The organism is Vibrio sp. A11 (assembly GCF_013048705.1).
Lineage (GTDB): Bacteria > Pseudomonadota > Gammaproteobacteria > Enterobacterales > Vibrionaceae > Vibrio > Vibrio metschnikovii.
In genome coordinates this window covers 1-57,671 of sequence record NZ_VHSI01000012.1, presented here as the reverse complement: position 1 = coordinate 57,671, position 57,671 = coordinate 1, and the positions used below count along the sequence as shown (strand labels likewise).

Annotated in this window: 58 protein-coding genes and 1 riboswitch (1 of these 59 running past the window's edge); of the genes, 39 read left to right on the top strand and 19 right to left on the bottom strand. The window is 43.9% G+C overall.

Annotated features, from left to right (window positions below; translation table 11 throughout):
• The 3 genes from FKQ60_RS12925 to FKQ60_RS12915 all read right to left on the bottom strand — a co-directional run.
• On the bottom strand, positions 1-163 hold the 5' end (the start) of the coding sequence (locus FKQ60_RS12925; RefSeq protein WP_158144559.1) for a uroporphyrinogen-III synthase. It extends 560 nt beyond the left edge of the window; the window shows 163 of its 723 coding nt (coding positions 1-163); its start codon is at positions 161-163; its stop codon lies beyond the left edge, outside the window.
• 3 nt (positions 164-166) lie between these two features.
• Positions 167-1,105: a hydroxymethylbilane synthase gene (hemC, locus tag FKQ60_RS12920; protein WP_158137517.1), complete on the bottom strand. Its 939-nt coding sequence runs from the start codon at positions 1,103-1,105 to the stop codon at positions 167-169.
• 81 nt (positions 1,106-1,186) lie between these two features.
• Positions 1,187-1,369: a hypothetical protein gene (locus FKQ60_RS12915; RefSeq protein ID WP_004393917.1), complete on the bottom strand. Its 183-nt coding sequence runs from the start codon at positions 1,367-1,369 to the stop codon at positions 1,187-1,189.
• 149 nt (positions 1,370-1,518) lie between these two features.
• Here FKQ60_RS12915 and FKQ60_RS12910 point away from each other — a divergent pair, with 149 nt between their 5' ends.
• The 8 genes from FKQ60_RS12910 (at position 1,519) to FKQ60_RS12875 (ending at position 11,557) form a co-directional block, all read left to right on the top strand.
• Positions 1,519-4,047 (top strand): class I adenylate cyclase, encoded by a 2,529-nt coding sequence (locus tag FKQ60_RS12910; RefSeq protein WP_158137515.1) that lies wholly within the window; start codon positions 1,519-1,521, stop codon positions 4,045-4,047.
• Positions 4,048-4,291: 244 nt separating this feature from the next.
• Entirely contained in the window at positions 4,292-4,504 is a 213-nt protein-coding gene (locus FKQ60_RS12905; RefSeq protein ID WP_083797725.1) for a lipoprotein, read from the top strand.
• Positions 4,505-4,534: 30 nt separating this feature from the next.
• Positions 4,535-5,788, top strand: a complete 1,254-nt coding sequence (gene lysA / locus FKQ60_RS12900; protein ID WP_170904956.1) for a diaminopimelate decarboxylase — start codon at positions 4,535-4,537, stop codon at positions 5,786-5,788.
• Between the two features lie 11 nt (positions 5,789-5,799).
• Entirely contained in the window at positions 5,800-6,630 is an 831-nt protein-coding gene (gene dapF / locus FKQ60_RS12895; RefSeq protein WP_154169812.1) for a diaminopimelate epimerase, read from the top strand.
• Positions 6,631-6,644: 14 nt separating this feature from the next.
• Entirely contained in the window at positions 6,645-7,328 is a 684-nt protein-coding gene (locus tag FKQ60_RS12890; RefSeq protein ID WP_170904955.1) for a DUF484 family protein, read from the top strand.
• The gene (gene xerC, locus FKQ60_RS12885) at positions 7,321-8,250 is read left to right on the top strand and encodes a tyrosine recombinase XerC (protein ID WP_004393922.1); all 930 of its coding nucleotides are present in this window, start codon (positions 7,321-7,323) and stop codon (positions 8,248-8,250) included. Before FKQ60_RS12890 ends, xerC begins: the two co-directional genes overlap by 8 nt.
• 3 nt (positions 8,251-8,253) lie before the next feature.
• Complete coding sequence (gene yigB, locus FKQ60_RS12880; protein WP_170904954.1) at positions 8,254-8,973, top strand: 5-amino-6-(5-phospho-D-ribitylamino)uracil phosphatase YigB; 720 nt, start codon at positions 8,254-8,256, stop codon at positions 8,971-8,973.
• Positions 8,974-9,157: 184 nt separating this feature from the next.
• Positions 9,158-11,557, top strand: a complete 2,400-nt coding sequence (locus tag FKQ60_RS12875) for an EAL domain-containing protein (RefSeq protein ID WP_249374170.1) — start codon at positions 9,158-9,160, stop codon at positions 11,555-11,557.
• On the opposite strand, the gene FKQ60_RS12870 is transcribed toward FKQ60_RS12875, so the two are convergent.
• Together FKQ60_RS12870 and FKQ60_RS12865 are read right to left on the bottom strand one after the other, a co-directional pair.
• The gene (locus tag FKQ60_RS12870; protein WP_170904977.1) at positions 11,534-12,139 is read right to left on the bottom strand and encodes a DTW domain-containing protein; all 606 of its coding nucleotides are present in this window, start codon (positions 12,137-12,139) and stop codon (positions 11,534-11,536) included. The two genes, FKQ60_RS12875 and FKQ60_RS12870, sit on opposite strands and share 24 nt — an antisense overlap.
• Positions 12,133-13,677 (bottom strand): hypothetical protein, encoded by a 1,545-nt coding sequence (locus tag FKQ60_RS12865; RefSeq protein WP_170904952.1) that lies wholly within the window; start codon positions 13,675-13,677, stop codon positions 12,133-12,135. The genes FKQ60_RS12870 and FKQ60_RS12865 overlap by 7 nt, the downstream gene beginning before the upstream one ends.
• 47 nt (positions 13,678-13,724) lie before the next feature.
• On the opposite strand from FKQ60_RS12865, the gene FKQ60_RS12860 reads away from it, so the two are divergent.
• Positions 13,725-14,189, top strand: a complete 465-nt coding sequence (locus tag FKQ60_RS12860; RefSeq protein WP_040903590.1) for an EVE domain-containing protein — start codon at positions 13,725-13,727, stop codon at positions 14,187-14,189.
• Positions 14,190-14,294: 105 nt separating this feature from the next.
• On the opposite strand, the gene FKQ60_RS12855 is transcribed toward FKQ60_RS12860, so the two are convergent.
• The 3 genes from FKQ60_RS12855 to FKQ60_RS12845 form a co-directional block, all read right to left on the bottom strand.
• The gene (locus FKQ60_RS12855; protein ID WP_170904951.1) at positions 14,295-15,134 is read right to left on the bottom strand and encodes a Cof-type HAD-IIB family hydrolase; all 840 of its coding nucleotides are present in this window, start codon (positions 15,132-15,134) and stop codon (positions 14,295-14,297) included.
• A gap of 126 nt (positions 15,135-15,260) precedes the next feature.
• Positions 15,261-16,235: an alpha/beta fold hydrolase gene (locus FKQ60_RS12850; protein WP_170904950.1), complete on the bottom strand. Its 975-nt coding sequence runs from the start codon at positions 16,233-16,235 to the stop codon at positions 15,261-15,263.
• Positions 16,236-16,537: 302 nt separating this feature from the next.
• The gene (locus FKQ60_RS12845) at positions 16,538-17,008 is read right to left on the bottom strand and encodes a Dps family protein (RefSeq protein ID WP_154169824.1); all 471 of its coding nucleotides are present in this window, start codon (positions 17,006-17,008) and stop codon (positions 16,538-16,540) included.
• A 324-nt stretch (positions 17,009-17,332) separates the two neighbouring features.
• Here FKQ60_RS12845 and FKQ60_RS12840 point away from each other — a divergent pair, with 324 nt between their 5' ends.
• Positions 17,333-18,346 carry an acyltransferase family protein gene (locus FKQ60_RS12840; RefSeq protein ID WP_170906617.1) on the top strand — a complete coding sequence of 338 codons (1,014 nt, stop codon included), beginning with the start codon at positions 17,333-17,335 and terminating at the stop codon, positions 18,344-18,346.
• Here FKQ60_RS12840 and FKQ60_RS12835 read toward each other — a convergent pair.
• Entirely contained in the window at positions 18,343-18,678 is a 336-nt protein-coding gene (locus FKQ60_RS12835; protein ID WP_154169828.1) for a DUF2500 domain-containing protein, read from the bottom strand. The two genes, FKQ60_RS12840 and FKQ60_RS12835, sit on opposite strands and share 4 nt — an antisense overlap.
• Before the next feature lie 388 nt (positions 18,679-19,066).
• Between FKQ60_RS12835 and FKQ60_RS12830 the strand changes: the two genes are divergently transcribed.
• The 3 genes from FKQ60_RS12830 (at position 19,067) to FKQ60_RS12820 (ending at position 21,763) form a co-directional block, all read left to right on the top strand.
• A complete protein-coding gene (locus tag FKQ60_RS12830) occupies positions 19,067-19,453 on the top strand; it encodes a hypothetical protein (RefSeq protein WP_040903595.1) in 387 nt (128 codons plus the stop codon).
• A 1,022-nt stretch (positions 19,454-20,475) separates the two neighbouring features.
• Positions 20,476-21,111, top strand: coding sequence for a lysoplasmalogenase (locus FKQ60_RS12825; protein WP_170904976.1), 636 nt, complete (start codon positions 20,476-20,478; stop codon positions 21,109-21,111).
• 61 nt (positions 21,112-21,172) lie between these two features.
• Positions 21,173-21,763 carry a YhgN family NAAT transporter gene (locus FKQ60_RS12820; protein WP_004393933.1) on the top strand — a complete coding sequence of 197 codons (591 nt, stop codon included), beginning with the start codon at positions 21,173-21,175 and terminating at the stop codon, positions 21,761-21,763.
• A 75-nt stretch (positions 21,764-21,838) separates the two neighbouring features.
• Here the strand turns inward: FKQ60_RS12820 and rsmD are convergent, their stop codons facing one another.
• Complete coding sequence (rsmD, locus tag FKQ60_RS12815; protein WP_154169832.1) at positions 21,839-22,444, bottom strand: 16S rRNA (guanine(966)-N(2))-methyltransferase RsmD; 606 nt, start codon at positions 22,442-22,444, stop codon at positions 21,839-21,841.
• Between the two features lie 212 nt (positions 22,445-22,656).
• On the opposite strand from rsmD, the gene ftsY reads away from it, so the two are divergent.
• The 6 genes from ftsY (at position 22,657) to glpG (ending at position 28,101) form a co-directional block, all read left to right on the top strand.
• Positions 22,657-23,817 (top strand): signal recognition particle-docking protein FtsY, encoded by a 1,161-nt coding sequence (gene ftsY / locus FKQ60_RS12810; protein ID WP_170906616.1) that lies wholly within the window; start codon positions 22,657-22,659, stop codon positions 23,815-23,817.
• Positions 23,818-23,921: 104 nt separating this feature from the next.
• Positions 23,922-24,599: a cell division ATP-binding protein FtsE gene (gene ftsE, locus FKQ60_RS12805; protein WP_004393937.1), complete on the top strand. Its 678-nt coding sequence runs from the start codon at positions 23,922-23,924 to the stop codon at positions 24,597-24,599.
• Complete coding sequence (gene ftsX, locus FKQ60_RS12800) at positions 24,586-25,551, top strand: permease-like cell division protein FtsX (RefSeq protein WP_004393938.1); 966 nt, start codon at positions 24,586-24,588, stop codon at positions 25,549-25,551. The genes ftsE and ftsX overlap by 14 nt, the downstream gene beginning before the upstream one ends.
• Before the next feature lie 136 nt (positions 25,552-25,687).
• Entirely contained in the window at positions 25,688-26,545 is an 858-nt protein-coding gene (gene rpoH / locus FKQ60_RS12795) for an RNA polymerase sigma factor RpoH (protein WP_004393939.1), read from the top strand.
• A gap of 390 nt (positions 26,546-26,935) precedes the next feature.
• Positions 26,936-27,256, top strand: a complete 321-nt coding sequence (glpE, locus tag FKQ60_RS12790) for a thiosulfate sulfurtransferase GlpE (RefSeq protein WP_154169836.1) — start codon at positions 26,936-26,938, stop codon at positions 27,254-27,256.
• A gap of 5 nt (positions 27,257-27,261) precedes the next feature.
• Positions 27,262-28,101, top strand: coding sequence for a rhomboid family intramembrane serine protease GlpG (gene glpG, locus FKQ60_RS12785; RefSeq protein ID WP_158137503.1), 840 nt, complete (start codon positions 27,262-27,264; stop codon positions 28,099-28,101).
• 40 nt (positions 28,102-28,141) lie between these two features.
• On the opposite strand, the gene FKQ60_RS12780 is transcribed toward glpG, so the two are convergent.
• Positions 28,142-28,549 carry a flagellar basal body-associated protein FliL gene (locus FKQ60_RS12780; protein WP_040903599.1) on the bottom strand — a complete coding sequence of 136 codons (408 nt, stop codon included), beginning with the start codon at positions 28,547-28,549 and terminating at the stop codon, positions 28,142-28,144.
• Between the two features lie 166 nt (positions 28,550-28,715).
• Between FKQ60_RS12780 and FKQ60_RS12775 the strand changes: the two genes are divergently transcribed.
• Both FKQ60_RS12775 and ubiA read left to right on the top strand, forming a co-directional pair.
• On the top strand, positions 28,716-29,255 hold the full coding sequence (locus tag FKQ60_RS12775) for a chorismate lyase (RefSeq protein ID WP_170906615.1): 540 nt from the start codon (positions 28,716-28,718) through the stop codon (positions 29,253-29,255).
• Positions 29,256-30,113 (top strand): 4-hydroxybenzoate octaprenyltransferase, encoded by an 858-nt coding sequence (ubiA, locus tag FKQ60_RS12770; protein WP_004393943.1) that lies wholly within the window; start codon positions 29,256-29,258, stop codon positions 30,111-30,113.
• A gap of 93 nt (positions 30,114-30,206) precedes the next feature.
• Here the strand turns inward: ubiA and plsB are convergent, their stop codons facing one another.
• A complete protein-coding gene (gene plsB, locus FKQ60_RS12765) occupies positions 30,207-32,633 on the bottom strand; it encodes a glycerol-3-phosphate 1-O-acyltransferase PlsB (RefSeq protein WP_170906614.1) in 2,427 nt (808 codons plus the stop codon).
• Positions 32,634-32,924: 291 nt separating this feature from the next.
• Here plsB and lexA point away from each other — a divergent pair, with 291 nt between their 5' ends.
• From lexA to dinF, 3 genes are all read left to right on the top strand, one after another.
• Positions 32,925-33,551: a transcriptional repressor LexA gene (lexA, locus tag FKQ60_RS12760; RefSeq protein WP_004393945.1), complete on the top strand. Its 627-nt coding sequence runs from the start codon at positions 32,925-32,927 to the stop codon at positions 33,549-33,551.
• A 78-nt stretch (positions 33,552-33,629) separates the two neighbouring features.
• A complete protein-coding gene (locus tag FKQ60_RS12755) occupies positions 33,630-34,448 on the top strand; it encodes a class I SAM-dependent methyltransferase (protein WP_115152674.1) in 819 nt (272 codons plus the stop codon).
• Between the two features lie 110 nt (positions 34,449-34,558).
• Positions 34,559-35,896, top strand: coding sequence for an MATE family efflux transporter DinF (gene dinF / locus FKQ60_RS12750; protein WP_170906613.1), 1,338 nt, complete (start codon positions 34,559-34,561; stop codon positions 35,894-35,896).
• 96 nt (positions 35,897-35,992) lie between these two features.
• On the opposite strand, the gene sthA is transcribed toward dinF, so the two are convergent.
• Positions 35,993-37,393 (bottom strand): Si-specific NAD(P)(+) transhydrogenase, encoded by a 1,401-nt coding sequence (gene sthA, locus FKQ60_RS12745; protein WP_040903606.1) that lies wholly within the window; start codon positions 37,391-37,393, stop codon positions 35,993-35,995.
• 265 nt (positions 37,394-37,658) lie between these two features.
• Between sthA and fabR the strand changes: the two genes are divergently transcribed.
• The 5 genes from fabR to FKQ60_RS12720 all read left to right on the top strand — a co-directional run bounded on the left by fabR (position 37,659) and on the right by FKQ60_RS12720 (position 43,014).
• Positions 37,659-38,300, top strand: coding sequence for an HTH-type transcriptional repressor FabR (fabR, locus tag FKQ60_RS12740; protein WP_154169851.1), 642 nt, complete (start codon positions 37,659-37,661; stop codon positions 38,298-38,300).
• Positions 38,300-38,662 (top strand): YijD family membrane protein, encoded by a 363-nt coding sequence (locus FKQ60_RS12735; RefSeq protein WP_040903607.1) that lies wholly within the window; start codon positions 38,300-38,302, stop codon positions 38,660-38,662. Before fabR ends, FKQ60_RS12735 begins: the two co-directional genes overlap by 1 nt.
• Positions 38,663-38,918: 256 nt before the next feature.
• Complete coding sequence (locus tag FKQ60_RS12730) at positions 38,919-40,178, top strand: site-specific integrase (RefSeq protein ID WP_170906612.1); 1,260 nt, start codon at positions 38,919-38,921, stop codon at positions 40,176-40,178.
• 509 nt (positions 40,179-40,687) lie between these two features.
• The gene (locus FKQ60_RS12725) at positions 40,688-42,088 is read left to right on the top strand and encodes a hypothetical protein (RefSeq protein WP_170906611.1); all 1,401 of its coding nucleotides are present in this window, start codon (positions 40,688-40,690) and stop codon (positions 42,086-42,088) included.
• A gap of 68 nt (positions 42,089-42,156) precedes the next feature.
• A complete protein-coding gene (locus FKQ60_RS12720) occupies positions 42,157-43,014 on the top strand; it encodes a DNA adenine methylase (RefSeq protein ID WP_170906610.1) in 858 nt (285 codons plus the stop codon).
• A gap of 92 nt (positions 43,015-43,106) precedes the next feature.
• On the opposite strand, the gene FKQ60_RS12715 is transcribed toward FKQ60_RS12720, so the two are convergent.
• Both FKQ60_RS12715 and FKQ60_RS12710 read right to left on the bottom strand, forming a co-directional pair.
• Positions 43,107-43,772, bottom strand: coding sequence for a DUF4276 family protein (locus FKQ60_RS12715; protein WP_170906609.1), 666 nt, complete (start codon positions 43,770-43,772; stop codon positions 43,107-43,109).
• On the bottom strand, positions 43,769-44,872 hold the full coding sequence (locus FKQ60_RS12710) for an AAA family ATPase (RefSeq protein WP_170906608.1): 1,104 nt from the start codon (positions 44,870-44,872) through the stop codon (positions 43,769-43,771). Before FKQ60_RS12710 ends, FKQ60_RS12715 begins: the two co-directional genes overlap by 4 nt.
• A gap of 317 nt (positions 44,873-45,189) precedes the next feature.
• On the opposite strand from FKQ60_RS12710, the gene radC reads away from it, so the two are divergent.
• Genes radC through FKQ60_RS12695 form a run of 3 tightly spaced genes read left to right on the top strand, consistent with a single transcriptional unit; the run spans position 45,190 to position 46,579 of the window.
• Complete coding sequence (gene radC / locus FKQ60_RS12705; RefSeq protein WP_170906607.1) at positions 45,190-45,657, top strand: DNA repair protein RadC; 468 nt, start codon at positions 45,190-45,192, stop codon at positions 45,655-45,657.
• Positions 45,654-46,103 (top strand): DUF2787 family protein, encoded by a 450-nt coding sequence (locus tag FKQ60_RS12700; RefSeq protein ID WP_170906606.1) that lies wholly within the window; start codon positions 45,654-45,656, stop codon positions 46,101-46,103. The genes radC and FKQ60_RS12700 overlap by 4 nt, the downstream gene beginning before the upstream one ends.
• A 38-nt stretch (positions 46,104-46,141) precedes the next feature.
• A complete protein-coding gene (locus FKQ60_RS12695) occupies positions 46,142-46,579 on the top strand; it encodes a DUF2787 family protein (protein ID WP_170906605.1) in 438 nt (145 codons plus the stop codon).
• Between the two features lie 46 nt (positions 46,580-46,625).
• Here the strand turns inward: FKQ60_RS12695 and FKQ60_RS12690 are convergent, their stop codons facing one another.
• The gene (locus FKQ60_RS12690) at positions 46,626-46,820 is read right to left on the bottom strand and encodes an AlpA family transcriptional regulator (RefSeq protein WP_170906604.1); all 195 of its coding nucleotides are present in this window, start codon (positions 46,818-46,820) and stop codon (positions 46,626-46,628) included.
• An 80-nt stretch (positions 46,821-46,900) separates the two neighbouring features.
• Here FKQ60_RS12690 and FKQ60_RS12685 point away from each other — a divergent pair, with 80 nt between their 5' ends.
• Positions 46,901-47,890, top strand: coding sequence for a GTPase family protein (locus FKQ60_RS12685; RefSeq protein ID WP_170906603.1), 990 nt, complete (start codon positions 46,901-46,903; stop codon positions 47,888-47,890).
• A gap of 34 nt (positions 47,891-47,924) precedes the next feature.
• Here the strand turns inward: FKQ60_RS12685 and FKQ60_RS12680 are convergent, their stop codons facing one another.
• The gene (locus FKQ60_RS12680) at positions 47,925-48,566 is read right to left on the bottom strand and encodes an inovirus Gp2 family protein (protein WP_170906602.1); all 642 of its coding nucleotides are present in this window, start codon (positions 48,564-48,566) and stop codon (positions 47,925-47,927) included.
• 433 nt (positions 48,567-48,999) lie between these two features.
• Between FKQ60_RS12680 and FKQ60_RS12675 the strand changes: the two genes are divergently transcribed.
• The 4 genes from FKQ60_RS12675 (at position 49,000) to FKQ60_RS12660 (ending at position 52,287) form a co-directional block, all read left to right on the top strand.
• Positions 49,000-49,788 (top strand): hypothetical protein, encoded by a 789-nt coding sequence (locus tag FKQ60_RS12675; protein ID WP_170906601.1) that lies wholly within the window; start codon positions 49,000-49,002, stop codon positions 49,786-49,788.
• 230 nt (positions 49,789-50,018) lie between these two features.
• The gene (locus tag FKQ60_RS12670; RefSeq protein WP_170906600.1) at positions 50,019-50,642 is read left to right on the top strand and encodes a hypothetical protein; all 624 of its coding nucleotides are present in this window, start codon (positions 50,019-50,021) and stop codon (positions 50,640-50,642) included.
• Between the two features lie 329 nt (positions 50,643-50,971).
• Positions 50,972-51,646, top strand: a complete 675-nt coding sequence (locus FKQ60_RS12665; RefSeq protein ID WP_170906599.1) for a hypothetical protein — start codon at positions 50,972-50,974, stop codon at positions 51,644-51,646.
• A gap of 500 nt (positions 51,647-52,146) precedes the next feature.
• The gene (locus FKQ60_RS12660) at positions 52,147-52,287 is read left to right on the top strand and encodes a hypothetical protein (RefSeq protein WP_170906598.1); all 141 of its coding nucleotides are present in this window, start codon (positions 52,147-52,149) and stop codon (positions 52,285-52,287) included.
• Positions 52,288-52,468: 181 nt separating this feature from the next.
• Here the strand turns inward: FKQ60_RS12660 and trmA are convergent, their stop codons facing one another.
• Entirely contained in the window at positions 52,469-53,578 is a 1,110-nt protein-coding gene (trmA, locus tag FKQ60_RS12655; RefSeq protein ID WP_158137480.1) for a tRNA (uridine(54)-C5)-methyltransferase TrmA, read from the bottom strand.
• A 155-nt stretch (positions 53,579-53,733) separates the two neighbouring features.
• Positions 53,734-53,931, top strand: a riboswitch (cobalamin riboswitch).
• A gap of 45 nt (positions 53,932-53,976) precedes the next feature.
• On the opposite strand from trmA, the gene FKQ60_RS12650 reads away from it, so the two are divergent.
• The gene (locus FKQ60_RS12650) at positions 53,977-55,827 is read left to right on the top strand and encodes a TonB-dependent receptor (protein ID WP_170904944.1); all 1,851 of its coding nucleotides are present in this window, start codon (positions 53,977-53,979) and stop codon (positions 55,825-55,827) included.
• Between the two features lie 151 nt (positions 55,828-55,978).
• A complete protein-coding gene (gene murI, locus FKQ60_RS12645; RefSeq protein ID WP_170904975.1) occupies positions 55,979-56,788 on the top strand; it encodes a glutamate racemase in 810 nt (269 codons plus the stop codon).
• Here the strand turns inward: murI and FKQ60_RS12640 are convergent.
• Complete coding sequence (locus FKQ60_RS12640) at positions 56,742-57,212, bottom strand: RNA-binding protein (protein WP_154169876.1); 471 nt, start codon at positions 57,210-57,212, stop codon at positions 56,742-56,744. The two genes, murI and FKQ60_RS12640, sit on opposite strands and share 47 nt — an antisense overlap.
• Positions 57,213-57,671: the final 459 nt, after the last annotated feature.

The following is a 57,671-nucleotide window of genomic DNA, read 5'->3' as shown; positions in this document are numbered from 1 at the left end:
CAACAATCACCTCATAGCTGGAGAGTTCTGAGCGGAGTAAGGCTAAGTCCATTCCAGCGTCGATACGGATTAATGGATGATGCAGTGCGTGATGTCCATGTTGCTGGAGTAATTGGCACAGTGCTTCGCCTTGTGGCTCTGGGCGAGTGACCAAGATCGCCATGGTTTACTCGTGATCAGCGTAGAGTTTATTGAGGATATCACGCGCACCTTGGTCAAGCAGTTGCTGGGCTAATTCAACGCCTAGGCGTTCGGCTTGTTGGCGTGGGCCTCGAATCTCACCACGGATGATCCGTGAGCCATCTGGCTCGCCAACCAAAGCACGTAACCAGATCTGCTCACCGTCTAATTCGGTGTAACTACCGATAGGCACTTGGCAGCCACCTTGTAAGGTCAGGTTCATTGCTCGTTCGCAGATCACGCGATCATAAGTATCGGCATGATTTAAGGGTTCGAGTAAGGTGAGGAGACGTTGGTCATCTAAGCGACACTCAATACCGACAGCACCTTGACCAACCGCTGGGAGCGATTGTTCTGGAGATATAAAGCTGGCGATGCGCTGTTCCAGTTTTAAGCGTTTTAATCCTGCCGCGGCAAGGACAATGGCATCAAACTCCCCAGCATCCAATTTTGCTAGGCGCGTTCCTACATTGCCGCGTAATTCTTTAATGATAATATCAGGGCGCGCTTCTTTAATTTGGCATTGGCGGCGAAGACTGCAAGTACCGACAATGGCACCATGAGGCAGCGCTTCAAGGGAGTGGTAGGTATTAGAGACAAAAGCATCACGGGGATCTTCACGTTCGCAAATCGTGACTAATCCTAATCCGTCTGGAAAATCTACCGGCACATCTTTCATCGAATGGACGGCTAAATCGGCGCGTCCTTCCAGCATCGCGACTTCCAATTCTTTAACGAATAGCCCTTTCCCACCGACTTTGGCGAGAGGCGTATCCAATAGCACATCACCACGAGTAACCATAGTCACCAGCTCTACCGCTAAGTGTGGATGAGCAGCTTGTAAGGCATCTTTTACAAAATGTGCTTGCCATAAAGCGAGCGGGCTTTGCCGAGTGGCAATACGAATTGGAGGCGTGGAAGTCATGATAATCCCGATAAACAGTCAACAATACTGACATCCTAACATTGTGCGCAGGAAAGTTTTAATACTAGATAGCGATGAAGCTCATTTGTGACTAAATTGATGATTTTTAGTGAAAATAGTGTGATGAGCTTCTCGTTGGTATCCTCCTAAACCGCTCTTCGCTTGACGAAGTAAGCCAGCAAGTTGAGTGGTGTTTGTGGCGATATCGAGTAAAATAGACAGTAAATGAGCAGTACTGCCGCGTTTGTGTTTTAGAGTCGTCATTTGCTCAATCAATTACGACTTTAGTATGATAGAGAGTGCAGATGACTTTACCCAGCGGATTTAAAGTGTTAAATTGATCACGTTTTGTTTAGTCTGTCGTACAAAACATATCCAAAGCGGGCGTTAATGTTTCAACCAAGGAACCAACCTTGCAGGCTTACACAAAAACCTTAATTCAGCGATTAGATAATCTTAACCGGCAACGCACTGAGCGTGCGCTGGCGCTTATGGATTTACAAGGTCAGCGTGTTTTTCATCTGATCCCCGCTTTGCTGCACTACAACCATCCTTTGATCCCCGGCTATTTTGAACAGCAAGTGCCACACGGTATTGAGTGTTTTAGCCTAGATCCGATTCAGCAACAATTAATCGATGATACGCAATTGGCTTTAGGAGAAACGCTGCCGGTTCCTAGTCAGCCGAGTATTTTAGGTTTATACACGATGGGAAGCACGTCATCGATTGGCCAAAGTACCTCAAGTGATTTAGACATTTGGGTATGTGTGGCGGCCAGTATGAGCTGCGAACAGCGTGAACGCTTAAGCAACAAATGTTTGCTGATCACCGATTGGGCAAAAAGCCAAGGTGTCGAAGCCAATTTCTTTATTATGGATGAACAGCGTTTTCGTCATAATCAATCGGATCAAATGACCGGTGAGAACTGCGGTTCTTCTCAACACCTTTTGTTGTTGGATGAGTTCTATCGTTCTGCGGTTCGCTTGGCCGGTAAGCGCTTATTGTGGCAAATCGTACCGCCTGAAATGGAAGAGTGCTACGATGAATACGTCAATGTATTGTGTGCTAATCACTACATTGATTGCAGTGAATGGATTGATTTTGGACGCCTAAATCGAATTCCTGCCGAAGAGTATTTTGGTGCCAATTTATGGCAATTGTATAAAAGTATTGACTCGCCTTATAAATCGGTCTTAAAAGCGACCTTATTAGAAGCTTACTCTTGGGAATATCCCCATACTCAATTACTCAGCATTGATACTAAACGACGCTTTTTTGCCCATGAGCCCGATCTCTATGGGATGGACGCGTACTATTTGATGCTGAAAAAAGTCACTCGCTACTTAGAGCGAATTGGTGACTATTCACGACTTGATTTAGTTCGCCGCTGTTTTTATCTTAAAACCCATGAGAAATTATCGCGAGATCCAAGCGCGGGGTCAGTTGCGTGGCGGCGTGAAGCCTTAACTGAAATGGTTCAAGATTGGCAGTGGGATGCAGCAACAATTGAGCAGCTAGATAACCGCCGTCATTGGAAAGTAGAGCAAGTAAAAACTGTTCATCATGCTTTATTGGATGCGTTAATGCTCAGTTATCGTAACTTGATTCAATTTGCGCGTCGGCATGACATCACTTCGGCGATCAGCCCTCAAGACATTTCTATTCTCGCGCGTAAATTGTATGCCGCGTTTGAAGTGCTGCCCGGCAAAGTGACGCTGCTTAATCCACAAATCTCCCCAGATTTGCATGAACCGGATCTGACTTTTATTGAAGTTCGTCCGGGACGAAGCAACCCTCCAGGGTGGTATTTGTATAAGCAGCCGCCACGGGCAGAGCGCATGATTGGTCAGCGCTGTTTAGATCATCACGAATATTTAAGTAAACTTGTCGCGTGGGCCTTCTTTAATGGCTTAATCACCGAATCGACGCATTTACATTCTATTGTGCGTGATGCGCATCTCGACCTCGATAAGTTTTATCAAATGGTCAGTGATCTAAGAAATACCTTCTCGTTACATAAACGTCGCCCGACGATGGCCGCGCTCGCTAGCCCTTGCGAAATCAGCCAACTGGCGATGTTCATTAATTTTGAAAATGATCCAACCACCCAACTCACGGGCAAATCGCTTAAGGTTGACGTTAAGCGTTTGGATATTTTTAGTTTTTCTGAGCAGCAGCAATGCTTAGTCGGCAGTGTTGATCTGGTGTATCGCAATTCTTGGCAAGAAGTGCGTACCCTGCACTTTAAAGGCGAAACTGCGATATTGGATGCGCTGAAAACGGTATTAGGTAAGATGCACCAAGATGCGATTCCTCCTGAGTCGGTGGATGTCTTTTGCTACAGCAAACATTTGCGTGGCGTGATGCGTAATTTGATTTATCAATTGCTTGCAGAGTGTATTGATTTGCGTTTGAAGCCTGTTGAGCAAGAGAAGCGGCGTCGGTTTAAAGCGATGCGGATTGGTAAACAGATGTATGGCCTGTTTTTTGAGCGACGAGGGGTCTCGGTACAACGCTTAGAAAATTCCGTCGATTTTTATCGCAGCATTTCGAGTAATAAACTCAAAGGCTCCCCATTACTGATGTTGGATCGCGAGCAAGATTATCAACTGCCGGATGTGGTTGATGGCTTTGCCAGTGAAGGTTTAGTGCAGTTCTTTTTTGAGGATACTGAGCAGGGCTTTAACATTTACGTGCTCGACGAAGCGAATCGGATTGAGGTGTATCATCAGTGTAGCGGTGAAAAAGATGAGATGATCACCAGTGTTAACAGCTTCTATACGTCAGTAAAAGATGATAATCAGATTGCTGCTAAATTAATTAACTTTAATCTGCCCCAGTATTACCAAATTATTCATCCTGAGGAAGGAGAGAGCTATGTGGTGCCTTATCGTAATGACTCCTCGGTTTATTCTCGTCCTTCAAAAGTGATCAATGCCTAAGGTCAACAGACCCTAGTCGCGTGATGCCTGATTTAGGCTGTTTCCTCTCTGCCATTTTACATCGTTTGAGTTTATCGCAGCCTGTGATTGATTCTCGACGGCTATCGAACCACCTCATTTTGGTGAGGTATGATGTTTTGATATGCCACCAGCCAGCCGACAGCTTGGCTGCGTTGCGCGAAATATTCGATGATGATTCCCCCCTTATTTGTCTGATGTATTCGAATTAACTGCCAACCCGTGGATAAAATTCAGCGTCGTTCATCCTGTCTATGCTATTGCTTTTCCTGATTGTGGTGCGATTATAGAGAGCATTGAGTCAATAATTACGATATGCACAATGAAAAAAACCATAACAGCCCTATTTTTGCTATCTGCTCTTGCGTTAGCAGGGTGTGGACAAACGGGTCCGCTATATCCGCCTGATCGTGCTCAACCGAGTGAACAGAATCAGTAAATTCAAGACATTAGATTAAGGGACATTATTTTGGATTACTTTAATTATCAGGAAGATGGTCAGCTTTGGGCAGAAAACGTCTCTCTCGCGCAGTTAGCTGAGCAATTCGGCACCCCGTTATACGTTTATTCAAGAGCCACGCTTGAGCGCCATTGGCATGCCTTTGATCAATCCGTTGGCGCACACCCACATTTAGTCTGCTATGCGGTGAAAGCCAATTCCAATTTAGGCGTGTTAAATACGTTAGCTCGTTTGGGATCAGGGTTTGACATTGTCTCTGGTGGCGAATTAGAGCGTGTACTGGCTGCGGGAGGTAACCCAAGTAAAGTGGTTTTTTCTGGAGTAGGAAAAACGGCGGCTGAGATGAAACGTGCACTGACATTGCAGATTAAGTGCTTTAATGTTGAGTCGGAACCTGAGCTACTGTTATTAAATCAAGTGGCGGGTGAGCTTGGCGTGACAGCGCCGGTCTCGTTGCGGATCAATCCAGATGTCGATGCGCATACTCATCCCTATATTTCGACAGGCCTGCGCGATAATAAATTTGGCATTGCCTTTGAACGTGCGCCAGAAGTGTATCGTCTGGCCCACAGTCTGGAGCACATCAATGTGCGCGGTATTGATTGCCATATCGGATCTCAGTTGACGGCGCTCGAGCCATTCATTGATGCTACCGATCGTCTACTGGCGCTGATTGACCAATTGCACGCCGAAGGGATCTCCATCGCGCATCTGGATGTCGGTGGTGGTCTGGGTGTGGTCTATCGTGATGAGCGTCCACCTCAGCCGGGAGATTACGCGAAAGCCCTGTTGGCTCGCTTGCACAATCATCCACATTTAGAGCTGATTTTTGAACCTGGTCGTGCCATTGCTGCCAATGCTGGGGTGTTATTAACGCGAGTTGAGTTCTTAAAACACACTGAGCATAAAAACTTTGCGATTATTGATGCGGCAATGAACGATTTGATGCGTCCAGCGTTGTATCAAGCTTGGCAGGATATTGTGCCGGTCGCGCCGCGTGCCGGTGAAGCCGTGACTTATGACTTGGTTGGCCCGGTGTGTGAAACGGGCGACTTCTTAGGTAAAGATCGCGCGTTGGTGCTAGAGCAAGGCGATTTGTTGGCAGTTCGTTCTGCGGGCGCGTATGGTTTTGTGATGTCATCCAACTACAATACTCGGACCCGAGCGGCAGAAGTGATGGTGGATGACGATAAGATTCATCTTGTTCGTCAACGTGAAGCGCTAGCGAGTCTTTGGGCGTTAGAAACTATTTTGCCGGAGTAAAGTGATCATTTATGCATTTCCATTTTTCTAAAATGCACGGTTTGGGCAATGATTTTATGGTCGTTGATTGTATTACCCAAAACGTGTTCTTTTCTCCGGAGCTGATTCGTCGTTTAGCCAATCGCCATACTGGGGTCGGTTTTGATCAGCTCTTGGTGGTTGAAGCGCCGTATGATCCAGAAACCGATTTTCACTATCGGATTTTTAATGCTGATGGCAGTGAAGTGGAGCAGTGTGGCAATGGCGCACGCTGCTTTGCGCGCTTTGTGCGCATGAAAGGCTTAACTAATAAGTACAGCCTGAGTGTCAGCACCAAAAAAGGCAAAATCATTCTGAGCATTGAAGAGGACGATCAGGTGTGCGTGAACATGGGCATTCCTGAATTCGAACCGAGTAAAATTCCGTTTCGCGCTAAGCAAGCGGAAAAAACGTACATTATGCGCGTCGATGAACAGACGCTATTTTGTGGCGCCGTCAGTATGGGTAATCCTCATGTGGTGACCGTGGTAGAGGATATCGCTAGCGCTGAAGTTGAACGAATCGGTCCTTTATTGGAGTCGCATGAACGTTTCCCTGAGCGTGTTAATGCTGGCTTTATGCAGGTTGTCAATCGTCAGCAAATTAATCTGCGGGTTTACGAACGTGGTGCTGGTGAAACTCAGGCGTGCGGTAGCGGTGCTTGTGCCGCCGTTGCGGTCGGCATCTTACAAGATTTGTTGGATGATACCGTTACGGTTAATTTGCCCGGTGGTCGTTTGGAGATCAGTTGGCAAGGCCCAGGACAGCCTTTGTATATGACAGGACCGGCAACTCACGTGTTTGATGGTCAACTCTCTTGCTAAAGTAAGGATGTGTTTTGTTGCAACCACAGGTAGAGGCTCTGACCGCAGAGGTCGTGGCCGAATATTTAACCGATCATCCCGATTTTTTCCAGCACCGGTCTCAATTGGTGGAACGCTTGTCCCTGCCACATCCACAGGCAGGGGCCGTTTCTCTGGTTCATGTTCAAATGGCCCGTCAACGGCAGCGGATTGAAGAGTTGGAAGAAGAGATCACCGCTTTAATGTCTCTTGCCGCCAATAATGATCGCACTTTCCATGAATTTATGGATTTACAAGAACAGTTATTAAAGTGTTCGAGTTTACCTGCCGTATGTCGAGCGATTGAAGCGACCGCGCAGCGACTTGGACTAATGGCCTATCTGCGCTTAGTTGATACAACGCTGGCGGAATACCGCATCAACCAAGAGTCGTTGCAGCGTTTCTCAACCAATCATTTTAATGGCAAACAAGCCTATTTAGGTCGATTACGGCAAGCCGATCGCGGGTTATTATTTGGCGATCAGTGTGCGGCACCCGAAATGGGCTCTTATGTCGTATTGCCTCTTGGTCAGAATGCCGCACAAGGGATTCTGGCCTTTTCCAGCCCCGATGGTGGCCATTTTCAACCTTGCATGGATACGCTTTTTTTACGTCATTTGGCGCTGTTGCTGAGCCACTTGATCACCGTGTTACCTTGGCAATGTGATCGCAATGAGTGAAGAAACGTCGGTATTACCGAGCGGGTTAGCTCAGCCGCTATTGCGCTTTTATGAGTATTTGCGCAGTGAGAAAGGTTTGAGTTTACATACTCAGCGTAATTATCAGCAGCAGCTACAGGCTATGGCTGGTCATCTTCATCATCTCGGTGTGAGTGAATGGCAACACGTCGATGCGGCTTGGGTTCGTCAGCTAGCCAGTAAAGGGATGCGCGATGGAATGAAAGCCAGCAGCTTAGCGACGCGTTTATCTTCTTTACGTAGCTTCTTTGATTTTTTAATTTTACGGGGTGAGTTGAGCGCCAATCCTGCCAAAGGAGTTTCTGCGCCACGAAAACAGCGGCCACTGCCGAAAAACCTGGATGTTGATGAGATGGCCCAGTTGCTTGAGGTGACCGACAATGACCCCCTGTCGATTCGTGATCGAGCGATGATGGAGTTAATGTATGGCGCTGGTTTGCGTTTGGCAGAGCTGGTGGCGATTAATCTTAAAGATCTCAGCTTTAGCCGCGGCGAGATTCGAGTGATTGGTAAAGGCGATAAAGAACGGAAAGTACCGTTTTCAGGGCAAGCCAAAGAGTGGGTGGGTAAATGGTTGAAGGTGCGTGATTCGCTATTGAAAGGCGAGGAAGTGGCGTTATTTATTTCTAAGCTCGGTGGTCGAATCTCGCATCGCAGCGTACAAAAACGCATGGCAGAGTGGGGGCACAAGCAGTCGGTGGCCAGTCATATCAGTCCTCATAAACTGCGTCATTCGTTTGCCACTCATGTGTTGGAATCGAGTAATAATTTGCGTGCCGTACAAGAATTACTAGGCCATGAGAACATTTCAACTACGCAAATTTATACTCACCTTGATTTTCAACATCTTGCTGAGGTGTATGACCAAGCTCATCCACGAGCCAAAAAGAAAACCAAGGAGTAGTTGATGCTGTTTTACCGTCAGTTAGGACCGATTCGAGCGATGAGCTTTGATTTGGATGACACCTTGTACGATAACCATCCAGTGATTGAGCGTTTAGAACAGCAGGTGACGCAATGGTTGCATCAGCAGCATCCATTGACCGCTAGCCAACCTAACGCATGGTGGGTAAGCCTCAAGCGGCAGATTGCAGTGCAAGATCCTTGGTTGCGCCACGATGTTACCCAGTGGCGTTTTGAGCAGGTAAGACAAGGATTGTTGCAGTTAGGCTACTCTGCATCTTTGGCGCAACAAGTCGCAGAAGAAACGATCCATGAAGTCTTACGCTTACGTAATTTGGTTGATGTACCACCAATGACACATCAGGTATTGAGTTCTCTAGCGGAAAAGCTGCCGTTGATTGCGATCACCAATGGTAATGTTGATGTTGAGCAAATTGGGTTAAGTGGCTACTTTCAGAGCGTACTGAAGGCTGGTCCCGATGGGCGAGCTAAACCTTATGCGGATCTTTTTGAGAAAGCTAGTCACAGGTTAGCGCTTCCGGCCAGAATGATTTTGCATGTTGGCGATCACTTGGTCACCGACGTGCAAGGGGCGAAGCAAAATGGTTTCCAATCGTGTTGGTATAACGATCAAGGTCTCACTTTGCGTGAAAACTCACGTACAACGGTTTTGCCTGATGTTGAAATTCATCGACTAGAGCAACTTAATCAATTGATTTCTTGAATAAACATTGTGATCTATATGGTTAATCATTAACGTAGTTGCACAAATGATACAAGTTGTATTCGCAGTCTGAGTTAGTGAGAGTATGTTCACAACATCGTTATTTTTTCCGGCACAATCTGAGGTTCCTGAATTACCTATTCATCACGCCTTGGCCAAGGCGGGTCAATTACTGATCCAATTAATGTCCAGTGAATCGATAGAGAAAGTTCAAGCATGGGTTGATAGATTATTGACCCTATATCCTGAGGCCAAGGTGATTGGTTTGAGCGCTGAACCGATGATTCATGATGGTCAGTTGTACCACGACGGTACGTTATTGATCTTCAGTCACTTTGCTAATACTCAACTTACCTGCTCCGCGCAAGCGCTTTCCCACTCTGGAAGAAAAGACACCCAAGCGTTAGTTGATGGCTTGATGTTACAGCCCGACTCTCAGCTAATGGTGTGTTTTGTCAGTCAAACTCACATTGATGATAAGGCGCGTTTTCATGCCTTGAATACCTTTGCTCCGGGGATTATCGTCGCAGGGGGGTTAGCCACCGAAACGAAACAAGGGCAATGGGTTTTGCTCGGGCGACAGTTATATCATCAAGCGATGGTGAGTGTCGCCTTGCATAGCGAGAGCTTACACGTTCAAACTGGGGCTTATACGGAGTGGAATCCGGTTGGGCGAACCTTTCGGGTCACGGCTGCCAATGGCTGCATGGTACAACGTATCGATGATATACCGATTCGTCAATTGTATGATCGTTACTTGGGCAATGGTCAATCGGTACCGCTGGAGAGATTGAGCCATTTCCCGCTAATGAAAGGTGAGGCCACTTTACAAGACGTATACATGCCGCTTGCCGAACAAGATGGGAGCTTACTTTTTAATGCGCCATTAGCGGTAGGGGATGAGGTGCGGTTTTGTTTTGATCATCCATCGATAACCTTGGAACAAATCTCGATCGGTGCTGAGCGACTACGTGAATTCCAAGCCGAGCAAATCGTGATTTACAGTTGTACTTCACGTTTGGACTTTATTGCTGGTAACCAAGAACTGCTGCCTTTACAAAACCAAGCGGCCACTCATGGTGGCTATTTAGCGGGTGAGTGGTGGCATGACGGACAATCACAACGCATGCTTCATCACAGTATGACCTATCTCGCTCTGCGTGAAGGCACGCCAGCTCAGACTACGTTAAGCCCTGCCTATGTCACCAAACACGATGAAATTGCCCCGTTATTCAGTCTGATTCGTAATGCGTTAGATGATCTGGACGAGATGAATCGTGATTTGACCCAGAAGATTCAAGATCAAGCTTCCTTGCTTACCGCGAGCTATCGAGTCGATCGACGTACTGGTTTACCTAATCGAGTGGTGCTGCGTGAACGGCTATTACAGATGGTGAATGGTGAACATTTACTCGCGCTAAAATTGACCAACTTCCATCAGATTAATGAAAAATACGGTTATCAAGTTGGTGATCAGTTATTGGTTGATTTAACCGGCCATTTCCAAGATTACCTGACGGTACATCTGCCAGGCCTGAGTTCACTGTATGCGATTGGTGTTGGCGAGTGGGCGACGGTGTTTAGCGCTGATCGCGATGAAGAAGAGATTCATCGTCTGTTTTCGCAATTTGTTGAGCAGCTTGAGCATGTCAATTTTGAACCTTATGGTTTACCGGAAGTGGATTATGTTTCTGTTTCGCTGTGCGCGGGATTAGTCAGCCGTAAAGAATTTCCGGCTGAAGATGCGGACGATTTATTGCTACGCGCGATTGAAGCACGTCGGCATGCCTTTCAGCGTAATCGGCATTTTTGTAGTGCGACGCGATTACGTGCTCAAGATGAATTACGTCAAAAACGATTGGGCTGGTTATCCTGTGTGAGCCGGGCGGTTTTGGATAATAATGTGTTGGTGTACGGCCAGCCGATCGTACATGCTCATTCTCATCAACTGGCTTCTTATGAGTGTTTGGTGCGCATTGAAGACGACGGGGAGATTATTCTACCGGGACGATTTTTGCCGATCATCGAAGGCAGTCATCTTTACACGCGCTTAAGTCGGCAAATGATAAAAAGCACCTTTGATATCATGCGTGATCGCCATGAAGCGTTTTCAATTAACCTTTCTCCGCAAGATTTAATGAGTGAACGCACGCTACTGCGTCTTGAGGCCGCGGTGAAATCGCTGACTGATCCATCGCGAGTGGGGTTAGAAGTGCTCGAAAATGAACAGATTAAAGATTATGGCCAGATGATTGAAGTATGTGAGCACTTTAAGCGTTTAGGCGTGCGAATTATTGTTGACGATTTTGGCAGTGGTTACTCGAATATTGACGAGATTATTAAATTAGAGCCGCAAGTCATTAAGCTAGATGGCAGTTTAATTTGTAATATCGATCAAGACATTAAGCAGCGTAAAATTGCTCAGCAATTGATCAAACTTTGCCAAGTTTTGAATGCCAAAACGGTGGCTGAATTTGTCCATAACCAAACCGTCTGTCAGATAAGCGAAGACATGGGCGTTGATTACCTGCAAGGTTTTTACTTAGGTCAGCCTATGCGCTTACGTCAGCGAGTGCTCGCGTAATCGATGGCCACTTTTGTCGGCCTGTAGGGTTTTCATGAATGTGTCGAGAAAATCGGTCAATGCCTGCGCTTGCTGAGGTTGGTGGATGTGCTTGAGCAATTCACTGGCTACCTCTAAGGTGCATAAATGTCCCGTTTGCTGGTTACGCCTTAGCTGGTAGTGAGAGGTTTGCATGGTCGTTAAATGGGCATGTGGTAGGTTTAACCATGCGCTTTTGCGCAGCATTTTTTTCGCTTCCTGCCAAGTGCCATCTAAGACAATAAAGTGAGGGATTTGTCCGTTATCTTGTGCATGTTGCAGATGCTGCTCGACAGGTTCACTGTGCTCACTGGGATAAATTAACAGCGAGTAATAGCCTGGATCATTGAGGCGTTCGAGCAAGGCAGTGGGCGGCGTGCGTCGCTGCCAGAGATAGTCTGCGCAATCGGGCAAGGCTTTAACCAGCCAGCGACCCGTATTGGTCTCACGTTGATACTCATTTTCATGCATCAGTAACGAGAGGGTTAATGGGCCGGTGAGCGATGGAACCGCAGAGCAAAGACATTGCCATTCGAGACCACATTCTAAGCAAGCCATTATAATTTCACTCCACTTTTGGGTGCTAATCCATCGGCAAACAGCGTGACACCGCTGATCTGTGTTGTTTGCGCCGGTTGAGCGTCGCGAGTGGTGACCGGATAGCTGATGCCATTATAGGCTAATTGATAATGCTGGGTTTGCTGATCACGTCTGAGAGGTAACATCAGATCTTGCCAGCCATGATGAGCGAGCTTACCGAGTTGAAAAGGCGTGGTGACCTGATTGATACGGCTGTTAAAACGCCACTCTCCGGCTTTTTGCTCGAAAATTAGTAAGGTGCATTGGTCTTGCTGACACCAGTCCAGTTGAACGAGCAACTCTGGTGTTTGGTTGCCATTTAAGTCGTACTTCAACCAGCGATAATGGACATGACTTGGGTCGGTCTTGTGCAGAGCAAAATAGCGTTTGATCGCTTGGTCGACTTGCTCATCATAATCACCGCGAGAGGGGATAGACTGCGGACGGTCATTTAAGGTTGGTCGATGAAAGGTCGCTTGCTCGTCAGTGACGCTTTTGGCTTGAAAGAGCGTCAGGCCCCCTTCACTAATCGGATAGACTTGGTGGCCAATTTTTTCTTTATCAGCATGCAACTGGAAGCCATCACGGGTGTAAATCCGTTCTGATAATAAGTATTGCTGTTGATGGTGGGTCATGACTACTTGCACTTGCTTAGGATTGAGCTGTTGCCAATAACCTTTTTCAACCAGTTCCCGTTCGCCACTCAAATAACGATAACGTGTGATGGCACTGTGATCAGCGTTCAGCTCTAGCGTGACGCCAAATCCGCGTTGATCACTGGCACTTGCAAAGTAGGTACCCGCCCAAGTTTGCGTGGTATCGACGTTGCTCAATGTTGCACAGCCTTGATAAGTGGTTGCGGATAAAGTTAAGGTTGATCGCCAACTGTAAAGCGTGTCACTCATGTTATCGGAGCAAACGGCACGCACTAAACTGAGCTGGCCTTCTGGAAACTGATAATGACGTTGCTGAGTCGACAGTTGGCTATTCTCAATCATAAAATGCTGTTTATCGCCGCCTAAAGGCTGAAATTCTAGCCCTTGAGGCGTGAATTGAATGGACCAAAACGGTTCCGTACCAAAAGCGCGGGTCGGACGTGAGGGATGCTGGCAGCGCTGAGGGTTTTCTGCGCTCAGTTGGTTGATCTGCTGGACGACAAAGCGTGCGGTATAATCACCATTAAATCCCGTTTGACTCGGTGGCGTCAGATAACCGATGACCTCACCATAGAGAGCTTGATAAGGTTGATGAGCCACTGCTCTCGCTTGTTGTTTGAGTTCCGGTGATAAGTCTAACCAATACTGGTTATTGCTATCACAAGGGGTTAATGAGCTGACATCTGGGCCGAGAACGACTTCGCCACGCAGGATAAAGGTTTGCATTTTTACACTGGCAGGGTTATCGAGAGTCGCAGGGATCGGCTCTGAGCTTGGCGCCACCGCTGATTGCTCAGGTGGTGGTGATGAACACGCTTGGATAGCAAGCAGCGCAAAAAGGGCGGCTAGTGTGGTTAGCTGCTTCATGTTCTCTCTTCCTCGTGGCAGAACATACAAAAATATAGGGCTTCATTATGGCATATTGGTTGTTTAAAACTGAACCGGATACCTTCTCTATTGACACTTTACGAACACAAAAGGTTTCGCCTTGGGAAGGGGTACGCAATTATCAGGCAAGAAATTGGCTACGCGATGCTGTCAAAGAAGGTGATAAGGTGCTGATTTATCATTCATCTTGTCAGAATATTGGTGTGGCGGGCATTGCGCAAGTGGTACGGGAAGCTTATGTTGATCATTTTGCATTTGATGCCAACAGCGCGTATTTCGACCCTAAATCGAGCCCAGAGTCACCGCGTTGGTTGATGGTTGATGTTGAGTTTGTACGTAAAACTCAACGTTTGATCCCACTGTCAGAGCTAAAACTACTGCAGGAACTGGCGGCATTGCCTTTGGTGAAAAAGGGGAATCGGTTATCGGTGATGCCACTCAGCGAGTCAGAGTGGCAAGCGATCATCGCCCAAGAAGGGGTGAAGGGTTGATATTGTTTATTGCTTTCTTTTGGAGCGAGTTATAAAGGGGATGAACACAACCAGAGTTAGGCGTGATTATCCCCTTTTGTTTGACTTCACGTGGTTTGTTGACAGCTATTGTTGGTTATGACCCAGTAAGTGCTGCTGTAGGTAATGAGCGACGGCGTCGTCGGCGTGACTGCCGATAACGGTGTTATTGGGTAAGGCGCGAAATACTTTTTCATGTGCCGTTGCCATCACTAATCCTTTACCTGCCATTGAAAGCATTTCCACATCGTTCATGCCATCACCAAACGCGATACAGTGTTCCAGTGTTAAGCCTAGAGATTGAGCAATCGCTTGTAGCGCTTCGCCTTTCGATACCTCCGCTCCCATCACTTCTAAACACCAAGGGGTTGAGAAAGCTACACTCAGCTGTCCGGCGAAATGTTGGTTAATTAAGTTTTCGTAGTGGACGAGCTGCTCATGATCTTGTTTGGTATTAGTGAAGAAGATTTTAGCGACGCCTTGATTCGGGGCTGCATTGACGTCAAAGACTTGATAAGTAAAGCCGGAGTCTTCGTGGAAATGGCGCAGTACTTCATCTTCACGATTGAGTAACCAGTCGTCATCGCGATAAATATGCACATAAATATCGTCATCGTGTTTGACCAGATCGATGATCGCTTGGACTAACTCTGCAGGTACATTTTTACTGTACAGTTCTTTGTCATGCTGATCATGCACTCGAGCGCCATTTGAGGTGATCATATAGGCAGGGATGCCAGCAATTTCACGAATGCCAGCAACATCAATATGATGTCGTCCGGTAGCAAATACGAAAGTAAAACCTTGTTGATGAAGAGCGTGCAGCGTCTGCTTGGTGATTTCACTTAATTGATGGTTAGGCGCTAACAAGGTGCCATCGAGATCGGAAGCGACAATACGTACCGGTGTTGTTTGTTCAGTGGTCATAAAACCCTCGTTGTACTGCTAAAATGCCAAGGCATAACTGTGGCAGACTAGTGTAAGTGAAAATGATTGTCCAAAAGAGGGTAAACCTAGAACGGGTTCTTTTCCTCTATTGGCAATGCGTGGTCATTATTGGGAATGCTGTGCAAAAAAAGCCAGGATTTTATCTAACACGGGAGTGCGGTAATGATCGCTTTCAAACAGTAACTCATGCCTTGCGCCATCAATAATCTCGATCTTGGCTTGAGGGTTGGTGCGTGCTAATTGCGTCATGAAGCGAGTTTGAGCGTGATTACTGACAATCGTATCTTGTCCTGCTTGCAGCAATAACAAGGGGAGACGAATACTTTTCATCTCTCTAAAGCAACGTTTAATCGCCAGTAGGCTTTGCCAAACCCAATGTGCACTTGGTCCCCCCAATTTTAGTTGTGGCTGTTGTTCATACAGCTCACGAAACCATTGGTAGCGAACAGCGCTGTGGGTAAGTTGGTTAGTGGCAAAAGGTTTTGGCAGATAAGCGCCATAGCCGGGAGCGTAATGGGGAGTCGCATAGGTAGCACTGAGCAGCTTGGTCAGAGTGAAGGCGATTGGCCGCAACTGCCAAGGCATATTGATCCCCAGCATGGGGGCACTAAGTACAACCGCATCAAAAGGGTGGTTTGGATAACTTTCTAAGTAGCGTGTGGTAATGGCGCCGCCCATTGAGTGAGCCAACAGATAGCGTTGCGTGTAGTTTTGCAGTGGAAACCTAGTGATAAGTTCATCCATATCACGCACATAATCATCAAACTGCTCGACATAGCCCATTTGTGGGTCAGCAATCAGTCGCTCTGACAGTCCTTGGCCTCGATGATCAAAAGAGTAAATATCATACCCTTGGTGAAATAAGTCATAGAAGAGTTCTTGATACTTACACGCAGACTCAATACGGCCATTAACAATGATAATCACTTTATTATGCTGCGCAGCGGTAAGCGAGCACCAATAGAGCCGTTTATTATCAAGCGTCAGGTGATAACCTTGCTGACGAGATTGCCAACATGGTGCGATATCGTGCTGCATAGCGTATTGAAACTGGGCTTCTTGAGTATAAGAGTTTGGCATGAGCTTATCTAATCTATGGATGATGAGGTGCCGTCTGCAAAGGACCGACTTGGCTAGCATAAGCCAGTCAACCAGAATTGCAATGCCTACCTGCAACGCCAAATCGTTTGTATAAAGGCATGACAATATTAGCAGTGCACCCATTCACTTTTTTGATGGATTGGATCCGCCAATAAAAAAGACCGTGCGCTTATTCATCCTTGTCTTTGGGGAGGGAATACGCGCCGGTCAAAAGGGTGGTGATTATTTATGGATGGTTTAATGATTCAGTAATCGTGATCTGTTTAAGCTTCGACTTCGGTTTATTGCAGCCAAGCGTTAAGCATCCAGACCAGTTTTTCTTGCTCGCGAATGTAGTCACCCATTTGTGCGCTGGTGCCTTCATCGCCAACTTCAGCGGCAAATGCGAGGATCGCGCGCTGTTGAGTAATTAATGCACCAAAGCCGTTCACCAGCCCTTGCATGGTCGTTTGACCATCGGTTGCGTTAGTGTGTTCTGCAATTTCCGTGGCATGTAAATAGGCGCTAAAACTGTGCAAGGGCTGAGCACCAAGCGTTAAGATGCGTTCGGCTAACTCATCAATTTTGGCTTGTAGATCGGTGTAGATCTCTTCAAATTTACTGTGCAATTCAAAAAAAGCTTTGCCTTTGATATTCCAATGGTAACCACGAGTGTTCATGTACAGCACTTGGTAATTAGCCAATAACTGGTTTAAGGATGCAGCGAGTTGCTGGCTTTGATGACTGTCTAGGCCGATAAGATTGGTTTTCATACACTCACCTCATTAATATTTTTATAACGATCGATGGTAATCGATGACAAGATTTTGCTGTTTTGCAAACGTTGAAGCTATGTTATCGCCCGATGAGGTGTTAAGAAAATGGGTTGTGGGTATTGTTTTAATAGGTTAAACCGATGGAACTGGGTTGCGCTTTGATTGATGAACTCACCATTGACAGACGATTAGCTTTATTTTTACCTCTCTTTTAAATCCATCCGTTATAGTTATTTTTCTATTTTGGGTAACCCTAAGTCCATCAGTCTATGCTCTAGGGGGAGCGGGATTGTTGCTTATTCACCACCTCTAGAGCACGTTATGACTAAGCGAGTGATTTTTTTTGATTTATTGCGTTGTGTTGCTGCTATTGCAGTGATTGCGATTCATGTCTTAGCGCCTTATCGGTCGATGATGGGGATTATTGCTGATCCACAATGGATCAGCGCGGTGACGATTAATGGCCTTAGTCGCTGGGCTGTGCCGATTTTTATTATGATTTCTGGCGCCTTGATGCTGAGCGACCCAAGGCCATTTGAGTTACGCTATTACCTTCAGCGAAGATTAGGCAAAGTGGTGGTTCCCTTTGTGATTTGGTCGCTGTTTTACGCTTACTTAAGCGGCTGGAGTATTCGCGGATTTGACCTCAACGTAGTAAAACAAACGTTGATTGATAGCCCTCATCAAGAGACCTATTACCATTTAGGCTTCTTTTACTATTTTATCCCGCTGTATTTACTTATTCCTTGTTTACATTGGTTAGTTAATCGAGTCGATGATGGCTTTTGGTACAGTTTGGTGACGATATGGTTAATTACAACAGGCTTGTACTTATTTGGTATTGACGGGCCATGGAGTCATGAGATTTGGCTCTATAGCGGTTATTTGCCTCTAGGTTACCTGCTGTACCAAAAGCTGCGGCTATCGTCTTTTAGCCTATTATTAGTTGTCATTCTGGGCTCGTTTGCACTGTATATGACGGTCCAAGCGGTACTGGAATTGAGTCTCATGCACGGGCGGTATACGGTTGGGCGTTGGTTATCGTATAAAACGCTTAATGTCGTTGCTGCGGCGATCATGGTCTTTGTGTTGTGTCGCTCATTAGCTGAAAGATTACCAAGTGCAGTGCAGCGTTGGGTAGTGATCATCAGCCAGCACAGTTTGGGCATTTATTTATTGCATCCGATTTTCCTATGGCCAATGAAAACTTACGCATGGTATGACGGCCATCCCTTATGGGTCATCCCACTTTGGGTATTATTGAGTGGCGCGGGGGCATTACTCACCAGTTATGCTTTATCAAGGTCGACAGCCACTCGTTGGTTACTGCCTTAAGTTTTCAAAGCAAAGTGGAGAAATTTTCGTCCTTGGTAGGTCAGTATGCCTTGATCGCCTGGATTTAAAGCGTGGTAGTAATGCGGGCCAATTTGAAATTCTCGTTTCGGGCCCAATGTCCCTTTTTGGACATAAATCCAATATTCTTGTTCCTCTTGTTCGGGAAGTGGGTTATCTATGACCACGATTTGTTTGTCTAAAACGGTGACGAAGGCGGTACGTTCAGGGGCATTTTCACCTTGAACATGTTGACGAAAAAAACGACTAAATAACCATAAGCCAATCAATAATAGGGCCAGTATAGTTACGATAAGTAACAGAGAAGGTGACATTATATTCTCCGGAAAAGCCGCTGAGCTAAACTCATGACGGGGCTCGATAGTAGCCAAAGACAAAGAGTGAAGACTGAGTTTACCGAAGTGGTTGACTTTAGGGGGAGTGAAGCGAAATTGCGTGATTAACTCAGCATTAAGCAACAAGATTTTTCGGTTGAGTTCACATTTTGGCGGTGAGATTTTTTCTGGCGCGACAATTCAGTCGTGCCACGTTTTACGATCGGTAACAATAGGATCGTGGTAGTGTATACCTAAACCACTTGGAGTTGCAGGTAGGCGGCAAGTGAGTCCCCATGAGCATAGACAGACTCTATGATTGGGGTGAACGACCGTAGCCAACACCGTTGTAGCTTCAAGTAGCAAAGGTATAAGCAAGGAGGCAGACATGTCCGAGATAGAACAAGTCGTATTACGAACGAGAAGATTAGAGACCTTATTGCGTCAGCATTATCATGCTCAAGGTAAAGGTTTGCATCAGTTGATTTCTAGCTGCGAGGAGCGTTTACCGCATGACATTATTGAAAAGCTGAGATACATCGCTACGATTCGCAATAAAATTGTTCATGAAGATCATTTTCATTTGCCGGATAGGAAAGCGTTTTTACTTGCGTGCCTTCAGTGTGAAAAAGAACTCGCTCCACGTAGTGGGCGCTTTATTTGGCGTGTTGCTGTGATGCTGATGTTATTAATGACGATGGCGGCGGTAACGTTTTATTATCTGCATTGGGATGAGTTATCTAAGTTTTTCCCCCACTTTTTACCCAAGAGCTAGCACAGAGACTGAATCTTGCGCTTTAGATTAGAGACTTATGCTATCGATTAATAAAATTAAACCGTATCGATAAGTTAAGCAAGGCTAGCGCCATCGTTCGGTTTATCTGTTACTGATGCCAATAAAAAACACATATAAAAAAGGACACCTAGTGTCCTTTTTTATATGTGTTTTTTATTGTTTTCTTTTTTTAACAAAGGGTTAGTAAAGTAGTGGCAGTGTCATTAAGCCTACGATGACCGCGATCATTACCAATCCCTGTTTTTGAGATGAAGAAATCATAACACTGCTCCTCTGTTGTCTGTTTCATCTATGTAATCAGAATAGCTTGCTTTATTGACTTGATCAAGGGGATCTTGCTGAAAGCCTTAAAAGTTGGCTTTAAAGTGTGATGGTTTATCCGATTACGGCTTGATGAAGAGGAGTTTATGAGCTGGTTACCTCTTGTTCTCATTGGCGCTTAATTATCCATTTTCAATTTAAGTTATTGAATTTATAGTTATTTATAATGTTGCTTTAATGTTTATATGATGTGTTTATTCTGGTTTTGGAGACTACTTGGCGAGTTTTGTCATTTTTCAGTTAATTGCTGTTTTTTTAAGAATACACTAATAGCTTAATGATATAAGTTATCATTTGATTCTGGTTGGATGAGTCGTTGTTTGTTTTTTATTGTTGTTTTTGTATCTTTTATTTGTTTTTAATTTAAGGTGGATTTTTTATTGATTTTGTTTTTTTAAGTGTATGATTTTTATTTTTTATTTTTTATTTTTTTATTTTTTAACTTTGATTTTTTATGGGTTTTTGGTGTTTGTTTTTGCTTTAAAACGATGTTTTTTATGGTTTATTGGTTGTGTGTCGAGGCTAATTCAGTCAAAGAATAGTTAACGAGGTAGAGATGCGGATAAGCTTTCAATGGTAAATTTACCACTATCGAATCGCAATCAAGATCCAATTTTTGCAGTTCACTTCTGGACTTCATCGATGACATGCCTACACTGGCGGCAGAATTGATAAGAGGTATCGACATGTGGAGCTGGATTTCTGTGGCATTATCGGGATTCATCAGCATTTCTGCGTTGGAAAACCATCATAGACGGCAAGCCGTATTGTTTAAAATGGTCAGTTTAGTACTACTACTAGCGATGATCATTGAACCACTATTTTCTCGTTCTATGCCTGCAATATGGATAACCACCGGTCTAGTTATTGCTATGTTGGCGGATGGATTACATACGTTTCATTTGCGACCTAAATTGTGCTTTTTAGGCTTTCTATTTGCTCAGCTCTGTTATAGCAAAGCATTTTGGATTCAATTATCCGGTAATATGGTGTGGTGGCTGCCCGCTTTATTGATTGCAACCAGCATTGTGACTTTTTTCCTTCTTCTGCCACAAATCGATACGTTACTTTTTCCGGTTACGATCATGGGGCTTGTGCTGGTACAATTAGCTTGGGCGTCCGGTGAGGTATTGCTGCAGCGCCCTTCTTTGGCATCTTTGGCAGGGTTTGTGGGTAGCTTGCTGTTTATTTTGTCGGCGTTATTATTGGCCATTCATGACTATCGACACACTTTACCTTGGGGACAATATTGGATTTCTGGGAGTTATCTGCTCGCTCAATCTTTGATGGTCGCTTCTGTTGTTTTGCTTTTTTAATTCAACTTTTCCCTTGCCACGGACATACCCATTTATCACCCCCTGTGTCTATTGAGGTTTTATGGAAATTTTATCGGCGGCAACCATGTTATTTTTGATCATGGATCCGCTGGGTAACCTGCCTGTTGTGTTATCCATTCTTAAGCATCTTGATCCTAAACGTCGCCGTAAAGTGCTGATCCGCGAACTGTTCTTTGCCTTAGTGATTCTGATGCTATTTTTGTTTGCAGGGCGATCGATTCTCGGTTTCTTGCATGTTCAGCCTGAAACCTTGAGTATTTCTGGCGGCATTATTCTGTTTATCATTGCGATTAAAATGATTTTTCCCAGTGCGGGTAGCATTACAGGTTTAGCGGCAGGAGAAGAGCCATTCTTAGTACCGATGGCGATCCCGATGATTGCAGGGCCTTCTGTCATTGCCGCGCTACTTTTACTTTCAACTCAGCATCCTCAACATATGCTTGAGCTCTCTGCGGCGGTGATTCTTGCATGGTCAGGAACTTTTGTTATTTTAATGTTCTACAATTTCTTCCATCGTGTATTGGGCGAGCGCGGGTTAAAAGCAGTAGAGCGCTTAATGGGTTTGTTATTGGTAATGATTTCGACCCAAATGTTCCTTAATGGTGTGAAAAGCTACATGGGCATGGCGTAATCGAGAGCAGATAGCTCCGCTCCCTATCAACGCTATTTATCTTGCATCACCAAATGATAGCGATCGTCGGTGACGTTATGCCGACGTCGCTTGTCTGAGGTATAAACGGTAGCACACTTGGCCAGCGGTTTTTTCTCGATGCAGTTGCCAGTTGTCAGGTAGTTCATCCAATGAGAGTTCTTTTTCACATTCAATATAAATAATCGCTTGTTCTGCTAACCAGCCGTTGGATTCAAGTAACGGTACTACTTGGTTGATCAATCCTTGGTGAAAGGGGGGATCAATAAAAACCACATCGTATTCGCTGGCGGATTGTTTGAGATACTGCAAAGTATCGCCATGCACAGCATTGATGTTATTGGCTTGTAAGCGAGCGATGTTACTCATCAACTGATGATAAGCCGCCCCGTTGAGTTCGAGCATGGTCACTAGGTTTGCTTGACGGGAGGCGCATTCAAATCCTAAGCTGCCTGAACCGGCAAATAAATCTAAGCATTTTGCTTTTGCGATGTCTTGCGCTAACCAATTAAACACGGTTTCTTTGACTCGGTCAGTGGTGGGGCGTAATCCCTGTGCGTCATGCACGGGTAATTTTCGGCCGCGCCATAATCCACTGATAATGCGAACATGGCCACTGGGGAGGCGTTTTTGTGATAGGGTTTGCGGGCGACGTTTTAGCATAGATTTTTTGACCGTGAATTAAGTGTTACTATATGACTGATCTATTTAGCTTGTGTTTAAACATTGAGATAAATAGCCAGCAGAATTCAATATTATGACAAAGTTTATCAAGCGAACGAGAAAGTTTTCACTGCTTTGTCATTTTTCTTTTCTTAAAAGGATAATCTTGCAAGAAAAGAGTCATCGTTATGTCAAATTCAGGATAGCTCCCAATGACGGAAAAAAAGAAACGTGGCTTATTGTCATGGTTAGGGTTTGGGGATGAACAACCAAACACAACAACAGTAGTAGAAGAGAAAGAATCACAGTCAATAACCGAAGCGGAGCGTACCGCTTTAGACACATCGATCTTACCCGTTGAACAAGAAACAGCCAGTTCAGACGCTTTTTCAGAAACAGAAACAGAAACAGAACAAATACCGCCAAGAATTCAAGAGCAAGAAAAACCGAGTGAAAGCTTTTTTGTGCGTCTTAAACGGAGTTTAAGTCGTACTAAAGCAAATATCGGCGTTGGCTTTTTTGGGTTGTTTCAAGGTAAAAAAATCGATGATCAGCTATTCGAGGAGCTTGAAGAGCAATTATTGATGGCTGATGTAGGAATGGAAACTACGGTTAAAATCATTACCAGTTTAACCGAAAAAGCGTCTCGTCAGCAGTTGCGTGACGGTGAAGCGCTGTACGCGTTATTAAAGCAAGAAATGGCAGAAATGTTGGCCAAAGTAGAAAAACCGTTGCAGATTGATAGCCAAACCATGCCTTATGTGATTTTAATGGTGGGGGTTAACGGGGTTGGTAAAACCACAACGATTGGTAAGTTAGCCAAACAATTCCAAGCGCAAGGTAAAAAAGTCATGCTGGCGGCAGGGGATACGTTTCGCGCCGCGGCCGTTGAGCAATTGCAAGTCTGGGGAGAGCGTAATCACGTTCCGGTTATTGCTCAGCATACGGGAGCAGATAGCGCTTCGGTGATTTATGATGCGATTGAAGCTGCTAAAGCTCGAGGTATTGATGTGGTGATTGCTGATACGGCAGGTCGACTACAAAATAAAGCCAATTTAATGGAAGAGCTGAAAAAAATTGTCCGTGTAATGAAGAAAATTGATCCGCAAGCGCCGCATGAGATCATGTTAACTCTCGATGCGGGAACGGGACAAAATGCGATTAGCCAAGCCAAGTTGTTTAGCCAAGCCGCGCCACTCACCGGGATCACTTTGACTAAATTGGATGGCACCGCGAAAGGCGGCGTTATTTTTGCTATTGCTGACCAATTTCAAATACCCATCCGTTATATTGGCGTTGGTGAGGGGATTGATGATTTGCGTCCGTTTGTTACCCAAGAATTTATCGACGCGCTATTTAGCCGAGAAGAGTAACCACTACGGTGTTGAATCCGGCGATCATGCATGGCTGACCGGCCTGCCTGTCGCCGTTAATATTTTTAGCCAGCGATGTGTTATGTGTCATAGAGGGATCACGGGTGATTAAGTTTCAACAAGTCAGTAAAGCTTATCGTGGCGGTCGGCAAGCGTTACAAAAAGTCGATTTTCATCTGCGTCGGGGTGAAATGGCTTTTTTAGGCGGACACTCTGGAGCGGGTAAGAGCACCTTACTTAAGTTGATCTGTGCGATTGAGCGTCCCAGTGACGGTAAAATTAGTTTTAATGGTCATGATATTACTCGTATTCCTAACCGCGACATTCCTTTTTTACGGCGCAATATTGGGATTGTGTTTCAAGATCATCGCCTACTAATGGACAGAACGGTATTTGATAATGTCGCTTTACCCATGCGTATCGAATCGATTGCAGAGCAAGATATCAAGCGGCGCGTTTCAGCAGCATTAGATAAAACCGGCTTACTAGACAAAGCCCGTTGTCTACCTAGCCAATTATCGGGCGGTGAGCAGCAACGCGTTGGTATTGCTCGCGCGGTAGTGAACCGGCCGACCTTATTGTTGGCGGATGAGCCGACAGGTAACTTAGATCCTGATTTATCGAATCGTATTTTACGGCTCTTTGAAGAATTTAATCGCGCAGGTGTAACGATTTTATTGGCAACTCATGATATTAACTTGGTGCAATCTCGACCTCAGTATCGTCACTTTGAGTTGAACCAAGGCTTTTTGAGTGAGGTGGAAGAGTATGGTCAGCAATAAAGTCAATCCTAAAAAACGCAGCCAGCCTTATCCCAGAGCCCCGCGAGACAGCTTTATTACCACTCATAGTAAGCAAGCCAAAATGGCATTTTCGGCATTATGGCAACGTCCACTGGGTAATTTGCTTACATTAGCGGTGATCTCAATGGCGTTAGCGTTACCGGCCAGCTTATATCTATTGACGAAAAATATCGCTTCGGTTGCGGTGAATGTCACCAGTCCTTCTCAAGTGAGTGTTTATCTTCAACAAGGGACACCTGAATCGCGGGTGATGATATTAAAAGATCAGTTAGAAAGTCGCCCTGATATCGCTTTGGTTGATTATATATCCCCACAGCAAGGTTTAGCTGAACTCAGTCAATATGCTGGGTTTGATCAGGCCATTAGTTTACTGGATGAATACGCCCTACCAGGGGTACTCGTCATTACTCCTAGTGTTGAAGACAATCAGCAAATCAAACGGATTGCTGAGGAGGCTCGTCAGCAAGCCAACGTCACCGATGTCAGATTAGATGAAGATTGGTTAGCGAGGTTAGATGCGATTCGACATTTAGCGATGATCATCGTGGTTAGTCTATCGATACTGATGTTGTCATCGATCTTTTTGATCATCGGTAATACTTTGCGTTTTAATGTTCAAGCCAATAAAGATGAAATTCAAACCATGAAACTGATTGGCGCGACGGACAGTTATATTCTACGTCCCTACCTGTATTCAGGGATGTGGCTTGGTTTGCTGGGTAGCTTATCCGCTTGGCTGTTAACGGCTTTAGTGACCATTATCCTCAATGGTGCTGTGGCTGAATTAGCGACACTTTATGATAGCCGTTTTCGATTGATTGGCCTTAATTGGGATGAGTCGTTATTGCTACTGATGCTAGGAACTCTGTTGGGGTGTTTGGCGGCGCGTCTTTCTGCGCAGCGGCATTTAAAAGAAATTGAACCGCTATAAAATAGCGCGGTCTTATTGATCGGCTCCCAGAGCTGAGAGTAAAATTATCGGCAATCAAGGCTTGAAACCAATTCATTTTCGGTTCAAGATTGTCAGGTTAAAATTAACTCAAAATCACAGATTGATGAGGATTTGAATGACTAACCAAGCGTACCCAATGGCTCTTATTTCACAAGATAGCTTAGATAGCTACATCCGTTCAGTCAGCAGCTACCCAATGCTAACGGCTGAAGAGGAACGTGAACTGGCTGAGCGGTTGCACTACTCAGGTGATATTGAAGCGGCGAAAACGTTGATCTTATCGCATCTTCGATTTGTTGTTCATGTTGCTCGTGGCTACTCGGGTTATGGGTTACCGATTGCGGATCTTGTTCAAGAGGGAAACATTGGTTTAATGAAAGCGGTGAAACGCTTTAACCCAGAGGTCGGCGTAAGATTGGTCTCCTTTGCGGTGCATTGGATCAAAGCCGAAATTCATGAATACGTGTTACGCAACTGGCGTATCGTGAAAATTGCGACCACTAAAGCGCAGCGCAAATTGTTTTTTAACCTACGTAAATCGAAAAAGCGTCTCGGTTGGTTTAATAACGGTGAAGTTGAAACCGTTGCTCGTGAACTCGGGGTTGAACCTGCTGAAGTTCGAGAAATGGAATCTCGTTTAGCGGCGCTCGATTCAACGTTTGAATTTTCTGCTGAAGATGACGACAACCCGAATGCTTACACTGCGCCAGTGCTGTATCTGGAAGATAAGCAATCGGATTTAGCGGAAAATATCGAAGCGCAAAACTGGGAGAATCATACCAATCATCGCCTTAGTTTAGCTTTGGCAAGTTTGGATGAACGTAGTCAGCATATTGTGCGCTCTCGTTGGCTGGATGACCAAAAGGCGACCTTGCAAGAATTAGCGGATCTTTATCAAGTTTCTGCTGAGCGGATTCGCCAGCTAGAAAAGAATGCGATGAAAAAGCTCAAAGAGGCGGTCGGTGATTTTTAACCGCTAGACAATCAATGAGCAGAAAGCCGAGATCAATCGATCTCGGCTTTTTTATTAGGATCGAAAACAGTGATCAACGTCGGGTCGATTTTCTGTGGATAACTCTGTGATGAAAAGTATCACGAATGATCATCAGTGACGATAAATCAAGGCTTGAACGCTGTTTTCTATTTGGGGATATGTTTTTCTTACACACAGAAAAATAAAGATCATCACAACATGTAGTGGATCATTTTCTCTTGAGATACCTTATCAACGCAATCCACAGAATTATCCACAATATAATGCTTGAAGATTATTGAGCATAACCCCACAGTCGTTATGTACTTGTTCAATGTGGGTTAGGTTACAATGTGTGCTAACTAATTATGGCTTAACGAGAATCACTTCATGGACCCATTTCAACATATTGATGTTATCAGTGCACAACAGTTACTTGAACAAACGGAGGCCACGCTGGTTGATATCCGTGATCCGCAGTCTTTTGCGTTAGCTCATCCTCGGGATGCGTTTCATTTAACCAATGACACGCTCAATACTTTTATTAAAGAGCACGAATTCACACAGCCCATTTTAGTCATGTGTTACCACGGTATTAGTAGTCAAGGTGTGGCTCAATACTTGGTTAACCAAGGTTTTGAACAGGTGTATAGTATTGATGGAGGCTTTGAAGCCTGGCATCACGCTCATTTACCGACAACAACGAGTTAACCCAAATGATAAAATTGATCACCTTAGCTCATCCTCGGATGGCACAAGCTTTCATTGATTACATGGCCTCACGGCATATCGAGATTCAGATGCAGCCAGAGGAAGGTGGTCAGGTTTCTTTATGGCTCATCGATGAGCAGCACCAAATAGAAACCGACAGCGAACTACAGCATTTCTTGCGTTATCCTCAAGACAGTAAATATCAAGCGGCTTCTTGGCAGGTAGCCAATACTCAACCAACGCCGTTTACTTATCAAGCCCCGAGTCTTCTATCACTGGTAAAAGCCAAAGCTGGGCCAATCACATTACTGGTGATGATGGTCTGCATCGGGATTTTTGTTTTACAACAGCTTGGTTTGGCTCGTCAGGTGTTTGCGGGGTTGCATTTTCCGGCTTTCGCGGGTCAACAATGGCAATTATGGCGTTGGTTTAGCCATGCGCTGCTGCATTTTTCCATCATGCATATTGCGTTTAATCTACTGTGGTGGTGGCAGCTTGGCGGTGATATTGAAAAGCGGCTTGGTAGTCTTAAACTCACTCAGCTAGCATTGATCGCTGCGGCTCTCTCTGGTGCTGGACAATACTGGGTGGAAGGCGCGAATTTTGGTGGCTTATCTGGGGTTGTGTATGCTTTGGTGGGGTATTTATGGCTGCTGGGCTGGCGAGCGCCTCAACTTGGTTTAGAGATGCCTAAACCGTTAATTGGTTTTATGCTGATTTGGTTGGTGTTGGGATTTGTTCAGCCATTTATGGCGATCGCCAATACGGCACACTTGGTCGGATTAGTTAGCGGTATGTTATTGGGTTTACACGATGCAAGTCGGTCATCGAAAGCGTTCCATTGAGCGATAGTTCGATGACCGTGAGAGATTCGTTGACTCTGTTTTATTGATAAATGTATTTGGTAAACAGTAAATCAGCGATCAGTGTACGTCCGGTTTCAGGCAATAAGATATTGTTTAAATCCTCGACGAGGGTTTTTCGTAAGTTTTCTCGGCCAGCAAGAGAGCGGATGGAATCCTCGGTTTGTTTACCAAGCTGCTCAATGACCGCATCACGAATGAGTGGTTGATGGAGCTCGATTAATGGTAGATCGGCACTATTGGCGACCATAATATCAATTCTGACCTGAATATAGCCAAGACGATTACCTCGGGTATGGAAGTTGGTGGTCAATTCCGGCTCTAATGTAAAATAGGCGAATTGAGTTCTATTCTCCGTACTCGCCATCGCAGAGTAGGGGGCTAGCAGGCCAAAGGCGAGCATTATTGGGACTAGATAACGTTTAAGCATAGTTGTGCCTGTTCTTTCTTCTGTTCACGATATTCGAATCGCCCGACTCTTGTTACAATAGCGCATCTGATTGTAAATAAAATGCTTAATAGAGTCTGAACGCTGCTCGGTTTACCTGCATGTCGGCGTTATTGTATGACGATTAAGCGTCATATTGAATACTAGTATGAATAGAATGACTCCGCTCTATCTTTCTTCATTACGCCAAGTTAATTGGCAATGGCCGGAAGATTTTACTTATCCTACGGATAACGCCCAATCTTGGCTATTAGAGCAAGGGTCGTTATCGCGTCTGATGGCTCAGTATTGTCAGCGACTGAGTATTATTCAGCACCATAACCAGTGGCTGGAACCTGCACAACTGGATTTTACGGAAGTGACGTGGTTAACGGCAGAAACGTGTCTATTACGTCAGGTTATTTTAGCCGGAGATACTAGACCCTGGGTCTTCGGTCGTACACTCATTCCTCAAAGCTCTTTGCAAGATCAGCCAGAGGATTTGACTCAACAAGGGGATATTCCGCTTGGCCTTACCGTCTTTAACAGTGATCATGTTCGACGGGATGGATTACAAGTTGGCTGGGCGATGACCTTGGATGGCCCGTTACTTGCGCGACGTTCACGATTATGGATGAATCATAAACCGATGTTAGTCGCTGAATTATTTTTGCCCGATTGCCCAATTTACGCGAAGGAGAGTGTGTAAATGAACCAAGCAAAAGTGCATGCCTATTGGCAACTGATGCGTATGGATCGACCTATTGGTTCGTTGTTGCTGTTATGGCCAACGTTATGGGCGCTGATTTTAGCAGCGCAAGGAATGCCGGATTTCCACATACTTGTGGTGTTTGTGGTTGGGGTGTTTGCGATGCGTTCCGCCGGTTGTGTGATTAATGATTTTGCCGATCGTCATGTTGATGGGCATGTGAAGCGCACAGCTCAACGTCCGTTACCCACTGGGAAAGTGAGTGAGAAGGAAGCGATTGGGTTGTTTTTAGTCTTGGTGATCCTGTCTTTTTTACTGGTACTAACCATGAATCCTTTGACAATAAAACTCTCTTTAGTCGGGGTGTTACTGGCTTTCATCTATCCTTTCATGAAACGTTATACTCAAGTACCTCAGCTTTTTCTGGGCTTAGCATTCAGTTGGTCGATTCCGATGGCATGGGCCGCTCAAGCCAATGCCTTGCCTCCAATCATCTGGTTAGTCTTTGGGGTAAACCTGCTGTGGACGATTGCTTATGATACTCAATATGCGATGGTTGACCGTGATGACGATCTGTTGATTGGAGTGAAATCCACCGCGATTTTATTTGGTCGTCGTGATAAAGCGATCATTGGTGTGTTGCAACTGATGACGATCGTTTTATTGATCGCACTGGGTTGGGTTTATTCGCTAGGAGCCAGTTATTACTGGGCGATTTTAATTGCCAGTGGTTTATTTGTGTATCAGCAGCATTTAATTCGTCATCGACAACGTATGCCTTGCTTTCATGCTTTTTTGAACAATAACTATGTCGGTATGGTCATTACATTGGGGTTAATACTCTCACTGTGGTGGTAACTCGATGATCAACGACTAAGGCATCCCGTGGGATGCCTTAGTGTTATTGGGTCAGTGATAACCAGCGTCTGTAACCGTGATGACGTTAACTCATTACCACTCGACCTGACAGATACTCTCTTGAATGGTTAAACGGACTTCAGGATAGAGCATCAGGTAAAGCGCATCGGCAAACTGCTGAGTTTTTTCCAATTGGCAATAACCATCATGACCTAAGTAGCCTTGTTCGGTTAAAGTGACAAACAGCGCCGAAAAAACACCTTTATCAAAAAATTCTGGCGCATTAATCCCATGCAGTCGTCCCAGCCGTTGAGCAATCTCTTGGCTCTTAGCTTCGAGATCCGTTTTGGCTAAATCTGGGTTAGCAACCAGTAGATTCAAGGCAATCGCATAACGTTGCAGTGTTTCGGAAATCGTTCGACCAAGGAGCATCAAGACTTGTGTCTGGGCTTGGTTGATGGTTACCGTTTGCTGTTCAATCGTCACTAAGTGTTGGCGCTCAAGCTCGGATAGGTAACGCTCAACAATTTCATCCAATTCATGTTCGGCATAGCTTAAAAATAGTTCTTGCTTAAGGAAAGGATAGACTTGAGCAACGGTTTGCTGGATAGCACTGATCGATAATGATTGCTGACGGATCAGCATCTGCGCAATTAGCGATGGTAGTGCCAGTAAATGAATGATGTTATTACGATAATAAGTCATCAAAATCGACTGGTTACGATCTAATGAGATAATGTCGCCAATACTGTCGGTTTCAACCAAAAACTTATCTAACGACTCAGCATGGGTGACCAATTGCTCTGCGCTATCACTAGGTATGGTAAAGGTCGTCGAGTAAGGAACATTGCGTAGTAGCGCTAAATAACAATCGATTTGTTTGACCAAATTGTCCCGAGCTAATGCACGTTGCCTTGAGGCTAATAATGCGGTCGCACACAAGGTCATCGCATTGGCGGCAGCAGCATCGTTAATGTGTGTCATCATTTTGGTCGCTAATTGGTTAACGATAGGCATCATCCATTGGGGTTTGCTGCCCCCCATGGCATCAATGTCTTGAGTCCACTCTGGTGCATGTTCATTAAGATAGTGATTAAGAGGGATTGGCTCACCGAAATTAACGTAGCCTTGGCCAAAGTTACGTAGTTTACGTAGCGTGCGAAACACTAAGCCTGCATTCTCTTTTTCTTTGCGTTTACCGCGCAGCTCTTTGGCGTAAGTGCCGACTTCCATCACGTGTTCATAGCCAATGTAGACGGGCACTAGGGTTACAGGACGGTTCAAGCCACGCAGCATGGCTTGAATGGTCATTGCTAACATACCGGTTTTGGCTTGCAGTAAACGCCCGGTACGTGATCGGCCACCTTCACTGAAATATTCTACCGAGTAGCCTTTAGCAAACAATTCTGCCAGGTATTCGCGGAAAATCGTCGAATAAAGAGGATCGCCTTTAAAACTCCGACGGATAAAAAATGCTCCGCCACGGCGGAATATTTGTCCGGCAGGGAAAAAGTTTAAATTAATGCCCGCGGCAATGTGCGGAGGAACTAACCCTTCGTGATAGAGCACATAAGAGAGTAGAAGATAATCCATATGGCTACGATGACAAGGAACATAGACAATTTCATGACCATCTTGAGCGAGTCGACGTACCGTGGCCGCGTTGTTGATGTTCAGCCCTTGATAAATGCGATTCCATAGCCAGCCAAGAACATGATCCCCTTTTTTGATTAAAGAGTATGAAAAGTCGGCGGCGATCTCATCCAAAATATTATGCGCTTCTTTACGAGCTTTCTCTAATGAGATGTTTTTACGGTTGGCTTCATCGACAATCGCTTTTTCTATCGCAGGGGAGGTCATTAGTCTTGAAAATAACTGATGACGCTGAGGTAAGTTAGGGCCGGAAGCGGCTAATTTTTGACGAGAGAAGTGAATGCGTGCCACTCGTGCGAGTTTATGGGCAATTGAACTATCGGTCCCGTGAGCATCGGCCATGTAACGCAATGAAACTACAGGGCTAAAACGGACCAAACAGTCACGTCCAGAGATCACCACGGCGATGGCTTTTTGTAACCCGTTTAGAGCTTGTAAGTAAGGTTTTTCTTGTCCCTCTTTACCCGGACGTCTTCCCCATAGCACACTTGCAGGAATCATTTGAACATCCAATTCAGAATCATGCTTATGTAAGGCTAACAGTTCAGAAAAGGTAGTAATCGATTCGTTAGGCACATTATGGTCGTCTTGCAGTAGCGCTGGACGAGAAGCGATAAAAACATAACGTTTTAGCGTTTGACCATTAATGGTCAGTGGGGTCAGTGGGTCGGGGAGCCCCGCATTGAGCGCATGAGTTTGTAACGTCAGTAGATCAACATTCGAGCGAAACGGTAAGACATAAACAATCGGTTTATGCAGATCAATGGCTAAATCATCAATCGGGTTCGATGGGATCGCCGTGCCTTTTACCATTACCGATAGCGGTAATTTTAATAAAGAGCGAGAAAATGAGTGTCCGGAAGACATAAGAGTTCAAGGCCTCAAGATGCTGTACTAAAACTCAAACCGAGAGCGATCGATTTGAGTCGGTGTCTTTTTTTGAAGCGCAAGAATACCAGAAACTGGTCAAACCTTTTAATACTATTCCGTCATGTCAGTTGATTGCTTACTAGAGGTTTGATTTGTTTCATGATTCCTGTTCGAAACACTGCCCAGCCGTGACGGGCGGTGGAGTAATCAAAAAAGCAGCAATCCACTTTGCTTTTCGTGAATTACTGGATATACTCACAGTTAACTGTATAAAAAGACAGGTGAGTCATGAAGCCGTTAACGCCACGCCAGCAACAAGTCTTCGAGCTAATTAAAAGTAAGATCGAAGAAACCGGAATGCCACCCACTCGCGCTGAAATCGCTCGCGAACTGGGCTTTCGTTCAGCCAATGCGGCAGAAGAGCACTTAAAAGCTCTCGCTCGTAAACAAGTGATTGAAATTGTTCCCGGTGCTTCACGTGGGATTCGTATTTTAGTAGGGGCAGCCAATGATGCTGAGCAAGATCTTGGTTTACCTTTGATCGGCCGAGTCGCGGCTGGTGAACCGATCCTCGCGCAAGAGCACATCGAAGCGCATTATCATGTTGATCCGAGTATGTTTCGGCCTCAAGCCGACTTTCTACTCCGTGTTCAGGGGGAAAGCATGAAGGACATTGGTATTATGGATGGTGATTTGCTCGCGGTTCATAAAACTCAGGATGTGCGTAATGGGCAAGTTGTTGTCGCTCGTGTCGAAGAAGATGTGACGGTCAAACGTTTAGAGCGTAAAGGCGCGAAAGTGTGGCTGCATGCTGAGAATGACGCTTTTGCACCGATTGAAGTTGACTTAACTTGTCAAGATTTAGCGATTGAAGGGATTGCCGTTGGGATTATCCGTAATACCGATTGGATGTGACCCCTGCTCAAATATCACGCATTAGCTTGCCAATCTAATTGATATTCATTATCATCTTTTTATGGTGACATAAGGAAGATGATAATGCCCTCTAAGTACACTCATTCATCACCACGTTATCAAGTACCCACTCGTTTACTGCAGCCGCTTTGGTTGCGTAGCCGTGAAAGTTTCGTCGATGATGGCTTGGTCTATGATCCGATAGCCGCTCGTGCCTGTCAGCGTTGTCACCTTGCGCCAGACTGTCTCGCGGGCGACATTCCGCAAAAACAGCTATTGCATGTTACGCTGGCTCGACTGTGCGATCAGCAAATTCATCGTTTTTTAGCGACCCATCCTGATGGCTGGATCATTAATGTTGGCGCTGGTTTAGATACGCGTTTTTACCGAGTCGATAATGGGCGCTGTCACTGGGTGGAAGTCGATGTGAGTGAGCATTTGTTATGGCGGCAAAAACTGTTTCATCGTAGTGAGCGTTATCAGCATTGCTGCGGTAGTGTCGATAATCTTGACTGGTTAGAGCGGTTAATCATTCCTGATTCGGCTCCGGTATTGATCTTATGTGAACATGCGTTATTAGACTGCCACGCAAAGCAGATTTCTTCTTTTATTCGTGCGTTGGGGCTGCATTTCGTTAATGCTCGCGCTTGTTTAGTTCTGGCGGGTGATAAAACTATGACACGTCTTGGACAAAAAATGGGCTCTGGTCATTATCAACATGGTTTTGCTAAACCGGATCAAGCGATACTCAATGCTTTGCCTTGGGCACATAGCGCCTTGCTGTTATCGCCCCTTGACCGCCATTGCCATCGCTGGAAACTTTGGCAACGTTTGGTGAGTAAAATCAACGGATTCAAACATCGCCTAACCCCCGTGGTGGTCCAAGTGCGTTGGTAATGTCTTGGCGTTATTGGGATTGATGCTCATTGAGCGCTGTCCGTCGTCATCACTTGGGAATGCTGATTATTTTCGGTACACTGGATGGCCGATCTTAAGAGGGTTTCTATGTGGCGTCGCTAGTCCAAATTCTTACCAACCGCACCATTCATCGTCAAGTCTTACTGCTTTCCATTCCTATGGTGTTGTCCAACATTACCATTCCATTGCTTGGCTTGGTCGATGCGGCGGTGATTGGTCATTTACAGCACGCATGGTATCTCGGTGGCGTCGCGCTTGGGGGCATGCTGATCAGCGTTTCTTTCTGGTTATTGGGCTTTTTACGCATGTCGACGACCGGATTAACAGCACAAGCCTATGGCGCTGATGACCGTAATCAGTTGGCTTTAGTCTGGGTACAGGGCGTGCTGATGTCTCTTGGATTTGCGGCGGTCTTTTTGTTACTGCACCGTTTGATTGGTGAAGGCGTTTTTGCCTTAAGTGAAGCCAGTGAGCAAGTGAAACATTATGCTCAGCAGTACTTTATGATTCGAGCTTGGAGTGCGCCGGCCGTATTAATCAACTTTGTGCTGCTTGGTTGGTTATTGGGGACGCAAAATGCTAAAGCGCCAATGTGGATGGTGATCATCACCAATCTGACCAATATTGTGCTCGATGTCCTGTTTGTGCTCGGTTTTGGTTGGAAAGTCTCTGGCGTCGCGTTGGCTTCAGTGATCGCCGATTACCTTGGTATGGCTTTTGGTTTATGGTGTGTCTGGCGCTTTTGGCGTGCTAAAGGTTTACCATCACCTTGGGCTTTATTATTGCAAAGTACTCAAGGGATGAGTCGTTTTGTACGTTTAAATCGTGACATTTTCTTGCGTTCGTTATGTTTGCAGGCTGCCTTTAGTTTTATGACGTTTCAAGGCGCGGCTTTTGGTGATCAAGTTGTCGCTGCGAATGCGGTGCTGATGAGCTTCTTGATGATGATCTCTTACGGCATGGATGGTTTTGCATACGCGATTGAGGCGATGGTGGGCAAAGCGGTAGGAGCGAAAAGCCCGTCGCAACTTAAAGCTTCTATTATTGGCAGTACGTTTTGGAGCTTACTAATTTGCCTTGGGCTAACGGCCGTCTTTGCGTTCTCAGGCTCGAACCTGATTGGTTTAATTACGTCTATTCCAAGTGTACAGCAGACGGCTCAGGAATATCTGCCGTGGTTAGTCGCGATGCCGCTGGTGGCGATGTGGTGTTTTTTACTCGATGGGATATTTATTGGTGCCACGAAAGGGCGAGAGATGCGTAACAGCATGTTTATTGCTGCCAGTGGTTTTTTTCTGGTGTTTATACTTTTCTCTGTTTGGCAAAACCACGCTTTATGGCTAGCGATGTTAACGTTTATGGCATTGCGTGGGCTGAGTTTAGGTTGGGTATTAAAGCGCCAGTGGCAGCGAGGCGATTTTCTCTAGCTTAGGAAGAGACAGCTTAAACTGACGACGACTCTTTTGTTTAAGTCGCCGTCATCAACCATTTTTAAAACAAACCATGGTTAAAACAAGCCATGGTTAAAACAAGCGGTTTAATCCATTGAGCGCGGCAACACGATAAGCTTCAGCCATGGTGGGATAATTGAAGGTCGTGTTAACAAAATAGTCGATGGTATTAGCAGGGCCTTTTTGTTCCATGATTGCTTGTCCAATGTGGATGATTTCTGCCGCGCGCTCCCCAAAGCAGTGAATACCTAAAATCTCTTTGCTATCGCGATGAAAGAGAATTTTTAAACTACCGATATCTTTACCAGAGATCTGTGCGCGTGCTAAATGCTTAAATGAGGATCGTCCTACTTCGTAAGGGATTTTCGCTGCGGTGAGTTCTTGTTCGGTTTTTCCAACTGAACTGATTTCTGGGATGGTATAGATACCCGTTGGGATATCTTCGATCAACTTATTCACCGCTTGGCCCTGAGTAATCGCCTGGGCGGTAAAACGGCCTTGATCGTAAGCAGCACTGGCAAGGCTTGGGTACCCAATCACATCCCCAACCGCATAGATGTGCTCGACATCGGTTTGATAATTGTGGTTGACGGTTAATTGACCACGGGCGTCGGCGGCGAGGCCAACCGCTGATAAATTCAGTTGATCGGTATTACCCGTACGACCGTTAGCGTACAACAAGCAGTCCGCTTTCATCTTTTTACCCGATTGTAAGTGGACAATTACACCATCATCAGTACCTTCAATTTTCTGATGGGTTTCATCGTTGCGAATCACCACGCCACTATTCCAAAAGTGGTAAGAGAGCGCATCAGAAATTTCATTATCTAAAAAAGCCAATAAGCGATCGCGAGTATTGATCAGATCGGTCTTTACGCCTAACCCTCTAAAAATAGAGGCGTATTCACAACCAATCACCCCTGCGCCATAAATAATAATATGCTGTGGATCGTGTTTTAAATTTAAAATCGAATCGCTGTTGTAGATCCGAGGATGGGTAAAATCGATATCATTCGGTTGGTAAGGTCGAGAGCCAGTGGCAATCACAAATTTATCGGCTTGATAGTGCTCGATGCTGCCATCGTGTTTATGAACTGCGACAGTGTGAGGGTCGATAAATTCGGCGCTACCAAAAATTAAGCTACATTGGTTTCGGTCATAAAAGCCTTGTCGTAAGCGAGTTTGTTTATCGATAACGGTTTTTGCATGACCGAGAATGGATGAAAATGTGGCGTGTATGCTGGTGTTGTTTTTACAAAACAGCGGGTTACTGTTGAATTCAATGATTCGACTGACGGCGTGACGTAAAGCTTTCGAGGGAATGGTTCCCCAGTGTGTACAACCGCCGCCGACGGTGCTTTCCTTTTCTATGATCGCGACATTCATGCCAGCTTTGGCTAATCCCATTGCTGCGCCTTCTCCGCCAGGTCCGCTGCCGATGACGATAACGTCAAACTGGTGCTTCTGTGTCATAGGATATCCTTGTTGTTATCGATGCTTATCAGTGCTGTAGCGAGATTGTAACTGATTGTGTTGCTAGGTAAATCCCATTTCCCCGATAGGGTGTTTAGGATCACGACATTTTATAGGATAGCGGCTGGAGAATTTAAGTGTGGTATTTTTGTGTTGTTTGAATGGTTGAGAAAATGCTGACACTGCTATGCAAGCTGGGATCGACAATAGTGCGTTTCGCGTTATAGTATGCGGTTGATGATAAGGCTATGAGAATAGGTTCATTATGAAATCTACCGGAATTCGCGCGCTACAAAAAGAAAAAACTCGTCGTTCATTGATTGACGCAGCGTTTAGTCAATTGAGTGCGGATCGCAGCTTTTCTAATTTAAGTTTACGTGAGGTCGCACGCGAAGCTGGGATTGCCCCCACCTCTTTTTATCGACATTTTAAAGACATGGATGAGTTGGGGTTGACCATGGTTGATGAAGGTGGATTACTGCTACGTCAACTGATGCGTCAAGCGCGGCAGAGAATTGTTAAAGAGGGCAGTGTCATACGTACGTCAGTGGAAACCTTTATGGAATTTATTGAAAGTAGTCCTAATGTGTTTCGTTTACTGTTGCGCGAACGTTCTGGCACTTCGTTTGAGTTTCGCGCCGCAGTAGTGCGTGAAATTCAACATTTTTCTGCTGAGCTGACCGAATACCTGATCAATACCGGTATGGGACGAGAAGAAGCGGTCATCCAAGCTGAAGCCTCAGTGACGTTAGTCTTTAGCTCCGGCGCGCAAGCATTAGATCTAGAACGACAAGCGCGTGATGAATTGTCTGAGCGACTGATCATGCAGTTGCGTATGATGGCGAAAGGAGCCCTTTGGTATCGCAAAGAGCGTGAACGTAATCGACTAAAAAATGGGATAGAGTAATGAGTAACGAAACATCACCCACTTCCAATAGTAAAACATTGCTGCTGGCCTTAATTAGTGGCATGTGCGGTGACGCACTTTTATCATGGCTGACGATCAGCGAGGTCTCTTTCTCCCTCTTTCCACTGATTGCCCTCGTGTTGTCGGTACAAATGTTATACCAAGACTATTTACGTCATCCAGTAGCAGACGATATTCCGTTGGTTGGTTTAGCCTGTTTTTTTGTCGGAGCTTTTGGCCACTCGGCGTTTATGAAGGCTCAATACCCCGATTCAGGTTCAATGCTGTTTTCAGTGATTGTGGTATTAGGGCTTTTGTGGTGGATTGGTAAAAAGCTCGGTTTTATCGGACGCAAAAATTAACGAGCCGCTAGGCTCGTTAATTTCTTTTATGCTTTACGCTCTAGCAGTACGCCTGCTTCCATGTGGTGGGTAAATAGAACTCTGAATCTCGTGGCGTCTTATAAAGTCCAGGTTTGAATTTTAATTTATTGTTTTTGTTGATATTTTTACCTCTCCTTGTCCAAGGGGGTCTTTAGTCGTACAATGAAAACTCGTCTTTCCCCGTACCCCGTGCCGTACCCAGAGCCGTACCCAGAAATGCAGAGGTTTTTGAACCATGACCAAGCGAATTAGCACCAACGCCACGTTGCAATCATTGAAAGCACAAGACAAAGAATACTTAGTTCCAGATAAGAAAATTGAAGGATTGAATATTCGTGTTCGCCCAACGGGTACAATGACTTGGATCTTTCGCTTTCAGGTCGGCAAAAAACACGAAAAAATCACTATGGGGCGGTATGTTAAGTTGAAACCGGAAACGGGGATGACACTTGAACAGGCTCGAACAGAAGCAGGGCGCTACCGTAGTTGGTTGGAAAACAATAAGAATCCTAAGCAGGAACTGGCACGTGAACAGCGCGAGCAAGATGAAGCAAAAACCTTTGATGATGCCTTTGCCAGCTTTGATGAGAAGCGTTTATCTAAGCAGTTACGAGGTGAACAGGCGAGGGTTATCTACATTCGGGATATCAAACCCTTTCTTGGTCACATCAAGCTAGATGAGTTGAGAATTCATGACCTCAATAAAGTGTTTGATGCCAAGGTTGATGAGAGTGGCAAGAGAAAGGCGGGTGCGATTGGTGCGTGCCACAAAATTATCAATCAGGTGATCAACCATGCGTTGGCTTTGAATATGATCGGCGCTCATCCTGCACCACATTTGAAATCTAAGGATGTCGGTGGTGGCTCTAAAGTCACCAAGCGCAATTTGAGCTTTTCAGAGTTGAAGACTTTGCTAACCAGTTTACCTTCTTGGCGTACAGAGCCCTCTAACGTCCGTCTAATGCAGTATTTGCTTGGTTGTGGGCAACGTATTAGTGCAGTGCTTGAAATGCGCTGGAGTGAGGTAGATTGGCAAGAAAAGGTATGGTTGTTACCTGCCAGCTCTGAGGAGCGCCACACCAAAAGCCAGGAGAGTCGGAAAGTACCATTAAGCGATTACCTGTTGGCACTGCTTAAAGAGCAGCGTGAGAGTGTGCCCAGCAAATGGAAATTTGTTTGGCCTCAGCTTTTGGTTGATAAGGTTCAAGAGCCAGCAGCGGTACGTGCGCTAATCAAACGTAACTTACCGGATGATTTTGAGCGTTTCTCACCACACGATTTGCGCCGAACGTTTATCAGCCGTTGCAGCGAAATGGGGTTAGACATTGTGGCGATTGAAAAGACGGTCGGCCACCAGCTACCAGGTATGCTGAGGGTGTATAATCATCACGATTATCTTGAAGAGCAGTTAGTGGTATTACAAGCCTGGGGCGAGAAGTTGCAAGCTCTGGCAGCTGCCAATGTAGTGCCTTTATCACCGACGAAATCTGCATAATGGTAGAGTGGTCAGGTTGACTCAGACAAAAAAATAAAAAAATGGGAGCGTAAGGCTCCTTCTAGTCTAAATAGGCTCAACAATAATGCTTTCGGAGTTTCCTCAGCTAGGTTACTTGAGTTAGTTCTGGTCAATCCAAGCTTCCCGGGAGTGATCCAAAGACAAGATCAATGGCTACATCATCAATCTATTGTGGAATAACACATATAAGCGTGATTGCATTCTCGTCTGGCTTAAAGGAGGTGCATGCAGTCACAATGGTATCTATAAATCACTAAGGCTCTCTCAAAACCGTAACTTAATGATATTAAAAGATTGAACATTGGTTAGTATAAGAATTACCATTATGTTTGTGTATCTCAATTTTTTTATTCGGCGAGTTTATATGTGACTGCTGAAGAGAGGGTCATATGATTTTCGATAGGATCAATGTTAATAATCTGTTGCTAGATTTGGATAACTCTAGGTTCCCAAATCAACCCGAGAACCAGCGACAAGCGATAGAGTTTATGCTTAAACAGCAGGGAGATAAGCTGTTTAAGCTAGCAAAGGACATCATTGAATTCGGCCTTGATCCATCAGAGCGACTCGTTGTAGTTAAAGATGAATCAGAGAACTACGTTGTAGTTGAAGGGAACCGAAGAGTCACCACTTTGAAGCTTCTTCAAAACATAGACATTGTTGATGAAGATAAAACCACTCGTAAGATCAAGGGTTTACTGGCTTCGAATCCTGACATTCCGCAAGCTGTGGAATGTGTCATCTATCAACAAGATGATGAAGGTTATGAGCACTGGGTTAACTTAAAGCATACAGGTGAGAATGATGGTGTAGGCCGAGTTCACTGGAAAGGTCAAGAGGTTGATCGCCATAGAGCTAAGCATGGTGAAACATCATTTGGCAACCAGCTAATAACTTTCATTACCAAAGAATCGAATATCAAGAGCTCGATAAAGAGCAATACCAACAAGCTAAAAATCACCAACATCACTCGTCTATTGGGAGATCCTGCTGTGCGTGAGAGGCTCTCTCTTCACATGGTGACAGGTAGTCTGTTTTGTAAGTGCCCAAAAGAGCAATTTATTGAGTGTATCACTAAGCTACTTGATGAGATGCTTGAAACTGATGACAACGGTAAGATTCAATTCACAGTTAACCGAATCAAGAAAAAGGATGATCGTGAAGATTTCATGAATCAATTGGGTATTGTTGCTCCAGAGCAAGTATTATTGAGCTCCTGGAAGCTGACTGACCCCGCTAGTTACCCATCAAAAGCTGATGGCAGTAGCAAGAATATTGGTGCGAAACCGGGTAGTACAGAGAGTGAAGGGCTTTCGTCATCACAAGAGGGTAAACCGAAAGGTGAAACAGATCCTCAAACGACTACAGGCAAGGATACTGACGATGGAAAGCCTAACGAGGGGTCAGATAAATCGAAACCTTCAAACGGTAAAGGCAGTAAGCTCGCACCAAACCCTAACCGGAATATGCTTATTCCTGCTAGCTGCAAGTTAACTATTAGTGACAACAAGAAGTGCTCTGGATTGTTTAGAGAGTTGAAAAGTAAGCTAACTTTTGACGATCACCGATTCAGTATATCTGTTCTAATTCGCGTTTTTCTCGAAATGTCAGTAAGCCATTACATGGAGAAGCACCAGATCCAGCTGCAAAATCCTAAGAAAACAGGACTTCATGATAAAGTTGTTGCTGTAACTGAAGATTTACTTGGTAATAAGAAGATTACTGGACAAGAATCAACTTCTTTGAAAGCCAACTCGAATAACTACTTCAAAGCTAGCGGTGCAGGGCAGCAATATGTTCATAATTTGCACATGATGCCTGACAAAGTCTCAATTAATACCATGTGGGATAACTTGGAACCTCTTTTCAAAGGAATATGGCAAGATTGATAAGAGTGGCCAAATTGGCAATAGGTTGCTACTATCCGCCCGCAGCAACAAAAGAATGAGTAGCAATTATGGCGTTTTACACACCGCTTCGTTATCCCGGAGGTAAGGGAAAGCTAGCGTATTACCTTAAAGCATTGATTGAAGAGAATGGGCTACATGATGGTCATTATGTAGAGCCGTTTGCTGGCGGAGCAGGAGTTGCACTTGAGCTAATGTTTCAAGAATATGTTCGACATATTCATATCAATGACCTAGATAAAGCGGTGTACTCGTTCTGGTTGTCAGTAATTGAGCATACAGAAGAATTGTGTGCTCTAATTCATGATACTCCTGTGTCTATCGAAGAATGGGAACGTCAGCGAACTATCATTGCTGATAGCGAAAACAGCTCTCCAGTACAACTAGGATTTGCAACATTCTTCCTTAATCGAACTAATAGATCTGGCATACTTAAAGCTGGGGTTATTGGTGGTAAGGCTCAAGCTGGTAAGTGGAAGCTTAATGTTCGCTACAACAAAGATGAGTTGATCAATCGCATTCAGCGTATTGCAATGAATCGAGACAGGATTCATGTATATAATCTGGACACCGCTGAGATGTTGAAAAGCAAGCTCGCTCACCTTCCTCAAGATACCCTCATCTATCTAGACCCACCTTACTATATCAAAGGGCAAGGACTTTATCGGAATTTCTACAATCATGATGATCATGTTCAGATTAGAGAGATTCTAGATGGCATAATAGATAAGCCTTGGGTTGTTTCTTACGACAATGCGCCAGAAATCTCGGATATCTATGCTCCATATCGTCAGAAAGTCTTCGATCTTCAGTACACTGCTCAAACTAAACGAGTCGGCTCTGAGATTATGATTTACTCGGAAAAAATACGAATACCTGACCTACAGCTAGGTAAAAGTTCTGTATAAGGGCACTTCTTGTCTGTTCCAAAAAACATTCGTTAAGTGATACTCGCGAGATAGCACAGCTCCACATCAGCCTAAAGCTGGCTTAACCGAGGTTAAGCCAGTGCTTCTATATTTTTTAGCCAAGTATCAAACAAAGGGCATTTCTCTCGCATAGTTTCTAGGCCCACTTCTAAAGCCGCCAAAGTTCCTAAAAGTGGTTTTTCATAGCCAAAAATATGTTTTTCGATGCGCTTACTTGGTGCCGTTTGCGGGCTGTTGTTGATATGTTCTGGTGAGTCGAAGCGGTTTGCGATCTCGGTAAAGACCGTTTCCAGTTCTACTCTATCCATACCTTGAGCCATCTTTATCGGATCGCTAAAGAGCAGTGCTTCAAACTCGTACATCTGCACGTAAGGGATAAACCGACGCATAGCGTTCGCACCGATTTTCTCAGTCAATTTTTCTGCGAATGCGTTTTGTAGTGTTTGAGCCTTAACGGCGATAGATGCATTAGCATCGACGGCATTCTTACCTGGGAAGCTCTCTGGTAATCCGTAGAAATCAAAGAAGGTAGTACAATAGCACCGTTGATCTGCCAACAAACGCTTTTCGATATCAGGAGCAAGTCGTTCAAACTTGAAGTTTCCTCCTTTATGTCCTGGGCGACCAATAAGTCCAGGTTTCAAGTAAATGCCTTTAAGGGCGAATGGTTCCACCAGCAATGCTTTCACAAAGGCTTCTTCAGTTTGTCCTTCACAAATTACATGCACTATGGTCATTTTGATGGTCTCCCACCAATGATGTTTTTCTCCCATAGCTCGCCAACTGAATAATCATCTAGCCAGGTACGGAATTTATCAGCGTCTAAGCGTTTAAATGTCGATGCGCCTTCTTTACGCTCTACAACAATCAGATCATCTAATTCAAATTCATTAAGCAGTGGAACGGATTGCGTAGATACGATCACCTGCATCCGTTTTGACGCACTGCGTAACAATGCCCCTAATAGCGTTATCGCATAAGGGTGTAAGCCTAGCTCTGGCTCATCGATGATGATGGTCGATGGTGGGTTAGGTTGCAATAAAGCGGTGACCAAACAAATAAAACGGATAGAGCCATCGGAAAGCTGACTTGGCCAAAGAGGGTAGTCACTATCGGCTTGTTTCCACAGTAAGCGTATTTGCTCTTCACCAGAAGCAAGTTGAATAGGTTTGAGAACGAAATCATCAAAGAATGGTACAGCTAAGCGTACGGTTTTGCAGATTTGTGCATAGACCTCAGAGTTTTCACGCTGTAGCTTAAATAAATAGGCGGCTAAGTTGCCAGCATCTGAACGTAGATACTCGTTATCGTGAACAGTCCCAAGGCGTTTTACTGCTGCTGTGTCGCTCGTATCGTGGAAATGAAAAACCTTCCAAGCAGAAATCGCTGAATAGCAGAAAGTGGCTACTTTTGCTGACTTGCCCGATTGTATCTCTTTCTTTAAGTTAGATTCCTTGTGTCCTGCTCCTAAGTTGGGCTCTGTTACCCCAAAAAATGGGCCGTCAAAATAGAGCTTTTCACTAGAAAAAGTGAAATTATCGTCCGTGGTAGGCTCTAAATCTGCCGAATAGCCATTCACCCCAAAACGTATAGTGGTATGAAGTTTCTGAGTCTCTTTGACGCCATATGACAATACACGATCAGCGCCACCTTGTTTGCTCGTCCAAACTTGCAAACGACGTTCAACTAACTCATGTAACATTCTAAAGTAACTCACAAAGTTACTCTTACCGACGCCATTTGCACCGATAAGGACGTTTAAGTTGTTGAGCTGTAGCTTATCCAGCGAACGGATAGACTTAAACCCCTGGATGGTTAACCTGTCTATCTTACTCATTGGCTTCCTCTTTTCTGATAACGACGCATTGTTGATTGAATAGCTTGATGATTTAGCAGAACTAAGCGCATTTCGATTGATGGACGATTATACCTCACAACCGTACTTTCTGCGCTTTTCTCTTTCGTTGTCTCAATCAAACTCTGATGGTCTTAAAGTTGTGCATCAAGTCTAAGATGAGAGTAGCACACAAATCCGCGTCACTTTATAGCTGAAAATACCACGATTTGCCGTTGCTGACCCATAGCAATCAAAACAATTTCAGATAGATATTATCTACGTGCATATACATACATTCTCATTTTTAGGAGCTTTCTATGCGCGAAAATAACTACTATTTTGATGGTCCTGTTACGGCGGACAGGGTGCTTGACGCGGCCGCAGAAATCCTTGCTGCACGTTCCCTACGAGGCGATCAATATTGCAATCCTGAAGCAACAAAAACCTATTTATCTTGCAAATTAAAACACCATGAACGAGAGGTGTTTGCGGTGATGTTTCTTGATAATCAGCATCGTCTAATTGCCTTTGAAGAACTGTTCTTTGGCACAATTGATTCGGCAAGTGTTTATCCCCGTGAAGTCCTCAAAGCGGCTTTAAAAGTCAATGCTGCCGCGCTCATCCTTGCCCACAATCACCCTTCTGGCGATGCCACACCTTCCCAGGCCGATAAACAAATTACTCAAAGGCTTAAAGAGGCTTTAGCGCTGGTGGACATTCGAGTGCTTGATCATATCGTGGTTGGCGATAGCGCCATCTCTTTTGCGGAAAGGGGGCTACTATGATCCAGAAAACATCGGGTGAACTGGAACTGCTGGATGGCTTTCATCGAGCATTGCTTTTGGTCATCCAACGTTATTCGATTCCTCCACAAGCAGAGCGAATTGTCCTGAACTGTCGACAAAGACGCTATTACCAGACGGGGCAGGGGCTTCATCCCATTGAAATACAATTTCGTCGGGCATCGGCCAGTGAAGACTGGCAGGTTGTCTGCTTAGCGAGTTTTTCTTACTCGGAAAACAAACCGAGTGAGATGGAGCCTGAACTCTACTTTCATCTCTTCAATCTTTGGTGCTATCAACCAGACAGTGGTGCTGCGAGCCTCGCACATCCACAAGTGAAAGCGCTGTTAGATGCTTGGCTGAACGCGTTCTCTCGACACCTTACTCAATCCCTCTTTGATGACATTCAGTTATCGATGATTCAAACCTTCGATGAACACCACTCATGATCACGTTTTAACCTCGGTTAGTTTTAGGAGATTTAACCATGTTTATACTGAATTTTACGCCGTCAGCGCTGCCTGTTTCTAATAAGCTTCTGGCGTTATTAAGCCAATATTGTCATGCATCCATAGAAACGACACAGTCCACCAGCTATACCCTCTCTATCCATTTTCGAGACAAAAGCTATAGCGCGGAAGAAGGGGGATATCATCCGGTTGAGATTGGCCTCAACATTGTGAGTGGTAAAACGGTGGATATTCTCTACATTACCGATTTTTCGTATATGGGGAACTATTATCCTGAGTTAGAGCGATGCATTGATTTTGACTTTGGCAATCAAGTTGCTTTTACCGTCGCTACGGGATGGCAAAGCATTCGCACTCCAGGTATCGATGAACTGTATCAAATGTGGGAGCAAAACTTTCTGCAGTATGTTGAATGGGCGTGTTACGACGATATCGAAGTTAGAGAGTGTAGTTAATGGTTTAATAAGGATGAGTTGCATTATCCTATCATCCATCAGTAGTTCATTCTTCTATACGTTCATCACGCTCAGCAACTCGTTCAAGAATCCAATCTTGAATCTCACTTTCCAGCCACGCAACACTGCGAAAACCAAGTGACACCGATTTTGGAAATTTCTTCTCAGCCATCAGTTTGTACATATAAGCTCGGCTTAATCCAGTCATATCCAATACTTCTTTCAATCTAATCAATCTCATTTTTAATTCCTCTAGAGTTTATCCTCATGGGAAAGAGATGAGCTGTAAATTTTCGACTCAAACTTAAGGAATCACTATCTATGTCTACCACTAACGATCTCTTTACTACTTTAGAAAGCGAGATTCTTCATGCGTCATTAAATGAAGCCGATCGCTCGAAGTTACTTAATAACTTAAAACAAATTAAAAAAGAAAAGCTCAATATCCTCATTACGGGCGCAACTGGTGCAGGAAAAAGCTCAACCATTAACGCATTATTCAACATGCCGATAGCAGAAGTCGGTATGAACAGTGAGCCTCACACTGAATGCGTTCAGCATTACCAATTAAATAATCTGGTACTGTGGGATACCCCAGGATTAGGTGATGGTATAGATGAAGATAGAAGGCACACAAAAGCCATCAAACATTTGCTCAATAAGAAAGATGCCAATGGACAGCTCGTCATTGATTTAGTGTTGGTAATCCTTGATGGTGGTTCTCGTGATTTAGGTACACCATTAACGCTCATTAATGACATTATTATTCCTCACTTAGGAGACGAAGCAGACAAACGACTGATTGTTGGTATTAACCAAGCGGACGTCGCACTCAAAGGTCCAAAATCATGGAACTATATTGATAACGAGCCGACCGATGAAGCGTTAGCTTTTCTTGAAAAACAGCAAGCAACGGTAGCCAAACGAATACATAAAGCCACACAGATATCAATCACACCTGTCTATTTTGTTGCAGGATACAGTGATGGTGTTAATCGACAGCGACCGTATAACTTATCAAAGTTGTTGTATACGATTGTCGATTTATTGCCCAAAGATAAAAGAGTAATGCTGGCGAACCGAACTATTTCCAACGATGTGAATAATTGGAAAGACAACGACGCCAGCGATTACAATAAAAAAACCAGCTTAAGTCTTTGGGAATCCATTGTAGAAACAACACTACAAGGTGCGTCTATTGGTTCCGATATAGGCGCAATATTTGGAAAACCTGGAAAGGCTATAGGTAAAGTGATTGGTTCTGTTGCTGGAGTATTCTTCGGTGGTATAAAATATATCTTTGGTTTTTAAAGATAATGATTAAAAAGAGGGGAAGCCTCTTTTTTTATTTTCTGCTAGAAGAAAAGTTTCTCAATCCGTTAGAATATACTTTTGTGTCAATCTTGGTTAAGTAGCTTAAGCGATAAAAACACTGTCTGTATTCTTCTAGGTAAGATTCCCTTCCCTTGTGGATGTAATAAGTGGAGTTTTTAGGGAAGTGAACACTATTTTCCACTTGAAAGTATTCAATACCTAAAGCGCTCGCCCATGCCTCTTTTATCATTGAAGATAAATTCCCACTATCATTGCTAAAATTCCCTAAACAAAAGTAAACATCCTTGTTAATAATTAATGCAACATGATAGTGCGGTGTTTCTGAACTTGCTTGCTCTCTCGCCCAAACATATCTTAATTTACATTTCCCAATCTTTCCCTTTCGGTTTAAATCATTTTCTATCTTAGATTTCAATGACTCAATAAATTTAGTAATTGTACAGCTATTATAACCAAAGAAATATTTTGGATATCTAAGATCGACTCGTTGAACATAAACTCTATGGTACTCAGCTAATGATAAGTCTAATGTTTCTTTTATTTTACATAAGTATTGGTGCGCCAAATGGCCGTGATCGGTTGTAATAGGAAAAGACATAAATTCAGATTCATTAATCATAGTAAGGTTTGGATTAGATAAAAACGTTTTCATTAGTTACCTCTGTTGTTGTTCATTCATAGTAGGTAACTGTCTTGTTATTTTTATAGTCTATTCAATGTAAAGGTTATATATATTACTACACCATGATTTTAGATATATAGATTGCCGCGTGTTTATTGAACTTGGTGTGTGTGTTCCTTGGCTTCTCACTCTGATAATAAATTTTTTCTGTAAAGTGGCTTCTCGTTATGTTTAAATTTGTAACCAATCCCATTAAGCAACAAGCCTGGTTTCATTATCATGGCGAAGATTCCTTTGTTGTATTGTGTTTTTTGTCACATTTTAAGTCGCCATCATCATGATATAGTCATTAAAATATCATGTTTAAATCAATGTTTTTATCATGCTGTGATTGATATTTTATAATTAGTGATTTATGTTTTTATTTAATTAGTTTTTATATTTGTTTTTTTTGAGGGGTGATATGGATGTGGTAAAGGGTATTATTGATAAGGAGTTATATTCACACATTAAAACTGATAAAGAGTTTTGTTATCTTTTATGGTTAATGCTAAGTGAACGTAATTACCTGGATATTCATTATTGTAAATATTCTTATTATAATTTTGATTATACAGTTAAATACTCATTGTATAATTATATTCATAGTAATCTTCATGAAGAGACTTATAAGATACCTCCACCTCCTAGAACGCATCATGAGCGTGTTGATGATATTATTTGTTTTTTGTTTGGAGTTGAAAAAATAGAGATAATGAAGTCATTGCTAGATTCTAGAGTGAATTTACATTTTGAACCCAATGCTTTTTTTAAATTTTTGAGGCTACAAAAGGCCAAATATAATAGTAAGCAGCGTTTTAATTGGCTAAGTCATCGGAATGAAAAGCTTTGTTTATGGACTTATAACTATTTATGTAAATCTGGTGTTATTGATAAGTCTTTCTTTTATAATAATGAAGATTTAATTTTACATTGTAAGGTTGGTTTCTTTTTATGGGGGGAACTTGATGAGGTAAAGAGTGAAAGATATAGACGTCTCATTTTGGCTAGAGATGAAAGAAATTATAGAGAAAGAAAGTCAAAAAAAACCAATAGAGAAAGGACAAAGCGAACCAGTAAGAAGTATGCAAAGAAAGATGTATATGAAAATATTTTATTGATGCTAAATAAGGGTGCTGACATTGATGTTATTTATGATGCTGTAAGTGATATTAGAAGTAGGCTAGTAAAATTTGATGGTGATTTAAAATAACATGGCCCTCTTATTTTAGGAACCTTGTTGAGTTTCCTTGCACCTACTTATTCTCGTTAAAATGTCCAACAATCTGCCATTGAGCTTGGTATATGTGAAATTATTTTTAGAAAGTTTAAACTTTATTATTTTAGTAAAATCAGCAAGAAAGAATAATAGAAAGCTTTTCATGTGGTGTGCGTTATTGTTAAACTTATGGAACATAGAAACTGATGGTTTTTCTCTGACTTATGGATAGATCAAACGTAGAACAGCGACAAAAAGTGGGAATGAATGGGTCTAAAAAGCATGAAGGTTTTCTCCACTTATTATTTGAATTGGATTGGGCTGTCGGGAGGATAGTGGCAACACTACTCAACGTTTGTCTGTTCATCGCTTTAGTAGGGATGGCGCTGATATCCCTATGGCTTGCGCTTATTAATATTTTCGAATACCAAGAAGGCTTGTCCGACATTTCAGATATCGAGGCCGTGTTCGTCATTTTAGCTTTAGTTCTTTTAAGGCGATATTTCATCTACACACGTCAAACTAGTGAGCGTTGGTGGAATATGTGGTCCATGCCTTTAATCTGGTATGGTAGATTTGTACTAGTCGCCTGGTTGGTCGTCAGTGTTGTTGCTTTGACTGATTTGCAAGAGGGGACTAAGCATTTAGACTTGGTACGCCTCCATGGTGAGAACTATATCCAGATGTTTACATTTTCAGGCATTCTTTTAAGCCTATATATAGCCGTACCCAGCAAGGGTAAAAGGACAATGGTTTTTGACTCTCAAGATTTAAATGGAGACGATAGTATCGCCAAGAACAATGTGAATTCACAGGAGCAATCCCAAAAAACAAAATCGGATATTTAGAATGTTACGTAAAAATACTCTTATCATTGCTCTGAGTCTCTTATTAGTACCAGCAATCTCTTCAGCTAAATCTCCCCCATTCCCATTGGTAGATAGTTGCGCTGAGTTAGTCAACATATATGCGTCCAAGCATAAAAGGCATCTGCTAGCTGCTCAAACAACTTCGTTATCTGAAAGCTTAAGAGCTGGTTACTGTTTGGGTGTGATAGATCAGTACGCAAAAAGTCAGTATCGCTGTCGATCTGATTGGTTTACGCGAGCGGAATTTATTGCGAGATACGCTCTTGAGGAGAATCCACCATCTGAAAGAGACTTGTTAAGGTTGTCTTGTGAAATATGATGCATTGTCACCTCCTGACGCGATAAGATCGTTGTTTTCTGTTGAACTGTCCGAACACAAGTCATTTAAAGATCTAGTTTATCCTCTTGTAAGAAGTAAAGGTTTTCTTATCGTCCATAAAGAAAGCATGGGGATAGGTTCGGACAAACATCATTTGTTCATAGCACGGGAGAGCCTAAACAAGTTCCACAATGCAGTGTTGCTTCAAGGTTTTTTTGCTGATAGCAAACGTGTCAAGGCTATCTTTACCGATAGTTATAAACGGATGGAAGCAGCCGAGTTTTTAAACGTTACTTTAGTTGGTCGACAATCCATTATTGGCGTAGGCATCCATTCTGAAAAACTGGATCAGTTCATTAATATAATGAAATCAGATGCTTCATTGTCTGAAACTCGCCTACCTAATCCATTCCATGAACTCCCACAATTGTCAATTGGTAATGTCACGAGTGTCATGCAAACTTTGCTAGCTCAAAGTGCGATATTGACTGATAACGAAACCATGATGTTATATTATTTAAATGGCGATCTTAAAAAGGCTTATGAAGCCGCATCTTCACTTAAAACTGAACATCCTGTTTTATCCAAATATCAATCACTGATAACCCAAAAATACCTTGAAGCTAACGAGTTCGATAATTTATTGGATGATTTATTAAATTAGCTGTTGCGAGTGCAGTGCACTCAATCATTCTGTTCTCAGTTCATCAGGGAGAGCAAGAATGACATCGACAAAACAGCTTATTGATACATTCCGATCTCATATTCCACTGTGTCAGGTTAAGCGTGCTTTCGAAATTGAAAGGCCACTTAAATCGGGGGCCTACTATCTTAGTCTAGGGGGAAAGAAAGTTCGCTCTTTCTCGACCTTTATCAGGTTCAGACTAGGAAGAGGACTTCGATCGGTTTGGCAGGATAATTCTGATGGACTACACCCTAAAGCGATAACAACTAAGCAAGGATTTGAGCGAATAATCAAGCAAATTCATCAGTCTAGTTTTAATTAAGGAAATCAGAATATGACGAAGAAAATAACCCCAAAAGACAACGCGTCTAACATCCCAAATGCAAATAAAGGTACTAATGGAACGAACCGTCAGTACGATCAGAATCAGGGTAATCGCGGTAAACAGTTAAACCCTAATCAGCAAGGGAAGAAATAAAATGCCAGATCCAAGTGAAATGTCTCAAGAAGAGCTTGATATCTGGTCAGATATCAATAACCCCAATAACGATGCTGATATGGATGATTGGGCTGATGCTCACAACCCAAATAATGATGATTATTTGGGTTGTGATGACTAAATAATAACCCAGCTATAGTCATTAACCATTTTGACTATGGCTGGTTTTGTCTTTATAGGCCAGTTCTTTTATTTGAATGATTACCGACTTGATGAATAGCTTGAAGTTTGATTTTTACCACTCCCGTACCCCAAGCCGTACCCAGAGCGATTTTTTATACAATTAAAACCCTTACAGATCCTTATTTAATGCGCTCTAGCATCACACCTGCTTCCATGTGGTGGGTGTACGGGAATTGATCAAATAAAGCGAAGCGAGTGATGTTATGCGTAGTAGATAAAATATCTAGGTTCTCTTTTAAGGTCTCAGGATTACAAGAAATATACAAAATACGCTCATACCCTTGTACCATTTTACAGGTATCAACATCCATTCCTGCACGCGGCGGATCAACAAAAATGGTGTTACAGCGGTAACTTTTAAGATCAATGCCAGCCTCTTTTAAGCGATTAAATTCGCGTTTGCCTTCCATCGCTTGAGTAAAATCTTCCGCAGACATACGAATGATTTGCACATTGTCTATATGATTCGCGGCAATATTGTATTGTGCGGACTCTACTGAAGGCTTCGCTAATTCTGTCGCTAATACGCGATCGAAATTTTGCGCGAGAGCGAGCGAGAAATTACCATTGCCACAATACAACTCTAGTAGATCACCTTGGCTTTCTTGCGTGCAGTCTACTGCCCATTCGAGCATCTTCTCGGCAACTTTTCCGTTGGGTTGGGTAAAGCTATTCTCAACTTGTTGGTAAAGATAAGCTTTATCGTTAACGTGTAGTTTTTCTACGACGTAGTCTCGGTCTAGGACAATTTTCATTTTCCGAGCTCGTCCGATCACGTTGAGATTAAAGCCTTCATCGTTCAGTCGTTGTTTGAGTTGCTTAGCCTCAGATGTCCATGCTTCATCAAGCTGACGATGGTAGATCAAAGAAACTAATAGCTCGCCACTCAAGGTTGATAAAAAATCCACCTGAAACAGTTTGTGACGCAATGTTTTATTACCTTGCATCGCTTCTATTAACAGTGGCATTAGGTCGTTAATTAAACGGCTGGCGGCGGGGAACTGATCAACTCGATACTTTTCTCGAGTAGTTGGATTAAACATGACGTAATACATTTCATCCCCTTCATGCCAAACCCGAAACTCTGCGCGCATCCGGTAATATTGCTCTGGAGATTCAAATACTTCTAGCTTTGGGACGTGATAGGGCTGAAACATTTCAGTAAGGCGGGTGATTTTCTCAGCCAGTTGTGCTGAATAATGTTCAGGATTTACGTCAAGCGTCGCCATGATGGTATTACCTTTTACTGGTGCATTTATTGAAAGAGCGCAGATTTTATTCAATCTGACCTACATGTCCAGTTTTGTTGGTGATTTACCAGGTTTAAGGTAATGACAAATTACTTGATTATCATCGGTGATACTAGACAAGCTCACCATTGGTCAATAGTATCATTATAGCTGGTGATACTTAGCTGCCTAGATGGCTAAATTCTGAAAAGGGAATCTGGTGTAAATCCAGAACTGACGCGCAGCGGTAAGGGAGAACGAACGCTCATTAAGACACTGCCTAATGGTGGGAAGTCGAGTTATTAGGTTAACGCTCTCGAGTCCGAATACCTGCCAGCAACTGGGCCAGCAGTGGTGTTTTGCTCAGGAGAATCTACGCGTTTTAGGATAACAACATAATGAATAAATCTTATCTAAGCCTGGCGATGATGTCAGCGCTCTCTTATTGCTCTCTTACCTATGCCCAAAGTTTACCCGTTGATGAGACCATGGTGATAACAGCCAATCGGTTTGAGCAAAAGCAGGTATCGGTACTGGCGGCAACAACGGTGATTGAACGCCAAGAAATTGAACAATATCAAGCGCGATCTTTGACGGAGGTTTTACGTCGAGTACCCGGAATCGAGATAGCTCAAAATGGTGGTCGAGGGCATACGGCTTCTGTTTTTATGCGAGGTACCAATAGCAGTCATGTTCTCATTTTAGTGGATGGAGTTCGGATTGATTCAGCCGCTGGTGGGGTTGCCATTAATCGTTTTCCAATTGGCTTAGTTGAGCGTTTAGAGGTGATTCGTGGTTCTGGTGCCGCGATGTATGGATCTGATGCTATCGGTGGTGTGATCAATATTATCACTCGTTCTCATCGTGGAAATAATCTAAAGCAAGTGACGCTTGGTGTTGGCAGCAACCAATCCCGTAAAGGTGAAGTGGTCACGAGGACGGATGTGAATGAGCTGGGGCATCTACAACTTTCTGCAGGTTTTGAGAAAACCGATGGTTACGATATAAAAAGTCCGCAGACAGGTGTGGACTATGGTTATGAAAGCCAGAATTTGATGGGCGGCTATGAACATCGCTTCAATCAGAACTGGTTGGGGTATGTATCAGCTAGCTGGTTTGACAGTGATGTAGAATACAATTCTTCCGGTATGCTCTACCACAGTTTTTCCGACAACCAGAGTTTTACTGGGAAGATGAATTACGAAGGGAAGCGCTTAAAAAGTTTGTTGATGCTTAATTATCAGCAAACAGAAAAACTCGATTATACCCAAAGCGAGGGTAAAAATAATGCTAATACCAAGGCGAACATCGATCTTACCCAGACGCAATGGGCGAACCTTTATCAGCTGAATGACATGATTCAACTTGGAGCGGGTATTGATGGCCGCTGGGAAAAATTAGACCATGATGCGCTCAGTTATGGTAGTCGTCATGTGTTGGCGGGAGAAAGCCGAGATACCTACGGTATTTTTGGTTCTGGCAAACTGACGGTGAGTGATTGGATTTTTGAAGCGAATATTCGTCACGATAAGCACGATAAATATGATGACTACACCACTTGGTCTTTCGCTGCCGGTTATCAAGTTAACGATCATTATCGTATGCGGGCCAGCTATGGCACAGCATTTAAAGCACCGAGCTACACCGATTTATCAACGGCACCTGATCTTGAACCAGAAAAGTCTAAGAATAGTGAGATAGGATTCGATATCACTTATCCATTAGCGCGAGTGAGTGTGTCGGCTTATGACAACCAGGTGGATAATTTGATTATCTGGTATTCTGATCCTAACGGTGCCGTGTGTGATGTGGTGAATTGGGGAGGATGCACTTTGAATACCGATGCACGAATTAAAGGGGTGGAATTGGAAGTGAACTTTGATACTGGTCCAATCAATCATACTTTAGTGGCGGAGTACAAAGATCATAAAGATGATAATCATGTGCAGTTGGCTCGTCGGGCAAAAGAAAACTACAAGTGGATTACTGCCATACAATTGGGTAACTTTGATATAAATACAACTTATACCTATACGGGTAAGCGCCTAGACTTACCTACACCAGAGCCAACCAGTAACGATTATATTCACTCCACTAACCTGTGGGATGTGTCTGTAGGCTACTGGTTAAGTGATACCATGGTCATTCGTAGTCGGATAGAAAATCTCTTTAATGAGCAGTATCAAAGTGCGCTGGGGTATCGTGCCCCAGAGCGGGCCTTTTACCTAAACGCCAGTTACCAGTTCTAAAATGCAAGGCCGCTGTAAGGCGGTCTTATTTTTTAGAGAGGATCCATCTGATAAATTATACTCATAATATTATTATTTCATTAGAGTGAGAGTGGTTGCCTAATGATAAAGAGGGAGTATGATCACTGACTCTTTCTTCTTGGGGTGTAGTATGCAGCAACAGTTGTCACATAAGGTTCTAATTTTTGACTCAGGTGTTGGTGGATTGTCAGTTTATCAAGAGATAGTTTCACTATTACCACAGCTTGATTATACCTATTTGTTTGATAATGCAGCGTATCCTTATGGCGAATTAGCGCAGGAAGTTTTGCTTAACCGTGTTGAGCGTTTAATTCTTTCATTAGTCAAACAGCAATCTTTTGATTTAGTCGTGATAGCTTGTAATACCGCTAGTACTATTGTACTCCCCATGCTGCGTGCCAAATTATCCATTCCGGTTGTAGGCGTGGTTCCTGCGATAAAGCCAGCCTCACTCGTTGCCCATAAAGCGATTGGGTTGATTGCTACCCCCGCAACGATCACAAGACAATACACACATGATTTAATCCGTAATTTTTCGAGTGAAAAAAGTGTTGAACTGCTTGGATCAACCCGCTTAGTCGATATGGCGGAAGAGAAGCTGCGCGGGCAAGACGTCGATAAAGAAGAATTGGCGACGATTTTAAGTCCACTGATTCAGCGGATAGATGTTGCGGTATTAGGATGCACCCATTTCCCACTCATTAAAGCAGAGATTCAACAAGTATTAGGTGATGATGTGATGTTGATTGATTCTGGTCAGGCGATAGCTCGTCGGGTACAGCAGTTGCTTGATGTAGAACCTGGCTTAAAGCATCAGCATCCGCACACGATTTTCGCCAGTGCGCCCCCTTGGAAAGAGAGCGCTCTGAATGCGAACTTAATTAAAATGGGCTTTAATCCTGTTCGTCCATTTCCTCATCTGGATGTTTTGGATCATTAGCAACTCTCACTTTGAGTGTGCGCTGCATATAGTCTTTTTCATTGAGTGCATTAATCGCCGCAGAGGCATGGGCCGTGGCAATGACTACAAATCCAAACCCTCGGCGTTTTCCTGTGCGTTTATCTTTCATTAATCGGACCGCAAACACATCACCGTATTGAGCAAACAAATCACGCACATCCGATTCATTAGCTTTATAGGGTAGGTTTCCGACGTAAAGCGTTTTTGTATTACTGGATGACTCCTCGGTTGATGGAGCATTCACTGATACTACGGAAGGATTTGATAAAACTTGCAGAGTGATCGCGGCAGAAATAACACCAATAACAAAACTTACCGCGGGATGAATCGATAATAGAGAAAAAACCAGTGCACCAATGATAGCCAGTGCAACAATAAATAATGTAGATTTATTCGAGCTCATATTGAAATACTACTTAATCAGAATGAAAGTAAGAGGCGTATCTAAGATTAACAATATAGACACATGAATCTTACGTTTATGCTTGGAGTTTTTCCAATCGATTGCTGTGACCCTCTTCAAATGTTGGAATTTTATTCAAAAATTAATGATCCGATGGCTTTTTGAGCGAACGGAAAATTAATAGAAAAAAGTACTTGCTAAGCTAAACTAACTCCCTATAATGCGCCCTCACTGACACGGCAGATGCCGCAAGGCTTCAGGCAGTGTTAGTTGAGGGAAAGCTTCTAAAAAAGAAAATTTGAAAAAGTGTTTGACTCTTCAAATTAACTCGTTAGAATTCACCTCCGCTTCGAAGCTCAACGAGAGATTCGCAAGCCAGCTCTTTAACAATTTAAACCAATCAATCTGTGTGGGCACTCGTTGATGATAATCAAAATGCTTAGCAATAAGCACTTCGGT

Coding starts and splice junctions, on each gene's coding strand:
- hemC (WP_158137517.1), bottom strand. CDS start 1,105: ATGACTTCCACGCCTCCAATTCGTATTGCCACTCGGCAAAGCCCGCTC.
- FKQ60_RS12915 (WP_004393917.1), bottom strand. CDS start 1,369: ATGACGACTCTAAAACACAAACGCGGCAGTACTGCTCATTTACTGTCT.
- dapF (WP_154169812.1), top strand. CDS start 5,800: ATGCATTTCCATTTTTCTAAAATGCACGGTTTGGGCAATGATTTTATG.
- xerC (WP_004393922.1), top strand. CDS start 7,321: ATGAGTGAAGAAACGTCGGTATTACCGAGCGGGTTAGCTCAGCCGCTA.
- yigB (WP_170904954.1), top strand. CDS start 8,254: ATGCTGTTTTACCGTCAGTTAGGACCGATTCGAGCGATGAGCTTTGAT.
- FKQ60_RS12875 (WP_249374170.1), top strand. CDS start 9,158: ATGTCCAGTGAATCGATAGAGAAAGTTCAAGCATGGGTTGATAGATTA.
- FKQ60_RS12865 (WP_170904952.1), bottom strand. CDS start 13,677: ATGAAGCAGCTAACCACACTAGCCGCCCTTTTTGCGCTGCTTGCTATC.
- FKQ60_RS12860 (WP_040903590.1), top strand. CDS start 13,725: ATGGCATATTGGTTGTTTAAAACTGAACCGGATACCTTCTCTATTGAC.
- FKQ60_RS12855 (WP_170904951.1), bottom strand. CDS start 15,134: ATGACCACTGAACAAACAACACCGGTACGTATTGTCGCTTCCGATCTC.
- FKQ60_RS12850 (WP_170904950.1), bottom strand. CDS start 16,235: ATGCCAAACTCTTATACTCAAGAAGCCCAGTTTCAATACGCTATGCAG.
- FKQ60_RS12845 (WP_154169824.1), bottom strand. CDS start 17,008: ATGAAAACCAATCTTATCGGCCTAGACAGTCATCAAAGCCAGCAACTC.
- FKQ60_RS12840 (WP_170906617.1), top strand. CDS start 17,333: ATGACTAAGCGAGTGATTTTTTTTGATTTATTGCGTTGTGTTGCTGCT.
- FKQ60_RS12835 (WP_154169828.1), bottom strand. CDS start 18,678: ATGTCACCTTCTCTGTTACTTATCGTAACTATACTGGCCCTATTATTG.
- FKQ60_RS12830 (WP_040903595.1), top strand. CDS start 19,067: ATGTCCGAGATAGAACAAGTCGTATTACGAACGAGAAGATTAGAGACC.
- FKQ60_RS12820 (WP_004393933.1), top strand. CDS start 21,173: ATGGAAATTTTATCGGCGGCAACCATGTTATTTTTGATCATGGATCCG.
- rsmD (WP_154169832.1), bottom strand. CDS start 22,444: ATGCTAAAACGTCGCCCGCAAACCCTATCACAAAAACGCCTCCCCAGT.
- ftsY (WP_170906616.1), top strand. CDS start 22,657: ATGACGGAAAAAAAGAAACGTGGCTTATTGTCATGGTTAGGGTTTGGG.
- ftsX (WP_004393938.1), top strand. CDS start 24,586: ATGGTCAGCAATAAAGTCAATCCTAAAAAACGCAGCCAGCCTTATCCC.
- rpoH (WP_004393939.1), top strand. CDS start 25,688: ATGACTAACCAAGCGTACCCAATGGCTCTTATTTCACAAGATAGCTTA.
- glpE (WP_154169836.1), top strand. CDS start 26,936: ATGGACCCATTTCAACATATTGATGTTATCAGTGCACAACAGTTACTT.
- glpG (WP_158137503.1), top strand. CDS start 27,262: ATGATAAAATTGATCACCTTAGCTCATCCTCGGATGGCACAAGCTTTC.
- FKQ60_RS12780 (WP_040903599.1), bottom strand. CDS start 28,549: ATGCTTAAACGTTATCTAGTCCCAATAATGCTCGCCTTTGGCCTGCTA.
- FKQ60_RS12775 (WP_170906615.1), top strand. CDS start 28,716: ATGAATAGAATGACTCCGCTCTATCTTTCTTCATTACGCCAAGTTAAT.
- ubiA (WP_004393943.1), top strand. CDS start 29,256: ATGAACCAAGCAAAAGTGCATGCCTATTGGCAACTGATGCGTATGGAT.
- plsB (WP_170906614.1), bottom strand. CDS start 32,633: ATGTCTTCCGGACACTCATTTTCTCGCTCTTTATTAAAATTACCGCTA.
- lexA (WP_004393945.1), top strand. CDS start 32,925: ATGAAGCCGTTAACGCCACGCCAGCAACAAGTCTTCGAGCTAATTAAA.
- FKQ60_RS12755 (WP_115152674.1), top strand. CDS start 33,630: ATGATAATGCCCTCTAAGTACACTCATTCATCACCACGTTATCAAGTA.
- sthA (WP_040903606.1), bottom strand. CDS start 37,393: ATGACACAGAAGCACCAGTTTGACGTTATCGTCATCGGCAGCGGACCT.
- fabR (WP_154169851.1), top strand. CDS start 37,659: ATGAAATCTACCGGAATTCGCGCGCTACAAAAAGAAAAAACTCGTCGT.
- FKQ60_RS12735 (WP_040903607.1), top strand. CDS start 38,300: ATGAGTAACGAAACATCACCCACTTCCAATAGTAAAACATTGCTGCTG.
- FKQ60_RS12730 (WP_170906612.1), top strand. CDS start 38,919: ATGACCAAGCGAATTAGCACCAACGCCACGTTGCAATCATTGAAAGCA.
- FKQ60_RS12725 (WP_170906611.1), top strand. CDS start 40,688: ATGCTTAAACAGCAGGGAGATAAGCTGTTTAAGCTAGCAAAGGACATC.
- FKQ60_RS12720 (WP_170906610.1), top strand. CDS start 42,157: ATGGCGTTTTACACACCGCTTCGTTATCCCGGAGGTAAGGGAAAGCTA.
- FKQ60_RS12715 (WP_170906609.1), bottom strand. CDS start 43,772: ATGACCATAGTGCATGTAATTTGTGAAGGACAAACTGAAGAAGCCTTT.
- FKQ60_RS12710 (WP_170906608.1), bottom strand. CDS start 44,872: ATGAGTAAGATAGACAGGTTAACCATCCAGGGGTTTAAGTCTATCCGT.
- radC (WP_170906607.1), top strand. CDS start 45,190: ATGCGCGAAAATAACTACTATTTTGATGGTCCTGTTACGGCGGACAGG.
- FKQ60_RS12700 (WP_170906606.1), top strand. CDS start 45,654: ATGATCCAGAAAACATCGGGTGAACTGGAACTGCTGGATGGCTTTCAT.
- FKQ60_RS12695 (WP_170906605.1), top strand. CDS start 46,142: ATGTTTATACTGAATTTTACGCCGTCAGCGCTGCCTGTTTCTAATAAG.
- FKQ60_RS12690 (WP_170906604.1), bottom strand. CDS start 46,820: ATGAGATTGATTAGATTGAAAGAAGTATTGGATATGACTGGATTAAGC.
- FKQ60_RS12685 (WP_170906603.1), top strand. CDS start 46,901: ATGTCTACCACTAACGATCTCTTTACTACTTTAGAAAGCGAGATTCTT.
- FKQ60_RS12680 (WP_170906602.1), bottom strand. CDS start 48,566: ATGAAAACGTTTTTATCTAATCCAAACCTTACTATGATTAATGAATCT.
- FKQ60_RS12675 (WP_170906601.1), top strand. CDS start 49,000: ATGGATGTGGTAAAGGGTATTATTGATAAGGAGTTATATTCACACATT.
- FKQ60_RS12670 (WP_170906600.1), top strand. CDS start 50,019: ATGGATAGATCAAACGTAGAACAGCGACAAAAAGTGGGAATGAATGGG.
- FKQ60_RS12660 (WP_170906598.1), top strand. CDS start 52,147: ATGCCAGATCCAAGTGAAATGTCTCAAGAAGAGCTTGATATCTGGTCA.
- trmA (WP_158137480.1), bottom strand. CDS start 53,578: ATGGCGACGCTTGACGTAAATCCTGAACATTATTCAGCACAACTGGCT.
- FKQ60_RS12650 (WP_170904944.1), top strand. CDS start 53,977: ATGAATAAATCTTATCTAAGCCTGGCGATGATGTCAGCGCTCTCTTAT.
- murI (WP_170904975.1), top strand. CDS start 55,979: ATGCAGCAACAGTTGTCACATAAGGTTCTAATTTTTGACTCAGGTGTT.
- FKQ60_RS12640 (WP_154169876.1), bottom strand. CDS start 57,212: ATGAGCTCGAATAAATCTACATTATTTATTGTTGCACTGGCTATCATT.